This is a genomic window from Bacillus cereus group sp. BfR-BA-01408 (assembly GCF_022663305.1).
In the GTDB taxonomy this organism is placed as follows: Bacteria; Bacillota; Bacilli; order Bacillales; family Bacillaceae_G; genus Bacillus_A; species Bacillus_A pacificus.
Genome location: NZ_JAKUFF010000035.1, coordinates 1 through 44,404 on the forward strand (window position 1 = coordinate 1; position 44,404 = coordinate 44,404).

Sequence of the window (44,404 nt, forward strand, 5' to 3'; positions counted from 1 at the left end):
TGAAAAATTTACTGAAAATATAAGGAATGTAGAATGTTTTGAAGCAAATACAGGAACAGAATCATTATTTATGATGAAGAAGCATACACCAGATTTTGTTTTTTTAAATTCAAAATTACTAGATGGAACGGGTTTTGAATATGCGAGTTTATTACGGGAAGTAAATTGTTATACGAAATTTATTTTTATGGGTGAAGATATAGAAGAGTCCATTACAGCATTTCGTTTTCAAGCAGTTTATTATTTACTACGCCCATTCCGCGAGGAAGATTTGCAATTCCTTTTATATAGAATGGCTAAAGAGCAAGGTGAGAAAGCAAAGAGCTATTTGCGTAAACTACCGATAGAAGGTCAAGAGGGGATTCGGTATATTTTCCCTGAAGATATTGTATATGTAAGCAAAAATAAGGAAAACAAAACAGTTTCAATTTATACAACAAATAATCAGTATATTTCAACATATACACTCCAGGAGCTAGAAAATAAGCTAAATGCATATGATTTTTTACGGGTGCATAAAAGTTATTTAATTAATATGTCATATGTACAAGAGTTAAAGCCTTACTATAATGGCACATATAATCTGTATTTAGATAAATATGATGAGCAACCGATTCCAGTAAGTCGTAATTATGTGAAACGACTTCGAAATAAAATTGAATTATAGCAGATAATGCGAATTTTTTAACATGATAAACTAAAAATCCTTCATGATAGGGAGGATTCAAATTAAATATTCAGAAAATTTAGTACAATCCCACTAAGAAATAGTATTGGGGGGATTGTATGTGAGAACAGTGAAGTCAATTTTACTTTGGGGAGTTATTGCAGCAGTAGGAGCCGGTGCTTTTGGTGTAATAGCTTTATCACAAGGTGAAACTATTAATGCTGTATGGCTCTTAGTAGCTGCGGTATGTGTGTATGCAGTTGCTTATCGCTTTTATAGTAGATTTATAGCGAGAAAGGTATTCGGTTTAGATAATAATCGGCAAACGCCAGCTCATACATTAAATGATGGAAAAGATTATGTTCCGACAAATAAATGGGTATTATTTGGGCATCATTTTGCAGCAATCGCTGGGGCTGGGCCTTTAGTAGGACCGATTTTGGCGGCACAAATGGGATATTTGCCAGGGACAATATGGATTATTGTAGGGGTAGTTGTCGCTGGAGCTGTGCAAGATTTTGTCATTTTATTTGCTTCGATGAGACGTAATGGTAAATCTCTCGGTGAAATGATTAAAGATGAGATTGGTCCTGTTACAGGACTTATTGCAATGATTGGTATTTTAGGCATTATGATTATTTTATTAGCAGTATTAGCATTAGTAGTAGTAAAGGCGCTTGTCGGAAGCCCTTGGGGAATGTTTACGATAGCAGCGACGATTCCTATTGCTATTTTAATGGGAGTATATATGCGCTACATTAGGCCTGGACGGGTTGGTGAAGGGTCAGTAATTGGAATTATCCTACTTATACTGTCTCTTATTGGAGGGCAGTATGTAGCGGAAAATCCAGCGCTTGCAAGCATGTTCACGTTTAGCGGAGAAACAATTGCTATAATGCTTATTGTATATGGGTTTATCGCATCGGCATTACCAGTTTGGATGCTTTTAGCACCACGTGATTATTTAAGTACATTTTTAAAAGTCGGAACAATTGTAGGATTGGCAATCGGTATTTTAATTGTAGCACCAGATTTACAAATGCCAGCAGTTTCGAAATTTATTGATGGAACTGGTCCTGTGTTCTCTGGAAACTTATTCCCGTTCTTATTTATTACTATTGCTTGTGGTGCAGTGTCTGGATTCCATGCTCTTGTTTCATCAGGTACGACGCCGAAGATGATTGAGCAAGAGGGACACGCACAGCCAATCGGTTATGGAGCAATGTTAATGGAGTCGTTTGTAGCGGCGATGGCGATGATTGCAGCTTGTGTATTAACACCGGGAACGTATTTTGCAATTAATAGTCCTGCAGCACTTATCGGTACAGATGTCTCGCAGGCAGCTCAAGTTATTTCCTCATGGGGATTTGCTATTACACCAAATGAACTAAAAGATCTCGCTGTAAACGTTGGAGAGCAAACGATTTTATCACGTACAGGTGGTGCACCAACGTTAGCGATAGGTATGGCATATATTTTCTCACAAGTAATAGGTGGAACGGCCATGATGGCATTTTGGTATCATTTTGCGATTCTCTTTGAAGCACTATTCATTTTAACAACAATTGATGCTGGAACGCGTGTCGGCCGATTTATGATTCAAGATATTTTAGGGCATGTGTATAAGCCATTTGGGAAAACGGATTCTACATTCGCGAATGTAATAGCTACAACGTTATGTGTATTAGGATGGGGTTATTTCTTATATCAAGGGGTAGTTGATCCACTTGGTGGAATTAATACATTATGGCCACTTTTCGGTATTGCAAATCAAATGTTAGCAGGTATTGCATTATTACTTGGAACGACAATTTTATTCAAAATGGGAAAAAAGGTATATGTTTGGGTGACGCTTATTCCAACTGTCGGATTGCTTATTGTAACGATGACAGCGGGTTATCAAAAGCTATTTCATGAAAACCCTAAAATAGGATTTCTATCCCACGCAAAGGTGTTTCAAGGAGCATTAGATGAAGGGAAAGTGTTAGCGCCAGCTAAAAATGTTGCCCAAATGAAGCAAATTATTTTCAATGATTATATTGATGCGGCACTTTGTGGGATTTTTATGATCGTTGTAATCGCTGTATTAATTTCTGCAATTCGAATTTGGATTCAAGTATTAAGAAATAAGCCGATGCCGCTAAAAGAGGCACCATATATCCCTAGAGATGAAAGTGAGTCGAGGAACTATGCTTAAAAGACTACGGCAAGTATGGGGACAAAGGAAACACTTTATTAGCTTACTTGTTGGGGTACCAAGCTATGAAACATATGTAGAGCATATGAAAAAGCATCATCCAGAAGAAGAAGTTGTATGTCAAAAACAATTTTTTGCAGAAGCGCAAGAAGCAAGATTTAATGCAAAGGGCGGAAAAATCTCGCGCTGTTGTTAGTGAAAAGGACGAATTTTCGTCCTTTTTATTTTTTGCTGTTTCACGTGGAACAGCAAAAAATAAATAAAAATCTTTGGGAATTATAGGTATTTCGTATACAATAAAATAAGGAAAGGGATAGATAGAAAAGTAGGGAGATTATTTTATGTTAAAGGACTTATTTGTAAACACAACCATTATTCTTTCCTTTATTTTCATTGGAGGTCAGCTTTTAAGAGATAAACCGTTAGAAGAAGGGTTCTCTTTTTGGCAGAAATGTGTAGTAGGTATTCTTACTGGAATATTAGGTATATTACTAATGTATTTCGGTGTTCATGTTGGTACCATCCTATTGGATTTACGCTACTTAGCTGTTATTCTGGCCGTTATAATTGGTGGCCCAATAGCGAGTACTATAGCTGTTAGTATGATTTTAGTAACTAGGTTAGTATTTATGGATTATTCATTAGCTTCTCAAGTAGCTTTTTATACAATTATTGCGATAGGGATAGGTAGTATCTTTATTTCGCGTCTAAAACTTTCTCTAGGAGAAAAATGGGTATGGTTACATACATATATTTTATCTATTCTAATTCCCTCACTATATATATGGTTAATCAAAGATATTCACATAGTGGGATTATATTTGGTTTCTAGTATTATTACAGGCTATATAACATTTATAAGCGCAAATTATGTATTACAATCCAATGAGTTATTTCAAAAGATGAAGCAATATGCAACGATAGATGCATTGACAGGTTTAGGAAATGTAAGGCAGTTTGATTTAGAAATGAATCATCATATTGGTAATAAGCGTATGAAAAATGATTCACTTTGTTTACTACTTATAGATATTGATCATTTTAAGTGTGTAAATGATACGTATGGGCATCCTGCAGGAGATGAAGTGTTAAAACAAATAGGTAGTATTTTAAGGGAAGTTTCACCGTTCCCAAATTTGTCCTTTCGAAAAGGTGGAGAAGAGTTCGCGCTTTTGATACCAAAGAAGGGATTAGCTTACGGAATGCATACGGGGGAAAAAGTTCGCACAGCTGTTGAAAACCATTCATTCGAATTGTTAAATGGAACAAAAATAAAAATTACAGTTTCAGTAGGCGTTTCAGTATATGAAGAATCACCAGAGCAATTTATTCAAGCTGCCGATGATGCATTATATTACTCCAAAAGAAATGGTAGAAATCAGGTTAGTTCCGCATCTTAAAGATAGGATGACCAGAAGAGCTTATAAATAAAAACACCCACAGAGAGGGAAATACACACTCTGTGGGTGTTTTTATTTATAAGTTAGACAAGCTCTTTTGATACAACGAATTTACGATATGCACCGTGATGTGTTGGGCCTACGTATTCGTTGATCTTGAATGAATAACGGATAGCAGCTGTGATAAATTCTTTAGCAGTTTTTACTGCTTCTTTCACAGGTTTTCCTTTTGCAAGTTCTGCTGTAATTGCAGCAGAATATGTGCAACCTGCGCCGTGTGTATTTGTCGTATCAATTTTTTCTGATTCTAGAATGTCGAATGTCTCTCCATCATATAGAACGTCGATTGCAGTTTCAGTACCAAGCTTGCTACCGCCTTTAATTAGGACATACTTCGCACCTAAAGCATGGATTTTTTTCGCTGCTTCTTTCATGTCTTCAAGAGAATTAATCTTTACGCCACTTAATTGGTAAGCTTCAAATAAGTTTGGTGTGACAACTAATGCCTTTGGAACAAGAACGTCACGTAAGCAATCATTCGTTTCAGGATGTAATGCTTCATCAGCCCCTTTACATACCATAACAGGGTCAACTACTACATTTTTGAAATTATGTTTTTCGATTGTTTCTGCAACCATTTCAATAATTTCTACTGATCCAAGCATACCTGTTTTTAAAGCATCTACGCCAACTCCCTCAATTGTCGTTTCTAATTGTGGTTTTAATGTAGAAGCTGGGATTGGAAATACGTTATGTGCCCAACCGTTATGTGGATCCATCGTTACGATTGTCGTAAGAGATGTCATTCCGTACACACCAAGTTCTTGGAATGTTTTTAAATCTGCTTGTATACCAGCACCGCCACTTGTGTCAGAACCAGCGATAGTAAGTGCTTTATTTAATGTCATTATGAAAAGCCCCCTCAGGTGATATAATGAAAACTATGTTTTCACCATTATATCAATGTTACGAATAAGTACAAAGTGAAAAGTAGATGATTTATGTTAGGAACTATGTAAAATCTTGTATGTAGGAGACGAATTATGTTTCAAGAGAATCGTACAAATGAATTAGTTATATTAAAAGAGATTGCAGAAACATTAAATACATCAAATGATACATATCATGTATTGCAAGCAGTACTAGAAAAATTGCTGAGTGTAACAGGTTTAACGACAGGATGGATATTTCTTGCGGATGAAGATGGTAGGTATACAAAATTAATTGATTATCAATTACCAGAGGCACTTACATATGAAAACAAACGTCCGATGTGTGAAGGGGAATGTTGGTGTTTACGTGGCTTTGTTGATGGAAAATTAGAACGAGCTGTTAATATTATTGAATGTAAAAGAATTAATAATGCAATTGAATATAATTGGGGAGATACAGAAGGAATTCTTCATCATGCTACGGTTCCTTTAAAGGCTGGAGGAGAAAAATTTGGTTTGTTAAATGTGGCAAGCCCAGGTAAAACACATTTTTCAGAAGAAGAATTAGTATTGCTTCAATCAGTTGCCTTCCAAATTGGAACGGCTTTAAAACGAGCAAAGTTATATGAAAATGAAAAGCGAAGAGCACATTATTATGTGAAATTAGAACGGTTCATTCAAGTTTTAAGAACGATTCATCAATTTAATATATTGCCTGAAAAAGTTGTAGATCAATTAGGTGAAGTGTTTCAGTGGAATCAAGTCGCATTCTTTATTAGGGAAGAGAAAGAATTATCCTTGCGGGCATCTTATTGCCAGGAAGAATTGCAAGAGGATATAAAAAAAGCAGCGAAAGAAGCATTAGAAAAAGGTGAACCTATTTTATTAAATCATCAAGTCAGTCATAAGGTAGCCTCTAATAGGACGGTTATTGCTACACCAATACAGATTCAAACTCACATATTTGGTGTTTTATGTGTTAGTTCAAATAATGGTGAATTTGATGTGAATACAATAGATGTACTTCAAGCAATTACAAATCATATTTCCTTCGTGATAGAAAATTTAAGGTTAAATGAGCAACGGCGTGAACTTGTACGAATGGAAGAAAGAAATCGGTTAGCAAGGGATTTACATGATTCCGTCTCACAAAAGCTATTTTCGTTAACCTTTATGACAAAAGGCGCTGAGGCAGTTTTAAAAGGTCAAAATGAAAAAGTGGATCGATCTTTGCATGATATACGTGAACTAGCGCAAGGAGCTTTAAAAGAAATGAGGACGTTAATTTGGCAACTACGTCCAGCGGGTTTAGAGAAAGGGTTATTACCAGCTTTAAAGCAATATGGTGAAAGTTTGGGATTGAAAATTCGGGAACAAGTTACAGGTGTCCGTGATTTACCACGTGTAGTAGAGGAAGCGCTATGGAGAATTGGACAAGAAGCTTTAAATAATGTAAGTAAGCATGCGAATGTTAGAGAAGCGACGATTTATTTCAAAGTGACGGAGAAGAATGTATCATTAGAAATAGTAGATCAAGGAAACGGCTTTGTAGAAAAGGATATAAAAGAGAAGAAATCACTTGGCATGACTACGATGCGCGAAAGAGTAGAATTAATCGGTGGAACAATTAAAGTTGTAAGTGATAAAAAAAGAACAAGTGTAAAAGTAAACGTACCATTATGATGTGAAAATGAGGGAAGTTTGTGAAAATAAAAGTATTGTTAGTGGATGATCATACAGTCGTTTTAAAAGGATTAGCATTTTTCTTAAGTACACAGGAAGATATAGAGTTAGTTGGAGAAGCAAGCAATGGGAAAGAGGCACTAATAAAAGTAGGGGAGACGAATCCTGATGTTGTACTAATGGATTTATATATGCCCGAAATGGATGGTGTTGAGGCGACAGCGTGTATTAAAAAAGAATATCCAGATGTGAAAGTAATTGTATTAACTAGCTTTTCTGATCAGGCGCATGTGTTACCAGCATTAAGGGCTGGAGCAAGCGGGTATATTTTAAAAGATGTAGAACCGGATCAGCTTGTTGAGGCTATTCGAAGTGCATATAAAGGTAATATTCAATTACATCCTGATATAGCAAATGCTCTTCTCTCTCAAACATTACCTGTAGAAGAAAAAGAAGAAGAGCCTTCTATTCAAGTGGATGTGCTAACAGCGAGAGAAAATGAAGTATTGCAGCTATTAGCGAAAGGGATGAGTAATAAAGAAATCGCTTCTGTTTTAGTTATTACAGAAAAAACGGTAAAAGCTCATGTAAGTAGTATTTTGAGTAAGTTGAATTTATCTGATCGTACGCAAGCGGCATTATATGCAGTGAAAAATGGAGTTGTATAAGACGAAAGTCGTAAGACCTAGTTCGCCTTTAGAAGGTGGACTTTTTTTATGGAAAAATACGTCTATGTGAGGACGAAATTGTCTTGATATAAAGATAAAATATGTTTGTAAGCAACAAAACAACAATTACAAGGGATACCTTTTTAAAAGCATATAACAACATAAGAGTGAGTAGTAGGAGGAAAAACAATGGCAACAGTTTTATTTGTAAAAGCAAACAACCGCCCAGCGGAACAAGCAGTTAGTGTGAAATTATACGAGGCATTTTTAGCGAACTATAAAGAAGCACATCCAAATGATACAGTAGTAGAACTTGATTTATATAAAGAAGAATTACCATATGTAGGCGTAGATATGATTAATGGTACATTCAAAGCAGGTAAAGGATTTGATTTAACGGAAGAGGAAGCAAAAGCAGTAGCAGTTGCTGATAAGTATTTAAATCAATTCCTAGAAGCTGATAAAGTCGTTTTCGGTTTCCCATTATGGAACTTAACGATTCCAGCAGTATTACACACATATATTGACTATTTAAACCGAGCTGGTAAAACATTTAAATATACGCCAGAAGGCCCAGTTGGTTTAATTGGTGATAAGAAGATTGCATTATTAAACGCGCGCGGCGGTGTATATTCTGAAGGTCCAGCAGCTGAAGTAGAAATGGCTGTTAAATATGTAGCAAGCATGATGGGCTTCTTCGGTGCAACAAACATGGAAACAGTAGTTATTGAAGGACATAATCAATTCCCAGATAAAGCAGAAGAAATCATTGCAGCTGGTCTTGAAGAAGCAGCTAAAGTAGCAAGTAAATTTTAATTGAAAATAAAATCGTCACTCAAAAAAGTAGCATTAACAGATAAACGTTAATGCTACTTTTTTATATTTTAAGTTCGTCAGCTAGTTTTTCTAACTGAATTCGATCTTGTATGTAATAGGTTCTTCCATCTTTCCGTAAGTAATTTTGTTGGCAAAATTGGTTTAATACATATAAAAGGTGACGGTAGCTAACATTTAAGTATTCCGAAACCTCGGTATGTTTTTCTATATAACTGTTATTTTGTTCTGTTAATAGAATAAACGCCGCTAATCGATTTTCGAACGGATAACTATTATTTTTAGCATAACTTTCTGTTCGGGTAATGGTTTTCTCACCGATAAATTTGCATAGTTTCTGTAGAAAGGTAGCATCTTGTAACAAAAGATGCTGACAATCCTTAAGAGGAAGCGCTAAGCATATACAATCTTCAATTACTTCCACCGTTTTCGTAATAGATTCTACGCCAATTAATCCTAATTCCCCAATGAACGAAGGTGCCTGAATAAAGTTAATCAAGGAGACCTTTCCGTTTTTGTGACTCATATATATTTTTGCTTTCCCAGCAATTAAGTAATAAAGATAAGGAACATCGACCCCTTCATTACATATCTTTTCTCTTTTCTGAAAGGAATGTAGTTCAGCATACGGTAAGATATCAAAAGAAAAAAGAGTATGGAAATTGTAAGTTTGTATGTAATGAGAGATTTCTTCGCTATTTCTGCTGACTTTCATGTTTTCACCTCATGTTTAGTATGAGATATCTCCTATTATTTTTACAAGAAAGAATGATACGATTTACTTAAATTTGTTTTTGTAGAAAAGAGAGTGTGAAGGGCTTATGAAAAAATATAAAACATTATTATTCGATGTAGATGATACATTGTTAGATTTTCAAAAGGCAGAAAAATCGGCATTACGTATGCTTTTTGAAGAGAAAGGGATGTTTCTAACTAGCGAAATTGAAGCGCAATATAAAAAAATTAATAAAAGTCTTTGGACTGCTTTTGAAGAAGGTGAAATAAGTCGTGATGAAGTTGTAAATACACGATTTTCAATTTTGTTTAAAGAATACGGGGAAGAAGTAGATGGGATATTATTCGAAAATAATTATCGCAGTTACTTAGAAGAAGGAAATCAGCTCATGGAAGGTGCTTTACAATTTATAAATCAAATTCAAAGTGAGTACGATTTATATATAGTGACAAACGGTATTTCTAAGACGCAAGATAAACGATTACGTAATGCAGGGTTACATGCCTTGTTTCAAGATATTTTCGTTTCTGAAGATACAGGTTATCAAAAGCCGATGAAAGAGTATTTTGATTATGTTTTTGAAAGGATCCCTAACTTTGTTCCTGAAGAAGGGCTCATTATTGGGGATTCGTTAAGCGCTGATATGAAAGGTGGATATGTAGCGGGAATTGATACTTGTTGGTTTAATCCAGAAAAGAAATGTAATAATAGCGAGATTGTGCCAACATATGAAGTGCAAAATTTTGAAGAGTTATACGCGTTATTGAAGCAACATGTGTAATGAGAATAGGCAGTGGAACTTTCGTCTCTACTGCCTATTTTTTATTGGTAGTTTCATTGTGTTTTGGAAGTAGAAATGCATTTCCGATAGCACCTGCTCGAATCGTTTGTAATAGTAAATTAAGTGAAGGTTTTAAAAGGTCTTTTTCAAATGAATATAGAATATATTTCTTTTGTTATGTACATTAAATTCCTTGTAGTTAATTTAGAACATTCAGAAAAACTGATTGACATTAGGAAATTATTGCTATAAAATCAACGGTAATTGCATAGTCTTATCAAGAAAAGGTGGAGGGACAGGCCCGATGAAACCTTGGCAACAGCCGTATAACGGAATTGTGCCAAATCCTGCAGGTAATAAACCCTGAGAGATAAGAAAGAGCCTTTAGAGCGTGTTTTCAAACTGCTCCTTTCTTGTTTTCAGGAAAGGGGCAGTTTTTTATTTTGTATAAAAGAAAGGAGAATAAGAGATGGGAGAATCATGGGGGAAAGGAACAATTTGCGTGCAAGGTGGCTATACGCCAAAGAATGGTGAACCGCGTGTTTTACCGCTTTATCAAAGTACAACGTATAAATACGATACTTCGGATGATTTAGCAGCCTTATTTAATTTAGAGGCAGAAGGATATATATATACGCGTATTGGAAATCCTACTTTAGCTGCATTTGAGCAAAAGCTAGCAGATTTAGAGGGTGGCGTAGGAGCTGTTGCAACGGCTTCTGGGCAGGCTGCTATTATGCTTGCTGTTTTAAACATTTGTAGTAGCGGAGACCACTTGCTTTGTTCTTCCACAGTTTATGGCGGGACGTTTAATTTATTTGGAGTGAGTTTGCGTAAGCTTGGTATCGATGTTACATTCTTTAATCCGAATTTAACTGCTGATGAAATTGTGGCCCTTGCTAATGATAAGACGAAACTCGTTTATGCAGAATCGCTAGGAAATCCGGCGATGAACGTTTTAAATTTCAAAGAACTTTCAGATGCAGCGAAAGAGTTGGAAGTACCTTTTATCGTGGATAATACATTAGCAACCCCTTATTTATGCCAAGCATTTGAACATGGAGCAAATATTATCGTTCATTCTACGACGAAATATATTGATGGTCATGCAAGTTCGTTAGGTGGCATTGTTATTGACGGAGGGAACTTCGATTGGACAAACGGGAAATATCCTGAACTAGTTGAACCGGATCCAAGTTATCACGGCGTAAGTTACGTTCAAAATTTTGGTGCAGCAGCTTATATTGTGAAGGCACGTGTTCAATTATTAAGAGACTACGGAAACTGTATGAGCCCATTTAATGCGTATATTAGCAATATCGGCTTAGAAACATTGCATTTACGAATGGAGCGTCATAGTGAAAATGCTCTTGCAGTTGCTAAATGGCTTGCTGATCATGAACGTATTGAATGGGTGAACTATCCGGGATTAGATAGTAATGAAAATTACTCGTTAGCACAAAAGTATTTGAAAAGAGGTGCTAGTGGTGTTTTAACATTCGGTATTAAGGGAGGATTAGAAGCAGCAAAAGAATTTATCGCAAATGTAAAACTAGCAACTCTCGTAACGCATGTGGCTGATGCGCGAACTTGCGTTATACATCCTGCTAGTACAACGCATAGACAATTAAGTGCCGAAGATCAGCGCTTAGCTGGCGTCACATCAGATTTAATTCGTTTATCAGTTGGTATAGAAGATGTTTCGGATATTATTGCAGATTTAGAAGCAGCGCTAGTCGGAGGCAAACAACATGCCGATCATAATTGATAAAGATTTGCCAGCTCGCAAAGTGTTGCAGGAGGAAAATATTTTTGTAATGACAAAAGAGCGAGCAGAAACACAAGATATCCGGGCATTGAAAATTGCTATATTAAACTTAATGCCTACAAAGCAAGAAACAGAAGCGCAATTACTTCGTTTAATTGGCAATACACCGTTGCAATTAGATGTACATTTACTTCATATGGAATCACACCTGTCCCGTAATGTCGCACAGGAACATTTAACGAGTTTCTATAAAACATTCCGTGATATTGAGAATGAGAAATTTGATGGACTCATTATTACAGGAGCACCAGTTGAAACCCTTTCTTTTGAAGAGGTAGATTATTGGGAAGAGCTTAAACGTATTATGGAGTATTCAAAAACGAATGTAACATCTACGCTTCATATTTGCTGGGGGGCACAGGCTGGTTTGTATCATCATTATGGTGTTCAAAAGTATCCTCTTAAGGAAAAAATGTTTGGTGTATTTGAACATGAAGTTCGTGAGCAACATGTGAAATTGTTACAAGGGTTTGATGAATTATTTTTTGCCCCGCATTCTCGTCATACGGAAGTACGAGAGAGTGACATTAGAGAAGTGAAGGAGTTAACGTTATTAGCCAACTCTGAGGAAGCGGGTGTTCATCTTGTTATTGGGCAAGAAGGAAGACAAGTGTTTGCGCTCGGTCATAGTGAATATAGTTGTGATACGTTAAAGCAAGAATACGAACGAGATCGTGACAAAGGGTTAAATATTGATGTGCCGAAAAACTATTTTAAGCATGATAATCCAAATGAGAAGCCGCTTGTAAGGTGGAGAAGCCATGGAAATCTATTATTCTCTAATTGGCTAAATTATTACGTGTATCAAGAAACCCCTTATGTATTATAAAAAAAGATTGTGTAACACGTGGCAACGTTTTCTCTGCAATGGTTAACTTATATTTTTTCCGAATGTTCTAAAAACATTGTTTTTCAGATTTTTTACTCATATAATTTCATCTAAACACAATTTTTGAGGGGTGGACAGTATTATGAAAGAAATTCAAGTTGGCTTATTAGGTCTTGGGACAGTTGGTAGCGGTGTAGTTCGTATCATTACAGATCACCAAGAGCGACTGATACACCAAGTAGGTTGTCCTGTAAAAGTAACGAAAGTGCTAGTACAAAATATTGAAAAAGAGAGAGAAGTAGAGGTACCTTCTACTCTATTAACGCAAAATGCAAATGAAATTTTAGATAATCCAAATATTGATGTTGTCATCGAAGTGATGGGTGGCATTGATGACGCAAAATCGTATATTTTACAAGCTTTACAAAGCGGGAAGCATGTTGTGACTGCCAATAAAGATTTAATGGCGTTACATGGAGCGGAACTGTTAGCGGTAGCAAAAGATAATAAAGCAGATTTGTTTTATGAAGCAAGTGTAGCCGGAGGGATTCCGATTTTACGAAGTATCGTAGAGGGACTTTCTTCAGATCTTATTACGAAAGTAATGGGAATTGTAAATGGAACGACAAATTTTATTTTGACGAAAATGTCAGATGAAGGGAGAGCATATAACGACGTGTTAAAAGAAGCTCAGCAACTTGGATTTGCAGAAGCAGATCCAACATCAGATGTAGAAGGTTTAGATGCAGCAAGAAAAATGACGATTTTGGCTACCCTTGGTTTCTCTACAAATGTAGAGCTTGGAGATGTGAAGGTAAAAGGCATTACTTCTATTACAGAAGAAGATATTGAATACAGTAAGAGTTTAGGATACACGATTAAATTAATCGGTCTTGCGAAGCGAGATGGTGAGAAATTAGAGGTTACAGTTGAACCGACATTACTCCCAAATACACATCCTCTTGCGGCCGTGCAAAACGAATATAACGCTGTATATGTGTATGGTGAAGCAGTTGGAGAAACGATGTTTTATGGACCAGGTGCAGGAAGTTTACCGACAGCAACAGCTGTTGTTTCTGATTTAGTAGCTGTAATGCAAAATATTAGATTAGGGGTAACAGGAAATAGTACTGTAGTCCCGCAATATCAAAAAGTATTAAAAGAGCCAGACGAAATTGTTGTAAAGAAATTTTTAAGACTTCATGTAAAAGATGAAATTGGTGTATTTGCAAAAATTACTTCGTTATTCTCTGAGCGTGGTGTTAGCTTTGAAAAGATTATTCAAATGCCGCTTGAAGAGAAAGGAAAGGCTGAAATTGTCATTGTAACGCATCGTGCTTCTCTTGCTGATTATGATTATATTCTACATACGTTGCAAGGGTATGAAGAAATAGATTGTTTGAAAGCAAACTACCGAATTGAAGGAGATGCTAAGTAGTATCTCTACTAATAAAAAAACCTATTAAGCAGCTTGCTTAATAGGTTTTTTTCTATTTAAAATTTGTGTACCAACTTGAATAAATGCTTGTATAATCCAGCCTGTTGTAAAGGATAAAATGATTGTTCCAAAATAGATAGGTCCATTTAATAAGAAGCTTAATGTTAAAAATAAGAATGCTAACGAAATTTCTGTCCTTCTAAATGTCCATTTCTTTTTCTCAGCAACTGTTAAAACGAAAGCTTCTTGAGGTGCTGCACAAAGATTTGTAGAGACGTAAAGACCAATTCCAGCTCCAACGAATAGATTTCCGCAAATAAGTGTTATATATTTTGGAAGAGAACGGATAGCGTCCATAATAGTTGGAATGGAACCGATCCAATCAACAAAAAGAGAAATAAGAACCATTGTTACAATTGTACCGATCGTAATTTGTTTTTTATTCCAAAAGAGTACGATAAGGGTAAAAGCAAAGTTAATCATGAAAATCCAAAAACCGATACTTATCCCAAAATTTTGATATAGTGCAATAAAGAAGGAATCATAAGGGCTCAGTCCAAAGGAAGTAATTGTCGTCATCATATTAATGCCGATGGCGAGAATGAGTAGACCGCCAATGAAAAATATATGTTCTAATTTGACTCGAAGCATAGTTGTATATCCTTTCAAAAAGTATTTGCTAGGAAAGGATATATTGTGGAAAGCTTACCAGGTCAAGGGAGAATTTTTGCAGGGAAGGGGAAAATGAGATGACGAATATAAGAAAGATTGCTGAACTTGCTGGGGTATCTGTTTCAACTGTTTCACGTGTACTAAATAATCATCCATATGTGAATGAACAGAAGCGAAAAGAAATTTTAGCAATTATAGAAGAATTAAACTATACGCAAAATGTGAATGCAATTCATTTAGTGAAAGGGAAAACGAATGTCATTGGCGTTTTATTACCGCATGTAAATGACCAATATTATAGTGCTATTATTGAGGGAATATCAAAGGAAACAGCAAAGAATAATTATAATATGATGCTTTGTCAGACGAATTATAGCGAGGAAAGAGAATTAGAAATTTTGAATATGTTAAAAATGAAAAAGCTTGATGGGGTTATTATATGTTCGCGGGCAAATAGTAAGGAAAAGCTCGAAGAATATACGAAATTTGGTCCTATTGTTATGTGTGAAGAAATAGACTCGAACTACATTTCGAGTGTGCATATTGATTATTATAAAGTGTTTTCGCGCGGGATGAAGAGCTTAATAGATGCGGGCCATACAAGTATTGGGTATTGCATTGGAAGAAGTAACAGTATTAATAGTCAAAGAAGAAAACAAGCATATGAAGATTCGCTTCAACAGATTGCTGTAACACCGATAGAGGCTTGGAAGTTTAAAGGCTGTTTTACGGTGGAAGATGGGCGTAATGTAATTAGGGAATTGGCCTCTATGTCAGTAAAACCAACAGCGTTTCTTGTATCTTGCAACCATATTGCAGCGGGGATGGTAACAGAAGCGAAAAAACAAGGAATTCGTATTCCAGAGGATATTACGATTATCGGTTGTGATGATCAAGATGTAGCAGACATTTTAGGCATTACGACGATTTCATATTGTAGTAAAAATGTTGGCGTGAAGGCATTTGAATTATTATATGAAAAGATTAATGATAAGCAAATCGATATAAAGCACGTAGAGTTATTGCCACAATTAGTACATAGGGAAACAACATAATAGATAAGGTTTGAAAATCGCTTTTCAAAATTGCGTTTGGTATAATTATGGACAATCTATGAGGGCTAAAAGGGGTTTTGATATGAGATCAAAAGTAGTTAAAGTAATTCTACTCATTACAATTGCATCTTTCTGTTTATTTGCATATGGCTTTGTTTCAGGTGTAAATGATGTATTAAATCCGAAAGCTTCAAATTTAATTAAAAAGACCGATGTAGTGACAAAGGAGAAAAAGAAAACGGGAACGTTACAAATCGTTAGTTTAGGTGATTCATTAACACGCGGTGTTGGTGATAAAGAAGGAATTGGCTATATTGGACGGATGAAAGAAGATTTACAAAAAGATTATAAGCAAAAGGTTGCCTTAACGAACTTAGCTGTTAGTGGTGCGAAAATGCCTGACTTATTAAAACAAATTGAGAGTAGTGGCGCTCAATATTCAATTAAACAAGCAGATGTAATCGTTTTAACGATTGGAGGAAATGATTTATTTCCAGGCTGGGAATCGCTTGGAAAGATAGATTTAGAAACGTATCGTCCTGATACGGAAACATTCCAAAATGAAGCGAAGAAAATTATAGAAGAAATTCGTAAGTTAAATACAGATAGCCCAATTTTTTGGCTAGGTTTATATAATCCTTTTGAAGATGTAGAAGATTTAAAGGGGTCTTCAAACATTGTTATAGACTGGAATGCATCTTTAGAAAAATTGGCGGTAAATAATAAAAATGTGTATATTACACCGACATTTGATTTGTTCCAAAACCGTGGGAAAGATTTATTATACTCCGATCATTTTCATCCGAATGAAATAGGGTATACATATATGGCGGACCGATTAGTTCAAAATGTAGCAAGTAAATTAAAACTAGAACAAGGAGGGGTAAAATGACGACGATACTTTCCGTACGAGACGTGAAGAAGGTAATTGGAAATAAGACTCTTGTAGAGAATATTTCTTTTGATGTAACGCAAGGAGAAGTGTTCGGCTTCTTAGGACCAAATGGTGCTGGAAAGACGACTACCATTCGAATGTTAGTCGGATTAATTAAGGCGACAGAAGGTACAATTTCTATCGGTGGTTATTCGATTAAGGAAAATTTCAGAGAAGCGATGCGTCAAATTGGGAGTATCGTTGAAAACCCAGAGTTGTATACATATTTAACGGGATGGGAAAATTTAAAGCAATTTGCCCGTATGTTAGGTGATATATCAGATGAACGTATTATGGAAATTGCTCAAATGGTTCATTTGGATGAAAGAATTCACGATAAGGTAAAAACATACTCACTCGGTATGAAACAGCGCCTTGGCATTGCACAAGCGCTTCTTGGAAATCCTAAATTGCTCATATTAGATGAGCCGACAAACGGTTTAGATCCAGCTGGAATTAGAGAGCTTAGGGAATTTATACATAAGCTTGTAAAAGAAGAAAATATGAGCGTATTTATTTCCAGTCATTTGCTAAGTGAAGTGCAAATGATATGTGATCGCGTTGCTATTATTCATAAAGGAAAGATGATAACAGTTGCCAAGGTTGAAGAGTTAATTAAAACAGCAAGTGACCGTGTAGAATGGATTGTTACGCCGATTGGGAAAGCAAAAGATATGCTAGAAGATGCTGAGGAAGTAAGAGAAGTGAGTATAGAAGGTGATCGATTACTATGCCGTATGAATATCGCATCTATAAGTAATTGGAATAAACATTTTGTAGAAAACGAGATAGATGTACATAGCGTTAAAGAACTTGTATTTACGCTAGAAGATTTATTTATTGAACTCACAAGGGGGGAGCAGCATGCGTGAATTTGCGAATCTAGTTTTAAATGAATCAGAAAAGATTTACCGCAAGAAACGTATTTTTGTTGTCATGCTTATTTTAGCAATCTTAATCCCACTTTTTGTGTACGCGCAGTATCGTGAAATAGAAACGACACAGAAAAGGCTCGGTACAACTGATTGGAAGGTTTCATTACAACAGCAAATTGTTGATTCTCAGAACCGGTTGAACAATTCTAGGTTGCCAGAAGAATGGCGTGATTGGTTAAAGGTAAGAGTTGAGCAGCAACAATATTATTTAGATCATGATATTAACCCGATGGCACCGGGCGCACCGACTTTTGTCAGAGCGTTTATTGAACAAGGGATTACGTTATTTATTCCGCTTCTCGTAATGATTGTCGCCATTGATATCGTTTCAGGAGAACGAAGTGATGGGACGATGAAGATGTTACTTACGCGGCCGATTCGGCGCTGGAAAATACTCCTTAGTAAATACGTAACGATGTTATTTTTCATTTCGCTCATACTGTTTCTTGTAGGTTTGTTTGCTTACATACTATCAGGGCTTGTATTTGGATACTCGGGATGGAATTTACCTGTTTTAACAGGATTCGTCATTGATAAGGAAACGTTAAATACGAATTTTGTACATCTTATTCCGCAGTGGCAATATATCTTGATGGCATATGGATTAGCTTGGTTTGTTGCTATCGTTGTCGGAACTATATCATTTATGGTCTCTGTTTTAATTCGTAATACACCAGCTGGTATGGGCGTTATGCTAGCTGCATTAATTGCAGGCGGTATTTTAAGCTCGTTCGCAACATCTTGGGAAGGCGCGAAATATATTTTTAGTGTGAATTTATCATTAACGGATTATTTATCAGGAAAACTACCTGCATTACAAGGTTTATCGATGGAGTTTTCTTTAATGAATTTAACGGTTTGGGCAGTTGTTTCCCTTATTATTTCGTTTGTAGTATTTACAAAACAGGATATGGTGAATTAATTGGACAGGAAGTGAAAGCATGGAAAATGTTTTAAAAAATGATTGGGGGCCACTATTGGCACCAGAATTTGAGAAAGAATATTATCGTAAGCTAGCTGGTTTTTTGAAAGAAGAGTACAGTACACATGTTGTTTACCCAAAGAAAGAAGATATTTTTAACGCTCTAGAGTATACAAGTTATGAAAATACAAAGGTCGTTATTTTAGGACAAGATCCATATCATGGACCAAATCAAGCGCATGGTTTAAGCTTTTCTGTGCAACCCGGTATTAAAACGCCACCGTCGTTGTTAAATATGTATAAAGAACTTCGAGATGAATATGGGTATGATATTCCAAATAACGGTTATTTAGTAAAGTGGGCAGAGCAAGGCGTTTTATTATTAAATACTGTATTAACAGTTCGACAAGGTGAAGCAAATTCTCATAAGGGAAAAGGATGGGAGCATTTCACAGATCGCGTAATTGAGCTATTAAATGAACGTGAAAAGCCAGTTATTTTCATATTGTGGGGACGCCATGCACAGGCGAAGAAAAAATTAATTACAAATACGAAGCACCACATTATCGAATCTGTACATCCAAGCCCACTATCAGCAAGACGTGGTTTCTTCGGAAGTAAGCCATACTCTAAAGTAAATACGATTTTAGCTAATATGGGCGAGAGGGAAATTGATTGGGAAATTCCAAATTTGTAAATAAAAAAGGTAGTTAACAGTCGTTAACTACCTTTTCATTATTGTTGCTCGTTCTTTAATTTTGCATCTAGTACAAACGTGCCAAATGGGATAACCGATGAAACGAATGCCCCAAGTGCCCATAAAATTGATTTACGATGTACGATTGTTACTTGAATTACTGCGAAGATAAATAAAATAAATAAAACACCGTGAGCCATGCCTGTAATTTTAACAGCTGTTGCAAATCCTGCGAAATATTTTAATGGCATTGCTACAAATAATAGTAGTAGGAAAGAAATCCCTTCAATAAGTCCAATTGCTCTTAATCGTCCGATTGGTGTAGATAACATGTAAAGTGGCCTCCCTTAACGTATGCTTGTTTATAGTAAATTTGTATTCTTTTTCAAAATAAAATAGTCTATTTTGTTTCATTATATACAAAAAGAAAGTTTACACTACGAGAATAGTGCAAAGTTCAAAATATAGTCACAAAAGCATGGTAATTTAAATAAAAACCTATTTGAAGTGTTTGACTTCAAATAGGTTTTATGAATGAAAATATTAAACAAGTGCTTCTCTTTTTAGTACGAACTTCTCTACAACCTTTGCTACACCATCGTTCATATTTGTATCTGTTACATAGTTTGCAATTTCTTTAATATCATCAGGTGCATTGCCCATTGCAACACCAAGACCAGCGAATTCGATCATTGCTTGGTCATTATAGCTATCGCCCATTGCGATAACTTCTTCACGCTTAATGCCAAGTTTTTGAATCAGTTGGTTTAAGCTCGTTCCTTTTGTAACACCAGCTTCAGTAAATTCTAAGAAGAATGGTTTAGAACGCATAACGCTTAATTGTCCTTCTAGTTGTTTTTGTAGTTTTGATTCTACTTCAACAAGGCGTTCAGCTTCTTTATTCATTAATACTTTTACTACTGGCTCTTTAACAGCAGCTTTAAAGTCATCTACAACAACAATTGGCATACCAGTAATATCTCCCTCAATTTCAGTATAAGGATTATTTTCTTCTGTTACGATATCATCGCCAATATAAGTATGAATCCATACATCTTCAGTTTTACTAATTTCAAATAGGTTGTGAACGATTTCAGGAGATAGCGTACTACTAAAGATTTCTTCGTTTGTTTTACAGTTAATAATTTTTGCGCCATTAAAAGATAGAATGAAACTGCCGTATTCTTCTAAACAAAGTTCTTTCGCTACATTGCGCATACCAAACGTTGGACGTCCGGAAGCAAGTACAACTTTTACACCTTGTTCTTGTGCGGTCATTAGAGCTTCTTTCGTACGAGGTGAAATAGTATGGTCGTCACGTAATAAAGTATCATCTAAATCTAAAACAATCATTTTATAAGTCATATTGAAAAGTCCTTTCTTTATTTAAATCAAATATATGTTCATGGAGATGTAAGGAATAATAGTAAGACATCGAACCTCTTTAAAAAGAAGTAGATTCATTTTTATGAGTGTTTTTCTCATCATATTAATTAATAATCATTGGGGATGGACAAAACCCCAATGATTAAATGTTTATTTTATCGTAACAACTCTAAAGGTAGAGTGCAATAATGGAAGTTTTCCAATTTACGATACTTGTTTTGCTGTCGAACGAGAAAATAGTATTTCTAGTAAGATTGCCATTACAGCCCCAAGAACGAGACCATTACTTAGGAATGAAGCTAGAAATGGTGGAAGCGTGGAATATGCTCCTGCTGGAACGAACATAACCCCAATTCCTGTGAAGATTGAAAGACCCGCTACTTTAAATAATCGTTCTTTATCCTGTACCGTTTCGTATTCCCGAAAGGCGAGACCGATCATGCTTGCAAATACAGGATAAATGGCAGCATAACCAACTGCAACTGGGATTGCCGCAAAGAATGAAGTGATCTTTGGGAATATACTAACGACAATAATAAAGCTTGACCCTAATATAAATGGGAGGCGTTTATAAATATTAGTCGTTGCAATAAAACCTGCTGATCCAGAAATAGCGACAGGTCCGATAGCCGAAAACAGGCCACCTAGTAATTGATTGATTCCCGTTATAATACCGGCCTGTTTAAAACGATCTGATGCAGCATTTTCTTCATATTTAGAGACAACCTTTTGTACAACACGAATACTTGCTAACATATTTGTTAGAAGTAAGAGTGTAACGAAAATGACCGTAATTACCATGTTCCATTCAACACGAGGCATTCCGAAAACAAATAAGGATGGAAAACGGATTATGTCTGTCACTGGTGTTATTCGATTAGATAATCCGAAGCATGCGAATAATATCCAGCCGCAAACGATACTGAAAAGAACAGAATATTGTCCGATAATAGGTAGCTTCATGATGAAAAAGGATAGTAAAATAACAATGAGTGAAAGAATAAATACGTTAGGTTGTACTTCTGTATGCTTTCCATCAAGACCGAACATTCCTTTTAAGAAGGAACCACTAAGTTGTGCAACAAGAAGAAATAAGTACGTTCCAATGACTGTCGGTGTAAAATAGCGAACGAGTTTATCAATAAGTCCAAAAACGCTAAGAATAATACAAATGATACCGCTTAATAAGAAAGCATATTGAAGAACTTTAAGTGTCTCATTGTTTGATCCAAATAATACGACACCTAAACTTGCGTAAAGGGAGAAAATTCCCCACCAAAGGCCAGCAGGACCTTCTTGAATAGGAAGTTTATGTCCAAATATAGCTTGCAGTAGACCGGCAAAGCCAAGAACAAATAATGTTCTTTGTACGAATGCAATAGCTTCAGCGCCATCAAGACCATAACTAGTTGCGACGCTAATTGGTACAATAAGACTCCCAGCTAAAATAAATAGTGCCCATTGTAAGGCGGAAAGAAATGTTTTCATTATATCAACCTCTTTCATAGATTCCGTATCTAGTATATATGTATTTCATTTCCACTGGCAAAGATTGTAGATAGAGAAAAGAGTTGAAACATGATATGAATGCACGTAAGCAATTATGGATAGCAGTTATATGTATGACCAAGGTATTGCGAATCCGTTAACAGTTCATTATATTGATACAGTACTGTATGGTGTGGAGCAGTCATTTGTAATTGAAGAAATTGCAGTCGGCGAGGGCTCTATTTTAGCTAATAAATCATTACTAGAGAGTGATGTGAGAAATCAATTTGATGTAACAATTTTAGCGATTTTGAGAAATGGGAATGTTATACATAATCCAACGGGGCAGGAAAAACTGCAAGAACATGATATGATAATAGTATTTGGTTCAGTAGAGAAGCTGGGACAATTTGAGAAAGAACTACAAAGTAAGAGGTGACGAGGAATGCAAATATCGAGTGATAAAATTTTAAATAAAATGGCGAATGAAATTGCAAAGGCAAAAAGTAGTGAAGGACAAAAATCAAAAGAACATGTATTAGTTGTGCGTGCTTTATGTGATTTATTATTAGATGAGCAAGTTGAATCTTCTACGTATAGAGAGCCACAAATTCAATCACAAATAATTGGATCACAACCAATCACGATGCAACCAATTGCACCGGTTTCTGATGAGCCAGTGTATATAAAAGAAAGTGATGCAAACGGTAATTCTTTATTTGATTTTTAGAGGATAAATCGTTTGGCTTATATGAAAAAATTGCTTATGATAAAAGTAAAAAAGGGGAATTAAGATGAAAATTTTCTTTTTACTAGGTTGTATTGCAGCGGGGCTATCTGTTGCGTTAGGGGCTTTTGGAGCACACGGTTTAGAAAATAAAGTTTCTGCAAAAATGTTAGAGGTTTGGAAAACAGGTGTTACATATCAAATGTTTCATGCAGGTGGACTATTTGTAGTTGCTTTATTGATGGATAAAATTCAATCATCACTTTTAACTACTGCTGGCTGGCTTATGGTAGCCGGGATTGTTATGTTTTCAGGTAGTTTGTATGCATTAAGTACGACGGGTATTAAGTTCTTTGGTCCAATTACACCTCTTGGTGGTGTAGCGTTTATTGTGGCATGGATCTTAGTCGGAACTGCAGTTGTAAAAGGATTATAAAAAACAAAAGCTGGCATATGCCAGCTTTTTTTATGGTCTTGGAGCATAAGTTGCTTGTTGACCAGGCAAATACGTAATTCTTTCTGGGAATTCTACATAATCTAAGTAAATCATTAGTAGTAAATAACGTTTCCCTGACTCTGGCTCACTAATTACAATATGATCACGACCAGCTGCTTCGATAATACCTGTATAGGATTGTGTACCGAGTGAACTGCCACGCTCATAAGTCATTACAACTGTGGCTTGCTTGCCCTTGTTCAAGCGAAGAATATTTTCAATATATGACTGTTCTAGAGGTAACATACCTTGAGAAACAGCATATTGAGCTTGCGCAGCTTGTTGTTGCATTGCTTGCTGTTGTTGCTGTTGCTGTGGAGTCATTTGTTGCGGTTGTACGTAAGTTCCAGATGGTTGATAGAAACCTGTTCCGTAATACGGGTTTTGTTGCTGTGCCATTCAAAAATCCCTCCTCATTTTTCATTACTTAATATATGCTAGGGCAATCCCCAGCATTTGGCTGGAAGAAGCAGTGCTTTTTGAAGCGACCAGAGTTTTGCTGGTTATACCAAGTTGGTGGACATGCACCTTCAGGTCTAAAAAACCATAAGGCAAAGTTGGCAGGCCAAAAGCGCTGCCCTTGAATGGTCCGTCTTGCCAGAGCAATATCTTGTTCACGCGCACGCTGATAAAAATATCCTTTTTGCGTTGCTTCGAAACCGCCAGGGTTTTGATAAACCATTTGACGTAAATTACGAATATTTTTAAAGTCTAAACAATTCCCGCGGACACGATTTACTCCAACATTTCCAACCATTAACATTCCTTGTTGCCCTTCTCCTTCAGCTTCAGCACGCATCAATCTAGCTAATAATTTAACATCTTCTTCGTTATGCGCGATAACGCCCATTATGTGTCACCTCTCTTTTTGGAATACCTTTTGGAAAGAGGTTTATCTCTAGATGAAGTGTGTAACAATTACTAGTTCATACGTATGAGGAAAAAGAGTCAGATATGACAACCAAACGAAGTTTTACATTGGGAGTAGAAAATAAAAAAAGCTAGCGTGAGCCAGCTTTTTTATTAAAAAACTTTAGACCATAAGTTTGAGAAGAAATCACCGATAGAGCGCATTGTTAACACAAACCAATTTGCTTTTTCAACTTCTTCTGTCGTTTTTGCAGTAACTTTCATACTTTTACTACCGTCTAAGAAACCATATTTATCAGTTGATTCTAACGTAATGGAGCCTACTTTGGCACCCTTCTTAATAGGAGCAACTAAATGACCATCTTCAGCAAGTGATTTATCTGCTTCAGTTCCAACTTTATAAGGGTCTTTGCTACCTTTTTTTGCAATTACGGTTATTTCTTTTTCCGGTGCAACAGTTACTTGATCTTCTTTCCCTTGTACTACAGAGAGTGTATTGTTTTTATCGACCTTTAGTTTTTGTTTTTCGAAGTTATTAAACCCGTATTCGATTAACTCACGAGATTCTGTGAAGCGCTCGTCCATTGATTTTGTTTTAATAATAACTGAAATAAGACGTACATCACCACGTTTAGCAGTAATAGTAAATCCGTATCCAGCTGTATCAGAACTTCCAGTTTTTAAACCATCAGTACCTTCATAAGCGAAAGCAGCTCCTGGTAACATCCAGTTCCAGTTTTCCATACGAATTGGTTTCGGATGATTATCTGGGAAGTTTCTAAATCTTTGTTTTGTATCCTCTAGCATTTCTGGATACTTTGTAATCATTGCTTTTGAAAGTATACCCATATCGCGAGCTGACATAGAGTTTTCTGCATTTGGATCAGTACCCTCAGGATGTTTTCCTTTTAAGTCAGCGTTATTTAAACCAGTAGCGTTTACAAATTTATATTTCTTTAACCCTAGTTTTTTTGCATGTTCATTTGCAAGATTTAAGAAGTTTTTCTCACTTCCTGCAAGAAGTTCTGCTAAGGCAATACTAGATCCGTTTGCAGAGAAGATAACGATAGAATGATATAGTTCTCTTACAGTATATTGACGTCCTTTTTCGAACGGCACGTTAGAGAATTCATTATTACGTGAAACTTCATAAGCGTAATCGGAAATGTTTACCTTTGTATCCCAAGTGATTTTTCCTTCTTTAATTGCTTCTAACACAGCATAAACAACAATTAATTTTGACATACTAGCGATAGCTAGTAATTCATCTGGATTTTGTTCATGCAGTATTTTTCCTGTATCTGCATCAAATAGAAGTGCAGCAGCTGCCTCAATGTGTATTTTTTCTTCTGCATGGGATGTTGTTACTCCTAAGGAAGAAATTGACAATAAAAACACTAGTAAAATAGACAAGATTTTCTTCATATACATTATCACCTTCGCATCGTTATTAGCATATAGCTCGTACCATTTTAGCATAAATTTGGATATAGAAAGGTTACAATTTTGTAAGGTATTTAAAAGGAATTTGTCGATTTTTGTTCAAATTTGCGGAAAAAAGAACTTTTTTGAGGAGAAATATAGAGAGGAATAAAAAAAGGAACGAATTTCGTTCCTTTTTCACGATTTATATGTGTAAAAATTTCTCTACTTTTTCGTCTGGTAAAATGTTTCCAACGAAAAATGTTCCGAATTCACCATAACGAGCACTTACTTCATCGAAGCGCATTTCATATATAAGCTTTTTAAATTGAAGAACATCGTCAGCGAATAATGTTACGCCCCACTCAAAATCGTCGAATCCAACAGATCCTGAAATAACTTGGCGTACTTTACCTGCGTACTGGCGACCAATTTTACTATGACTGTACATCATTTTCTTACGTTCCTCCATCGGAAGCATGTACCAGTTGTCATCACCTTGGCGACGCTTGTCCATTGGATAGAAGCAAATATGATTTGCTTTCGGTAACTCAGGATATAAGCGAGCTAAGATTTGTGGATTTTGGTATGGATCTTCATCAGCTGGAAGGTAGTTGCTTAGTTCAACAACAGATACGTAAGAGTATGCAGGAACCATATATTCAGCTAAAGTTGTTTTATTCAATTCTGTCTCAATTTCATTTAACTCTTCCATTGTTGGACGTAAAATCATAAGCATAATATCAGCTTTTTGGCCAACAACTGTATACATTGCGTGACTGCCCTTTTTTGTAGCAGCTACGTCGTTCCATTTTTCAACGACATTTAAAAATTCAGACACAGCTTGTCCGCGTTCGTCGCTAGATAATGTTTTCCATGCAGCCCAATCAATAGAACGTAAATCATGTAAACAATACCAGCCATCTAACGTTGTTGTTGCTTCACTCATTCTATTCACCTCAGTTAATGATAGTTTTACACGTTAACTATAGCATATATAGTTTTAAAATCATCTATATAAAACCTTGGCGCATAAAATTGTCACATTTAAGTGTTTAAGCAAGGTGAATTTAACGGCTGAATTTTATGAAAATATAATCATTTTTATTTTATCTATTTTTTGGGAGCTATAAGTTTAAAATATAGAGGAAAAGAAGTATTCTTAAAGATAGAGTTTTTTTAACATATGTAGGAGGGTTTATTCGTGAGCAACTTATTTACAACAGTAAAAGAAAAAGTTCAAGGAAAAGGCATTTCTATCGTACTTCCTGAAGGAACTGATGAAAGAATTTTAGGCGCTGCAGAGCGTTTAGCAAAAGAAGAGTTAGTAAAACCAATCTTAGTTGGTAATAAAGAAGAAATTAGCGCAAAAGCTGCTAGCATGAATTTAACATTAGCAGGCGTTGATATTTACGATCCAGCTACATACGAAGAAATGGATGCAATGGTAGCATCTTTCGTTGAACGCCGTAAAGGTAAAGCAACTGAAGAAGACGCTCGCAAAATCCTTAAAGACGAAAACTACTTCGGTACAATGCTTGTATACATGGGCAAAGCACACGGTTTAGTAAGTGGTGCAGCTCACTCTACAGCTGATACAGTTCGTCCAGCACTTCAAATCATTAAAACAAAACCAGGCGTTACAAAAACTTCTGGCGTATTCATCATGGTACGTGAAGAAGAGAAATATGTATTCGCTGATTGCGCAATTAACATTGCACCAAATAGCCAAGATTTAGCTGAAATTGGTATCGAAAGTGCGAAAACTGCTGAACTATTCGGCATTGATCCACGCGTTGCTATGTTAAGCTTCTCTACAAAAGGTTCTGCGAAATCTCCAGAAACAGAAAAAGTTGTAGAAGCAACTCGCATTGCAAAAGAAATGGCTCCAGAATTAACTTTAGATGGAGAATTCCAATTCGATGCTGCATTTGTACCATCTGTAGCTGAGAAAAAAGCTCCAGGTTCTACAATTAAAGGTGATGCTAACGTATTCGTATTCCCAAGCTTAGAAGCTGGTAATATCGGCTACAAAATCGCTCAACGTTTAGGTAACTTCGAAGCAGTAGGACCAATCTTACAAGGTTTAAACATGCCTGTAAACGACCTATCTCGTGGATGTAACGAAGAAGAAGTGTACAAGTTAGCTTTAATTACAGCAGCTCAAGCACTTTAATTCTATAACGAATTGAAATAAAGACCGTCGCTAAAATAGCGACGGTCTTTATTTTTCTAAGCCAAGTGCTTTATTGTTACGATCAATAATACGTTGTAAATTCGTCTCATATAAAGGTATTTCATCTATTGTTAATTGAGATGGTGTTAACTTTGGAGCGAATTGTTGCAGTGTTTTTAAAAGGCGCATCATTAAATCTTGTACTGTAATGGTTTCGCCAAGTAATTCTGAAAGTGAAGCCATCGTACTCGGTACAATTTCAGGGTACGTAAAGCGTGTTTCTTCTCCTTGAATGGCTAGGTTGTAGAAATCACGAACGAGTGTGGCACGTTCAGAGCCACTTCCTGTAGCACAGAGATAAATTTGGACAGCGACACCACCGCGAATACGGCGCTGTGAAATACCAGCAAATTTTTGATCGCGAATACTTAAATCGTAGCTACCAGGACAGTAAGAACCAACGATTTCTTTTGCCTCAATTGTAACATCGTAATCTTTTAACATTTCCTGAATTAAATGCCACATTGTATCGTATCCAAGATCAATATCGATACCTTTTTCCGTCTCTTGGAATAAAAGTGATACGTTTAACACACCTTCATCAAGTACGACTGCAAGCCCGCCAGAATTACGAACGATAACATTGAAGTTGTTTTCTTTTAAAAAGGAAATACCTTGTTCCAAGTGTGGTAGGCGTGAATCTTGAATGCCAAGAACAATTGTATTGTGATGAACCCAAGAGCGCATTGTTGTAGCTGATTGGCTATTTCCTATACTTGTGCATAATGTGTCGTCCATTGCGAATGACTGCAATGCATGGAATGTTGGTCCCAAACTAGACTGATCTACAATACGCCACTCTGGCTGAGATAAAATGGAACGGGAATTGCTCATATAACTAACCCCTTATCTTTAAAATGACAATCTCTATTATAGCAAAAAATGAAGAATGGAGTTTCCTCACATATAAAGGGAAAGTTTAAAGGTGAAATAATAAAAAGGATGCATTATATGCACCCTTTTTATTCTGCAATTTTTTCTAAATTACCGTTTCGGTCCATTCGGAAAGATGTTTGAGAACGTTCTTCTTCATCCATGACTGCCAACTTACGAGCACGGTTCATAATATTCATGAGTGTTTCGTAATCTTCTTGTACAGTATGAGATTGTTTTTCTAATTTTTCCAATTTCTTTTCTAGTTCTTCATTTCGAAGGATTTGTGATTTAATTTCTTGTTTCAATCTCGTATTCTCGTTTTCAAGAGCTGTCACTTTTATATTTGAAGATCCGACTGTTTGTAAAAAATAAATAACATCTTGCATTGTCATAGAGCCCTTTGTAGCAGGAACGGTAGTTTCTTGATATGGAGTAGCTTCTTTATATTGTACAATTGATTCCTCTTGTACGAACTCTTCATAATTAGTTATCGAATCTGAAGCTGGTGGTGTATAAAGTAAACGTTTTTTCGCTTGTTCACCACTTGCAGCACGCATTTTATCTTTGCGATGTTTTTTTGCTAGTTGAAGAGCTTGTTCATAGCTATAGCGAACAACAGCATTCCAACGGAAACCACAGGCAGCCGATGTACGATTTAATCTGTCTCCTACTTCTTCAAATGCATTTAATTGGGTACTTCCTTCTCGAACGTGACGAAGTACAGTTTCAGCAAGTAATAAATCATCCTCATCTGTCCAAGCATCTTGTCTTACTTTCATAGATTCAACTCCCTTTCTTTTTATGAACTTCCTATTTTTATAATGGGCAAAAAAATGAGCTTTTATACAAAGCTTTTAAAAATATGGTAGATTTCGATGAGAGGTATAAAGTGAAACTTTAATCAGTGGGGAGGTTCTTCATCCCCCACCTAACTTCTTTGCTTTCACTGAATTTTGAGGTGGGGATCTTACTGCCCATTAAAGCGGGATAAATTTTGCCAAGAATGATGGAAGCTGCTGTAGGAAAACATATAAATATGTAGCATTATATGAGGAAAGAGCGTCGAAAGGAAACTTGCAACGAGCTTCAAAGAGCGGTAAAATACCATTTAGTGTTTATTTTTAAATGTACTTGAGAAAAGTTTAAAATAGAGGAAGTGTTATATAATGGGAAACGAATTTCGTGTGTGTGATGATTGTCAGGCAACGAACGTTAAAACGTTGATTCCAAAGCTAAAAAAAGTAGATTCATGTGCAACGATTGAAGTTGGATGTCAGTCTTACTGTGGCCCTGGCCGTAAAAAATCATTCGCATTTGTAAATAATCGTCCAGTTGCAGCGCCAACAGAAGATGAATTAATTGTAAAAATTGAAGCGAAGTTAAATAAGTAAGGAAAAGAAGAGTGAACAGATTACTCTTCTTTTTTTATGCCCATAAGAGGAAGAATCTATTCTGAGAAAGCTTAACTGGTGATGATAATAGTTCATGACAGATAGGCATTATCTATTTATTAAGGTCTCGACCTATATGAATTTGTATTTCAAAATAATGGTTGACAGTCTTTTGAAGCGATAGGTAGAATATAAGGTGTCTGATTCTGAGAATCATTATCAGAAAAGGGCCATTCATTTAATTTTTTTATTGCTATTTGAGAATAAATTTCATTTCATTAAATTAAACATATGTTGTTGGTTAGGATGGTTGAGGGATGGAAGCGAGCGCAAGGAGTATAGAACAGCAAGATGTGAATGTTAAAGAGATTAAGAGCAGGCCGCTCATTGCTTCTATTATTTTAGTAGCAGGTACAATTTTGTTAGCTTTAAGCATGGCATTGTCTATTTCGTTTGGTGCTGCAGATATTAGTTTAAAGACTGTATGGCAAGCTGTATTTCAGTTTGACGGTTCTATTACGCATCATAACGTAATTCAAGAACTTCGCATGCCTAGAGCAATAGGGGGCGTAGTTGCAGGTGCCTTTTTAGCGGTATCAGGAGCAATTATGCAAGGTATGACGCGAAATCCACTTGCATCACCATCGTTAATGGGGATTACAGATGGGGCTGTATTTGGAATTGCAATTATGTATGCATTCTTCCCTAATTCACCTTATTTAATGTTCGTTATCGCATCTTTTATTGGTGCTGCGTTTGGAGCGAGCATTGTATATGGAATTGGATCTTCTTCACCAGGTGGATTAACACCTGTGAAATTAGCTTTAGCAGGTGCAGCAATTAGTGCTTTATTAGGGGCCATTTCATCTGGAATTGCGCTATATTTCAATCTTGCCCAAGAGGTGAGTATGTGGAATGCAGGCGGAGTTGCTGGCGTGAAATGGGAAAGTATTAATATGTTAGTACCGATTGGTCTAGTTTGTCTCTTCATTGCAATTATGATGTCGAGGTATATTACAATTTTAAGTTTCGGTGAAGAAATTGCGATTGGACTTGGTCAAAATACGACATTAATTAAATTTATCGGGACAGTACTTGTTCTTGTGTTAACAGGTTCGGCAGTTTCTATGGCAGGATCGTTTGGATTTGTTGGTCTTGTCATCCCACATATGACTCGTTTCCTTGTAGGCTCAGACTATAGATGGGTTATTCCATGTTCTGCGGTCTTAGGCGGGCTTTTAATTGAATGTGCAGATATGTTATCTCGCGTTATTAATCCGCCGTTTGAAACGCCAATTGGAGCAATTACAGCACTAATTGGGGTTCCATTCTTCCTCTACTTAGCACGTAACGAAGGGAGAGGAAAAATGTGAGGACAAGTGTCTTAACAAAAAAGAACGTTTCGGTTTTAACAATTTTAGTAGGATTAATCGTTACTGTATTTTTAGTGAGTTTAAATACAGGGACATTTAAAATACCCCCAATGGACGTATTAAAGTCATTGGTTGGACTGGGGGCTGAAGATCAGTCTGTTATTTTATTTGAATTCCGTATGCCACGTATGGTCATTGCTATACTAGTTGGATCTGCTTTAGCGATGTCAGGTGCGATTTTGCAAGGGTTATCACGAAATCCACTTGCTGATCCAGGTATTATCGGTATTAACGCTGGAGCGGGATTAACAGTTGTTATCTTTGTCTACTTTTTCTTCGGGAAAGTAGGAACTGGTACATTTTTATCTGTATTCATTCTTCCGTTCTTCGCACTAGTTGGAGCGATATTAGCAGCTGTTATTATTTATTTATTAGCATGGAAAGACGGCGTTTCATCAACGAGATTAATACTTGTCGGTATCGCTGTTGCAGCCGGGTTTGGTGCTGTTAGTTTAATTTTTTCTATGAAGATGACATCTAACGATTTCCGTTTTGCTACGATTTGGTTAGCAGGAAGTCTATGGGGCACAGATTGGAAGTTTGTACTAAGTGTACTTCCATGGATGGTTATTTTCTTGCCACTTGCTATTAGTAAGGCTCACATATTAAACGTAATGAACCTAGGCGACTCCACAGCAGTTGGCCTTGGTGTAAATGTAGAAAAAGAAAGACGTAAATTATTATTTATTGCAGTTTGTTTAGCTGGTGCATCTGTTGCTGTTGCCGGAGGAATTGGTTTTATCGGTTTAATGGCTCCGCATTTAGCGAGGCGCCTTGTTGGTGGTAAACATCAAATTATGCTGCCTACGGCTGCACTAATAGGGACGTTTTTACTTTTATTCGCAGACGTAATTTCAAGAAGTGTGTTAACAACTTCAGAAATACCGGTCGGTCTTGTTATTTCTGTAATTGGTGCACCGTATTTTATATACTTACTTATGAGGACAAAATAAAGGGAGGCTTTTTGTATGGCAACTTTAGCGGTTGATGCGGTATCTGTTGGCTATAATGAAGGGTTAATTATTGATGGATTAACAGTTGAAATTCCGGAAGGGAAAATTACAACAATTATTGGACCAAATGGTTGTGGGAAGTCCACATTATTAAAAACGGCTTCTCGTATTTTAAAGGCGAAAAAAGGTACTGTTTATCTTGACGGAAAAGCAATCGAGAAACAACCAACGAAAGAAATCGCAAAGAAAATGGCAATTTTACCACAGACTGCAGAAGTGCCAACTGGCCTTACTGTATTTGAACTCGTTTCATATGGGCGCTTTCCTCATCAAAAAGGATTTGGAACGTTGAAAGAAGAGGATTATCGCTACATTCATTGGGCACTTGAAGTGACGGGAATGACAGAATTCGCAAATCGTCCAGCAGAGGCGTTATCAGGTGGGCAACGCCAACGCGTATGGATTGCGATGGCTCTTGCACAAGGGACAGAATTACTTGTATTAGATGAACCGACAACGTACTTAGATATGGCTCATCAATTAGAAGTATTAAACTTATTGAAAAAGTTAAACGAAGAAGAAGGTAGAACGATTGTTATGGTTATCCATGACTTAAACCATGCTTCTCGTTTCTCAGATCATATGATTGCATTAAAAGCTGGTAAGTTAATGAAACAAGGAACGCCAGACGAAGTGATGACGAGTGAAACACTTCGCAGTGTATTTGAGATTGAAGCTCAAATCGTTCCATGTCCAGTAAACTGTAAACCAATTTGTTTAACATATGATTTAGCGATGATTAGTAATCAATTGCGTAAAAAAGCATAAGTAGAATCCCCCTCGTAAAGAGGGGGGCTTCTAATGGATGTTGAGCTTCTTATTAGTAAATAGGAAGTTGAACACCCGTTAGAACGGGGGCATAAACAACAATTAATCAATATATATATATTGATTAATTGTTAACCTTGTTTCTTATAGTTCACTGTAACTTATAAGAGAAATACAGCTAGAAGGAGTGGAAACATGAAGAATTTTAAAATGGCGTTATTAGCAATGGTACTAGTCGTTACTTCTGTACTATTTGCAGCTTGTTCTAACAAAGAAGAGAAAAAAGCAGATGCGAAAGATGCGAAGACTGAAGAGCGCACTGTACAACATGCAAAAGGGGAAATTAAAATTCCTGCAAATCCAAAGAAAATTGCTGACCTTAGTGGTTCAACAGAGGAATTGTTAATCTTTGGTATGAAACCAATTATTACTGCTAATACATCTCAAGAAAAAATTGATGCACATATTGCAAATAAATTAAAAGACGTTAAACCGGTTGGCTCTGCTTGGGGCGATAAAATTAATATCGAAGCAGTAGCTGCTGCAAAACCAGACTTAATTCTTGTAAACGATCGTCAAGAAAAGATTTATGATCAATTATCTAAAATTGCACCAACAGTTATGTTAAAAACTCCATTAGACCAATGGCGTCCAAAATTCGAAGAAGTAGGCCAAATCTTCGGTAAAGAGAAAGAAACAAAAGAATGGTTCAAACAGTATGATGAAAAAGCAAGCAAATTACATGATAAAATCGTTGCGAAAACTGGCGATGCTAAATTCATGAAAATGGCTGCATATCCAAACGCTTTCCGCGTATATGGTGACTACGGTTACGGTAGCGTAATCTTTAAAGATTTAAAATTACCAGCGGTTAAAGGTACACCAACTGATAAAGCGTTAGTACAAGTACAAAAAGAAGCTTTAATTGATTACAACCCAGATTACTTATTCGTATTTACGACTGGTGACGGTTCTCAGCGTCTAAAAGAATTCCAAGAAGAATCAATTTGGAAAAATATGAACGCTGTTAAAAATAACCACGTATTTACAATTAAAAACGAAGACTTAAACAAAGGTTACTTCCCGCTAGGTAAAGAAATGATTTTAGATGAAGTTGCTGAGTTCGTTTTAGGGAAATAATGTGTAAAAAAAATCACTTTTACTCCGGTAAAAGTGGTTTTTTTCTTTATATAAGGGCAATTAATATAGTCTTTCATTTCTTTCTGTTTCCTATTTCGTTTATAATATATAGTAAGAATGCAGTAAAGAAAGGGGGATGTCGGAAAGTGGTATATTTAAACGACAAACTCAGCGAAACAAAAGTGTTTAAAGACCCGGTACATAAATATGTGCACGTGCGCGATCGTGTTATTTGGGATTTAATCGGAACGAAAGAATTTCAACGCTTGCGCCGTATTAAGCAGCTTGGAACAACATTTTTTACATTTCACGGTGCAGAGCATAGTCGCTTTACTCATTCGTTAGGTGTATATGAAATTATTCGTCGTATGATTGATGATGTGTTTGATGGCAGACCGAATTGGAATGCTGAAGATAGATTGTTATGTTTATGTGCGGCATTACTTCATGATGTCGGTCACGGTCCATTTTCTCATTCGTTTGAAAAAGTATTTTCATTAGACCATGAGAAATTTACGCAAAAGATTATCGTTGGAGATACGGAAATTAATCGCGTATTAAGTCGTGTGGATAAAGATTTCCCACAAAAGGTAGCCGATGTAATTGCGAAAACATCTACTAATAAATTAGCGATTAGCATGATTTCTAGTCAAATTGATGCAGATCGCATGGACTATTTATTAAGGGATGCGTACTTTACTGGCGTAAAATATGGGAACTTTGATATGGAACGTATACTGCGTGTTATGCGTCCGTACGGGAATCAAGTAGTTATTAAAAATAGTGGTATGCATGCTGTTGAGCATTATATTATGAGTCGTTATCAAATGTATTGGCAAGTATATTTCCATCCGGTAACGCGCAGTGCTGAAGTTATTTTAACGAAGATTTTACACCGTGCAAAATCATTGCATGAGAAGTATTATACATTTAAAAATCATCCTGTTCATTTCTATTCTTTATTTGAAGAAGAAGTGACAGTAGAGGATTATTTAAAGTTAGACGAGAACGTTATGTATTATTACTTCCAAGTATGGCAGGACGAAGAAGATCCAATTTTAAGCGATCTATGCCGTCGTTTTATGAATCGAAACCTATTTAAATATGTAGAGTTTACAGATAAGCACGGTTTAGATAATTGGATGGAATTAAGTAGTTTATTTAAAAAGATTGGACTTGATCCAGAATACTATTTAGTAGTTGATTCAACATCAGACTTACCGTATGACTTTTATCGTGCTGGTGAAGAAGAAGAACGTCTGCCAATCTTACTTCTTATGCCAAATGGAGAGCTTAGAGAGCTTTCACGTGAATCGGATATTGTTGAGGCGATTACTGGTAAGAAGAGAAGGGATCAAAAGCTATTCTATCCGCATGATTTAATCTATGAAGATGGAAGAAAAGGAAAATATAAAGAGAGAATCATCGAGTTACTAGAAGGAAAAAAATAAGAAGCAGCTAATGGCTGCTTCTTATGAAAAAACTTGAAATTATTTGTCGCTTAAGCGTTTTCCGCCGACTGCATAATGGTTTTTAGACATTTCTTCGATGAAAACAACGATGTTTTCTTCAGGAGCACCAGTTGTTTCGCTTACTGCTGCTGTTACTTTCTCAGCAAGAGCTTTCTTTTGTTCCTCTGTGCGTCCTTCTAACATTTTCACTGTTACGTATGGCATATATAATCGCTCCTTTTATGTAAGTTACAATCTTATTATAGCGGATTATGGGGAAGAACAATCGAAAAAACAAATAATTTCTTTTTTTGACATATGGAAGAGGAGATGAAGCATGGATCAGTTATTTAGATACCCGTTGCACCAAATTCCTTTGGTAGCAATGGCCATTATTATCGCATTATCAGTGCATGAATTTGCGCATGCATATGTAGCATATAAATTTGGAGACGATACAGCAAAGAGACAAGGGCGCTTAACTTTATCGCCGATGGCACATTTAGATCCTATCGGGATGATTGCTGTATTAATTCTTGGTTTTGGTTGGGCGAGACCAGTTCCTGTTAACCCATATAACTTTAAAAGACCTCGTCTTGCAGGTATATTAGTTTCAATTGCAGGACCGATTAGTAACTTAATTTTAAGCGCAATCGGTTTAATTATTTGGTATAGCTTATTAAAATTTGGTGTATTATACTCAATTCCATCTGCAGTAGCAGATACGTTAGCTCAATTTTTCCAGATTTTTATTATGCTGAATATCGTTTTACTTGTATTTAACTTATTACCAATCCCGCCACTTGATGGATATCGCGTAGTGGAGGATTTAGCACCAACAAATATTCGTGCGAAAATGACACAGTATGAAAAATACGGGGCAATTGCTTTGTTAATTCTAGTTATTACACCGCTTAGCAATTACACAATCCAACCTATTTTTAGTGTTGTCATTCCATATGTATTTGCATTTTTAAACAGTATTATTGCGCCTATCTTTGGCCTTTTATAATCATTAAGTGAGGAGGACTTTACATATGACAGAGAAAAAGAAAAAAATCGGTTTTAATATCGTGAAAAATGATTCAACGGATGGACATGGTGGTTTTGGCGTTGGGGCATTAAGCCTAGAAAACATTTCACCCGTATTTGTCGATGTACTAGAGAAAACAGCATTTGTTGATATTGGTGCGATGCATGCACGTAGTACAGTAGAAAAAGGTATTAAGTTTTTAACAAATAAAGATGAAGTTCCAAACGGAAAACCATACTGGCTTGTGTGGGTAACGATTGAAAGAACAGCAACAGGTGCGTATTATGCAGGTGTAACAGCTTGTGAAATGACAGTTGACCGTGAAATTCGCCGCGGATATAAGTCACTTCCAGAGCACGTAAACAAAATGGATAAATCATTGAAGCGTCACATTATGGTTGACCATATGGACGAATCATCTAAAAAAGTACTTGGTACATTCTTAAAAGAACATAATGAAGCGATTTGGAACGAATCTAGCGAAGAATTGCGCCGTGCTTTATTAAGTGAATAAAAGAAAAGGATGTCTCACTAGTCAACAATCGACTAGTGAGACATCCTTTTTATTTTGGCTTGTTGTATGAAAATATATCAACGATTCGACTAGGAGGCTATTCCACGTTCAGTGAAATAGCCGGATATTCTACCAAGGAAGATATTTTTTCCACCAACTTGTTTTTTTCTTTTCTTCAGTTGTCTTTTCAAATTCCTCTTTATCATCAACGTGATCCATACAATATTCAGTTGGTTCTGTACCTTTTGCAAAATACATCTTCACTGAAATTGGGCAATTTTTTGTAGCAATTTTCCCGTTTTCAGGGTTAATATCGACTGCAACGACGTCACTTGGTTGTTTAAACTCTTTTTTAGGTTGTCCATCTAAGCCTTTCTCCATCGTATCGGTCCATATTCTTTTCGCATAGCCTTGTTCTGCTACGTTTGAAATTGATTTAGGTTGATCATATCCAACCCATACGCCAGTTACGAGTTGCGGGGTAAACCCAATCATCCAACTATCTGTTTCAGTAGAGCCAGATTTTCCAGCATATGTTCTTGATAGTTTAGATAACATTGATTGACCAGTTACAGCAGCATAACTGCTTAGTTTTTTATTAAACATGCCTGTCATCATTTCTTCCATCACAAATGCTTTGCTCTTATCAAGAACTTGTTTACTCTCCAAATGAGCATCGTATAAAATATTTCCTTCATGATCCATAATGCGGCGAATGAAAATAGGTTTTACTTCTTTTCCCCCGTTTGCGAACATGCTATAAGCGTTAACCATTTCAATTGGTTTTACAGGAGATGTACCGAGCGCGAGGGAAGGGACATCTTTTAATGCACTTTTAATGCCGAATTGCTTCGCCGTTTTTGTAAGAATGTCTTCGCCTAAAAATAAATTGGTCTTCACGGCATATACGTTATCAGAGACCGCAAGAGCTTGCGCCATTGTTACAAAATCGTCTGCATAATAGTCTTTATAGTTTTTCGGTTTATACTTTGAAACACCGTCACCTAAAGTGAACACAGTGTATTCACTTTTTAAGCGCGTAGCAGGGGTGAATCCTCGTTCTAATGCCGCATAATATAGAAATGGCTTAAATGTAGATCCAGGCTGGCGAGCGGCCTGTGTAGCCCTGTTAAATTGACTTGTATTATAATCAGTTCCACCAACAAGGGCAGCTACTTCCCCTGTTTTTGGATTCATAGAGACGAGCGCAGTTTGTATGTTTGTCGTGTCAGGTATGTGGTCTTTTATAGCTTGCTCTGCAACCGATTGTAATTTCGGGTCTAGCGTTGTATAAATACGCAAGCCGCCTTTTTGTAAGGCTTGCTCATCTAATCCGATATCACGAAGAAGAGAAGCTTGTACAGCATCTTGGAAATAAGGCGCGACCTCTGCGACTTTTTTCGTATCTAATGAAGCGAAAGTTAGTGATTCTTTCTTTGCTGAAGCTGCTTGTTTCTTTGTAATATAGCCTTGTTCTACCATTTCATCTAATATAAGAGATTGTCGTTCTTTCGCACGATCTTTTTTTAAAAAGGGAGAGTAAACACTAGGTCCTTTTGGTATACCCGCGAGCATACTAGCTTCCGCTAATGTTAATTCTTTTGCTGTTTTATCAAAATATAGGCGGGACGCAGCTTCGATTCCATAAGCACCATGCCCGTAATAAATTGTATTTAAATATCCTTCTAAAATATGATTTTTATTATAATTCACTTCAAGACGGATTGTGTACATTGCTTCTAATAGTTTACGTTTCCACGTTTTATCATGATCTAAGTATAGGTTACGGGCATACTGTTGTGTAATCGTACTAGCGCCTTGGACTTTTGCCATCGCTTTTAAATCAGCAACAACGGCACCAGCGATACGCTTCATATCAAAGCCATGATGTTTGTAGAATCTTTGATCTTCGATAGAAAGTGTTGCCTTTTTTACATAAGGAGAAATTTCATTGAGAGATACATTGTATCGTTTTTGCATCTCATTACTTTGTCCTATAACAGTGTCATCATTAGCATAAAAGACACTTGTTTGCGGGACAGCGACAGGAGGAGGTCCCATAATTTTTGCAACTATAATAATAACAAAAAAGGAAAAAACGAAAAAAAGAACAGAAGAAAACATTACGGTGAAGAAAAGACGTTTATATTTTTTAAGTTTCGGATTCATAGTTTGATCCATCTTTTTCAGCCCCTCATTCATACAAACATTATTGTATTAGTATTGAGGGTTTTCGATTATTTTAAACAATGAAATTTCGAAAATAAAGAGCTCCTTCAATTAAGAAAGGAGCTCAAATGCACGTGCTGGCCAATCGGTAATAATGACATCCACGCCATAATCAATCATAGTTTGTAAATCTTTGTATTCGTTAATTGTATAAGGGCGGAAAACATACCCTTGTTTTTGCGCGAGTTGAACAAATTCCTTTGTTAGTAGTTGAAAGTTTGGGTGTAAACCAGTTGCATCTCTATTTTTTGCTTCGGCGATAGGATCAGCAAGTGGTGTATCATATAAAATTGCTCTTGGGATTTCAGGAGCTATTTCTGCTAATAATGAAACAGAGTCGTGATTAAATGAAGAGAATACAATTTGATTAGAAAGATGATATTCTCGAACGAGAGCAACAACTTTTTCTTCAATGTTTGGATAGTGAATAACGTCTGTTTTTAATTCAATATTGAGTTGTAAGCTTGTTGTAGATAACCAAATAAATACTTCTCGTAACGTTGGGATTTTTGCTTCATGGAAAGAAGGATCTTTATGGCTGCCGGCATCTAAAGCTTGTAACTCTTCTACCGTTTTTTCAGAAACAAGACCTACATCATTCGTTGTACGATCGACTGTTTCATCGTGAATCACGACAAGTTCACCATCTTTTGATAGGTGGACATCAAGTTCAATTCCGTGGGCGCCAATGCGTTCAGCTTCTTGGAAGGCAATCATCGTATTTTCTGGATGTGTTCCTTTTACGCCGCGATGAGCGAAAATAAGTGGTTTACTCATGTGAAATTCTCCTTATCGTTTCTTTTCTTTCATTATGAAACTGCTTTTGAAAAAATACAATTTAATATGACAAACATTTACAAAAGTCTAACAGTTGCACAAAAGTTAACGTTAACGTAAAATGTAATAATCGAGTGAAGGGAGGAATAAACATGTATAAGATTGATGAAGTCACAAAGCAAGTTGGTTTAACAAAACGTACACTTCGTTATTATGAGGAAATTGGTTTAATTCATCCCCCAGAACGTAGTGAGGGGAACATTCGCCTGTATACAGACGAAGATATCGCTAGAATTAAAAGAATTGTGGAAGCGAAAGAAGTGTTAGGGATTACGCTTCAAGAAATGCAGCATTTCTTATCGTTAAAAGAAAGAATGGAGCAAAGAAGAAATAGTGAGAATCCCCGTGATCGTGAAGTGATTCAAGAAATTAAAGAGATGCTTGAAAAACAAGTGCAAACGCTAGACGAGAAGATGGAGCAAATGCAGCGTGTAAAGGGAGAACTTGAAGACAGCTTACATCGTGCAGTGACATTTTTAGAGAATACAAAAGGAGAGTAATCAAAATGGAGAGCAAACAAAAACTAGGGAGATTGATTACAGTGTTGGCTACTTTCCTTGCCTTTTCAGGTATAGGGGTAGTCGACCCAATTTTGCCGATTATTGCTGAAAAGATTGGTGCATCGCATTGGCAAGTAGAGATGTTATTTACAGCATATATTTTGACGATGGCAATTATGATGTTACCAGCTGGAATATTTGCATCGAGATTTGGTGATAAACGAATGATGACAATCGGTCTTGCGATCGTGACTGTATTTGCGTTTATATGCGGTATATCGCAAACGATTGCTCAGTTATCTCTTTTCCGCGCTGGATGGGGATTAGGGAATGCGATGTTCTTCGCAACGGCGATGACTTTATTGATTGCATTAAGTAAAGAAGTTCATGAAGCAGTAGGATTATATGAAGCAGCTATCGGTTTAGGAATGGCAGGTGGACCATTATTAGGCGGGATATTAGGTGGACATTCTTGGCGTTACCCATTTTTTGCGACGAGTATTTTAATTTTCTTAGCATTTATTTTAGTTTTCTTCTTTGTGAAAGAACCAGAGCGAAAAGTGAAGCGTAAAGCGGCAGGCGTAGGAGAATTACTTAACCTGGTGAAGTATAAACCGTTTATGCAAGGCGCCATTTCAGGAATGTTATACTACTACGGATTTTTCGTTGTGTTAGCATATTCACCACTTATTATGCATTTATCTGCTATTCAATTAGGATTTGTATTTTGTGGATGGGGACTCGCGTTAGCTTACGGTTCTGCAATTTTAGCACATAAGCTAGAAGGGAAATATGAGCCGAAAACATTGTTGAAAGGCAGTTTACTCGTATTTGCGCTGTTCTTAATTGCACTATTCTTCGTGAAAATTATGTGGTTACAAATTGTATTAATTGTTCTATCAGGATTAGCATCAGGATTAAATAATGCATTATTTACAAGTTATGTAATGGATATTTCACCTTATGAAAGATCTGTTACATCTGGTGTTTATAACTTCGTTCGTTGGTTAGGAGGCGCAATTGCCCCCATTTTATCAGGGATTATCGGCCACACTGTTTCACCGCAAAGTCCATTTTTAGTAGGTGGGATTGTTGTATTAGTTGGTTGTGTAATGATTTTAATTCCGATTCGAAAAACGGTAGAAGTAGAGAGAAAAGCCCTTTCTTAAGAAAGGGTTTTCTTTATCTGTATATGTTAGAACCCTCTGACTAAAATATATTTTCGGTATTTTTGTACTTTTAACTATACTTTTTGGATGTTTTGTTTTATTTTTGTTAGGGGACATTAATGATGTCCCTATTATAAATTTGCATTGAAAGGCGTGATTGTACGATGGAACTATGGTTCACTGAAAAACAAACAAAACATTTTGGGATTACGGCGCGTATTAACCGCACATTACATACGGAGCAAACAGAATTCCAAAAACTTGATATGGTTGAAACGGAAGAGTTCGGAAACATGCTTATTTTAGATGGCATGGTTATGACAACAGAAAAAGATGAGTTCGTTTATCATGAAATGGTAGCGCACGTACCTTTATTTACACATCCAAACCCTGAAAACGTATTAGTTGTAGGTGGCGGCGATGGCGGTGTTATTCGTGAAGTGTTAAAACACCCAAGCGTAAAGAAAGCAACTCTTGTTGAAATCGATGGAAAAGTAATTGAGTACTCTAAACAGTACTTACCATCAATTGCAGGCGCGTTAGATAATGAGCGTGTAGAAGTAAAAGTAGGAGACGGTTTCCTACATATCGCAGAAAGCGAAAATGAATATGACGTAATTATGGTAGATTCTACTGAGCCAGTAGGACCAGCAGTAAACTTATTTACAAAAGGCTTCTACGCTGGAATTTCAAAAGCGTTAAAAGAAGATGGTATTTTCGTTGCACAAACGGACAACCCTTGGTTCACACCAGAACTAATTACAACTGTGTTTAAAGACGTAAAAGAGATTTTCCCAATTACTCGTTTATACACAGCGAACATTCCAACTTACCCAAGTGGTCTTTGGACGTTCACAATCGGATCTAAAAAACATGATCCATTAGAAGTAAGTGAAGAGCGTTTCCACGAAATCGAAACGAAATACTACACAAAAGAATTACACAATGCAGCATTCGCATTACCGAAATTTGTTGGCGATTTAATTAAGTAAGAGAATCGCACGGAACAAATAAAGTGTAAGTAGCTCATTTAAGGTGTTTGTCCAGAAGACTTGAACATGCTAGCTATTTACACTTCTGTAAAGAAAATTGTCTTCTTTTTATGAAACAGAAGACCCGGTAAATCGAGAAAGAGGAGCAACTCGCTCCAAATTTGAGAAATAATGAAAGGTTGGGATACCTTAAGTTCCACATAAGGAGGAAAAGAATATGCGTTTTGATGAAGCTTATTCAGGTAAAGTATTTATTAAAAGTCATCCAAGTTTTGAAGAGTCGAAGGTAGTTATTTATGGGATGCCTATGGATTGGACAGTAAGTTACCGTCCGGGATCTCGTTTTGGCCCTGCACGTATTCGTGAAGTATCAATCGGTCTTGAAGAATATAGTCCGTATTTAGATCGTGAACTAGAAGAGGTAAAATATTTTGATGCGGGTGATATCCCATTACCATTCGGAAATGCACAACGCAGCTTAGACATGATTGAAGAATATGTATCAAAACTTTTAGATGCCGATAAGTTTCCACTAGGTCTCGGCGGTGAGCACTTAGTGTCTTGGCCAATTTTTAAGGCAATGGCAAAAAAATATCCGGATTTAGCAATCATCCATATGGATGCTCATACTGATTTACGTGAATCGTATGAAGGGGAGCCTTTATCCCACTCTACACCAATTCGTAAAGTGTGTGATTTAATTGGTCCGGAAAACGTATATTCTTTCGGAATTCGTTCTGGAATGAAGGAAGAATTTGAATGGGCGAAAGAAGTAGGTATGAACTTATATAAATTTGACGTATTAGAACCGTTAAAAGAAGTATTACCGAAACTTGCAGGACGCCCAGTCTATGTCACAATCGACATTGATGTATTAGACCCAGCTCACGCTCCAGGAACAGGAACGTTAGAAGCTGGTGGCATCACATCTAAAGAATTATTAGATTCCATCGTAGCAATTGCAAATTCAAATATAAATGTAGTTGGAGCAGACTTAGTAGAAGTAGCTCCTGTCTACGACCATAGTGATCAAACACCAGTCGCAGCAAGCAAATTCGTGCGGGAAATGCTGCTCGGTTGGGTGAAATAAAAGCGGAATCCGCTGTAGCTGGATAAAATAAGAGCCCTCTATATGATTAGGGGCTCTTATTTTGTCGTTATGTGTCGGTAAGTCGATATGTCTTGTCGAATCGTCGATATAATGAAAAAATCGTTGATATATTTT

General features: G+C 36.4%; 46 protein-coding genes, 1 pseudogene and 1 riboswitch. Of the genes and pseudogenes, 32 read left to right on the forward strand and 15 right to left on the reverse strand.

What is annotated here, in order from left to right:
* The 4 genes from MR083_RS15380 to MR083_RS15395 all read left to right on the forward strand — a co-directional run.
* A partial coding sequence (locus tag MR083_RS15380; RefSeq protein WP_242269548.1) for a LytR/AlgR family response regulator transcription factor occupies positions 1 to 667 on the forward strand: 667 nt, incomplete at its 5' end.
* 121 nt (positions 668 to 788) lie between these two features.
* The gene (gene cstA / locus MR083_RS15385; RefSeq protein ID WP_242269549.1) at positions 789 to 2,864 is read left to right on the forward strand and encodes a carbon starvation CstA family protein; all 2,076 of its coding nucleotides are present in this window, start codon (positions 789 to 791) and stop codon (positions 2,862 to 2,864) included.
* The gene (locus MR083_RS15390) at positions 2,857 to 3,060 is read left to right on the forward strand and encodes a YbdD/YjiX family protein (RefSeq protein ID WP_000919824.1); all 204 of its coding nucleotides are present in this window, start codon (positions 2,857 to 2,859) and stop codon (positions 3,058 to 3,060) included. The genes cstA and MR083_RS15390 overlap by 8 nt, the downstream gene beginning before the upstream one ends.
* A gap of 145 nt (positions 3,061 to 3,205) precedes the next feature.
* Positions 3,206 to 4,264, forward strand: coding sequence for a GGDEF domain-containing protein (locus MR083_RS15395; protein ID WP_000910188.1), 1,059 nt, complete (start codon positions 3,206 to 3,208; stop codon positions 4,262 to 4,264).
* Positions 4,265 to 4,347: 83 nt separating this feature from the next.
* Here the strand turns inward: MR083_RS15395 and pdxK are convergent, their stop codons facing one another.
* A complete protein-coding gene (gene pdxK, locus MR083_RS15400; RefSeq protein WP_000174249.1) occupies positions 4,348 to 5,172 on the reverse strand; it encodes a pyridoxine/pyridoxal/pyridoxamine kinase in 825 nt (274 codons plus the stop codon).
* Between the two features lie 135 nt (positions 5,173 to 5,307).
* Here pdxK and MR083_RS15405 point away from each other — a divergent pair, with 135 nt between their 5' ends.
* The 3 genes from MR083_RS15405 (at position 5,308) to MR083_RS15415 (ending at position 8,363) form a co-directional block, all read left to right on the forward strand.
* On the forward strand, positions 5,308 to 6,879 hold the full coding sequence (locus MR083_RS15405; RefSeq protein ID WP_242269550.1) for a GAF domain-containing sensor histidine kinase: 1,572 nt from the start codon (positions 5,308 to 5,310) through the stop codon (positions 6,877 to 6,879).
* Between the two features lie 20 nt (positions 6,880 to 6,899).
* Positions 6,900 to 7,547, forward strand: coding sequence for a response regulator (locus MR083_RS15410; RefSeq protein WP_000695782.1), 648 nt, complete (start codon positions 6,900 to 6,902; stop codon positions 7,545 to 7,547).
* Positions 7,548 to 7,736: 189 nt separating this feature from the next.
* On the forward strand, positions 7,737 to 8,363 hold the full coding sequence (locus MR083_RS15415) for an FMN-dependent NADH-azoreductase (RefSeq protein WP_000246724.1): 627 nt from the start codon (positions 7,737 to 7,739) through the stop codon (positions 8,361 to 8,363).
* Between the two features lie 61 nt (positions 8,364 to 8,424).
* Here the strand turns inward: MR083_RS15415 and MR083_RS15420 are convergent, their stop codons facing one another.
* Positions 8,425 to 9,096 carry a transcriptional regulator YeiL gene (locus MR083_RS15420; RefSeq protein ID WP_000868835.1) on the reverse strand — a complete coding sequence of 224 codons (672 nt, stop codon included), beginning with the start codon at positions 9,094 to 9,096 and terminating at the stop codon, positions 8,425 to 8,427.
* Between the two features lie 106 nt (positions 9,097 to 9,202).
* Between MR083_RS15420 and MR083_RS15425 the strand changes: the two genes are divergently transcribed.
* The 4 genes from MR083_RS15425 to MR083_RS15440 all read left to right on the forward strand — a co-directional run bounded on the left by MR083_RS15425 (position 9,203) and on the right by MR083_RS15440 (position 13,993).
* On the forward strand, positions 9,203 to 9,898 hold the full coding sequence (locus MR083_RS15425) for a YjjG family noncanonical pyrimidine nucleotidase (protein WP_000760168.1): 696 nt from the start codon (positions 9,203 to 9,205) through the stop codon (positions 9,896 to 9,898).
* Between the two features lie 271 nt (positions 9,899 to 10,169).
* A riboswitch (SAM riboswitch) is annotated at positions 10,170 to 10,275 on the forward strand.
* Positions 10,276 to 10,367: 92 nt separating this feature from the next.
* Positions 10,368 to 11,666 carry a bifunctional O-acetylhomoserine aminocarboxypropyltransferase/cysteine synthase gene (locus MR083_RS15430; RefSeq protein ID WP_000504755.1) on the forward strand — a complete coding sequence of 433 codons (1,299 nt, stop codon included), beginning with the start codon at positions 10,368 to 10,370 and terminating at the stop codon, positions 11,664 to 11,666.
* Positions 11,650 to 12,555, forward strand: a complete 906-nt coding sequence (gene metA, locus MR083_RS15435) for a homoserine O-acetyltransferase MetA (RefSeq protein ID WP_001121522.1) — start codon at positions 11,650 to 11,652, stop codon at positions 12,553 to 12,555. The genes MR083_RS15430 and metA overlap by 17 nt, the downstream gene beginning before the upstream one ends.
* A gap of 142 nt (positions 12,556 to 12,697) precedes the next feature.
* Complete coding sequence (locus tag MR083_RS15440; protein ID WP_242269551.1) at positions 12,698 to 13,993, forward strand: homoserine dehydrogenase; 1,296 nt, start codon at positions 12,698 to 12,700, stop codon at positions 13,991 to 13,993.
* Positions 13,994 to 14,017: 24 nt separating this feature from the next.
* Here MR083_RS15440 and MR083_RS15445 read toward each other — a convergent pair whose 3' ends face one another.
* The gene (locus MR083_RS15445; RefSeq protein WP_242269552.1) at positions 14,018 to 14,644 is read right to left on the reverse strand and encodes a YczE/YyaS/YitT family protein; all 627 of its coding nucleotides are present in this window, start codon (positions 14,642 to 14,644) and stop codon (positions 14,018 to 14,020) included.
* 98 nt (positions 14,645 to 14,742) lie between these two features.
* Between MR083_RS15445 and MR083_RS15450 the strand changes: the two genes are divergently transcribed.
* The 5 genes from MR083_RS15450 to MR083_RS15470 are packed head-to-tail and all read left to right on the forward strand — an operon-like array spanning position 14,743 to position 19,208.
* Positions 14,743 to 15,720: a LacI family DNA-binding transcriptional regulator gene (locus MR083_RS15450; RefSeq protein WP_000181973.1), complete on the forward strand. Its 978-nt coding sequence runs from the start codon at positions 14,743 to 14,745 to the stop codon at positions 15,718 to 15,720.
* Positions 15,721 to 15,730: 10 nt separating this feature from the next.
* Complete coding sequence (locus tag MR083_RS15455) at positions 15,731 to 16,612, forward strand: SGNH/GDSL hydrolase family protein (protein ID WP_116733336.1); 882 nt, start codon at positions 15,731 to 15,733, stop codon at positions 16,610 to 16,612.
* Positions 16,609 to 17,526, forward strand: coding sequence for an ABC transporter ATP-binding protein (locus MR083_RS15460; protein ID WP_000207752.1), 918 nt, complete (start codon positions 16,609 to 16,611; stop codon positions 17,524 to 17,526). The genes MR083_RS15455 and MR083_RS15460 overlap by 4 nt, the downstream gene beginning before the upstream one ends.
* Positions 17,519 to 18,511, forward strand: coding sequence for an ABC transporter permease subunit (locus MR083_RS15465; protein ID WP_001206473.1), 993 nt, complete (start codon positions 17,519 to 17,521; stop codon positions 18,509 to 18,511). Before MR083_RS15460 ends, MR083_RS15465 begins: the two co-directional genes overlap by 8 nt.
* A 19-nt stretch (positions 18,512 to 18,530) precedes the next feature.
* Positions 18,531 to 19,208 carry a uracil-DNA glycosylase gene (locus tag MR083_RS15470; protein WP_000432538.1) on the forward strand — a complete coding sequence of 226 codons (678 nt, stop codon included), beginning with the start codon at positions 18,531 to 18,533 and terminating at the stop codon, positions 19,206 to 19,208.
* Between the two features lie 38 nt (positions 19,209 to 19,246).
* Here MR083_RS15470 and MR083_RS15475 read toward each other — a convergent pair whose 3' ends face one another.
* From MR083_RS15475 to MR083_RS15485, 3 genes are all read right to left on the reverse strand, one after another.
* Complete coding sequence (locus tag MR083_RS15475) at positions 19,247 to 19,540, reverse strand: DUF3817 domain-containing protein (RefSeq protein WP_000953390.1); 294 nt, start codon at positions 19,538 to 19,540, stop codon at positions 19,247 to 19,249.
* Positions 19,541 to 19,751: 211 nt separating this feature from the next.
* The gene (locus tag MR083_RS15480) at positions 19,752 to 20,573 is read right to left on the reverse strand and encodes a Cof-type HAD-IIB family hydrolase (RefSeq protein WP_242269553.1); all 822 of its coding nucleotides are present in this window, start codon (positions 20,571 to 20,573) and stop codon (positions 19,752 to 19,754) included.
* A 225-nt stretch (positions 20,574 to 20,798) separates the two neighbouring features.
* Positions 20,799 to 22,082, reverse strand: a complete 1,284-nt coding sequence (locus tag MR083_RS15485) for a purine/pyrimidine permease (RefSeq protein ID WP_242269554.1) — start codon at positions 22,080 to 22,082, stop codon at positions 20,799 to 20,801.
* A 139-nt stretch (positions 22,083 to 22,221) separates the two neighbouring features.
* On the opposite strand from MR083_RS15485, the pseudogene MR083_RS15490 reads away from it, so the two are divergent.
* The 3 genes and pseudogenes from MR083_RS15490 to MR083_RS15500 all read left to right on the forward strand — a co-directional run.
* Positions 22,222 to 22,521 (forward strand): annotated as a pseudogene (locus tag MR083_RS15490) (cation:proton antiporter regulatory subunit); the annotation flags it as partial.
* Positions 22,522 to 22,527: 6 nt separating this feature from the next.
* A complete protein-coding gene (locus MR083_RS15495) occupies positions 22,528 to 22,812 on the forward strand; it encodes a YwdI family protein (RefSeq protein WP_001167353.1) in 285 nt (94 codons plus the stop codon).
* Positions 22,813 to 22,876: 64 nt separating this feature from the next.
* Entirely contained in the window at positions 22,877 to 23,245 is a 369-nt protein-coding gene (locus MR083_RS15500) for a DUF423 domain-containing protein (protein WP_000688323.1), read from the forward strand.
* A 30-nt stretch (positions 23,246 to 23,275) separates the two neighbouring features.
* Here MR083_RS15500 and gerQ read toward each other — a convergent pair whose 3' ends face one another.
* The 4 genes from gerQ to hemQ form a co-directional block, all read right to left on the reverse strand.
* Entirely contained in the window at positions 23,276 to 23,704 is a 429-nt protein-coding gene (gene gerQ, locus MR083_RS15505) for a spore coat protein GerQ (RefSeq protein WP_000068646.1), read from the reverse strand.
* 28 nt (positions 23,705 to 23,732) lie between these two features.
* Positions 23,733 to 24,155: a cell wall hydrolase CwlJ gene (gene cwlJ, locus MR083_RS15510; protein WP_000538151.1), complete on the reverse strand. Its 423-nt coding sequence runs from the start codon at positions 24,153 to 24,155 to the stop codon at positions 23,733 to 23,735.
* Positions 24,156 to 24,328: 173 nt separating this feature from the next.
* Positions 24,329 to 25,606: a serine hydrolase gene (locus tag MR083_RS15515; RefSeq protein ID WP_172656216.1), complete on the reverse strand. Its 1,278-nt coding sequence runs from the start codon at positions 25,604 to 25,606 to the stop codon at positions 24,329 to 24,331.
* Positions 25,607 to 25,802: 196 nt separating this feature from the next.
* Entirely contained in the window at positions 25,803 to 26,546 is a 744-nt protein-coding gene (gene hemQ / locus MR083_RS15520) for a hydrogen peroxide-dependent heme synthase (RefSeq protein WP_001287588.1), read from the reverse strand.
* 255 nt (positions 26,547 to 26,801) lie between these two features.
* Here hemQ and pta point away from each other — a divergent pair, with 255 nt between their 5' ends.
* Entirely contained in the window at positions 26,802 to 27,773 is a 972-nt protein-coding gene (pta, locus tag MR083_RS15525) for a phosphate acetyltransferase (protein ID WP_000067215.1), read from the forward strand.
* 48 nt (positions 27,774 to 27,821) lie between these two features.
* Here pta and lipL read toward each other — a convergent pair whose 3' ends face one another.
* Together lipL and MR083_RS15535 are read right to left on the reverse strand one after the other, a co-directional pair.
* The gene (gene lipL, locus MR083_RS15530) at positions 27,822 to 28,667 is read right to left on the reverse strand and encodes an octanoyl-[GcvH]:protein N-octanoyltransferase (protein WP_000071961.1); all 846 of its coding nucleotides are present in this window, start codon (positions 28,665 to 28,667) and stop codon (positions 27,822 to 27,824) included.
* Positions 28,668 to 28,795: 128 nt separating this feature from the next.
* Positions 28,796 to 29,488, reverse strand: coding sequence for an RsfA family transcriptional regulator (locus MR083_RS15535; RefSeq protein WP_000868373.1), 693 nt, complete (start codon positions 29,486 to 29,488; stop codon positions 28,796 to 28,798).
* A 387-nt stretch (positions 29,489 to 29,875) separates the two neighbouring features.
* On the opposite strand from MR083_RS15535, the gene MR083_RS15540 reads away from it, so the two are divergent.
* From MR083_RS15540 to MR083_RS15565, 6 genes are all read left to right on the forward strand, one after another.
* Positions 29,876 to 30,100 (forward strand): YuzB family protein, encoded by a 225-nt coding sequence (locus MR083_RS15540; RefSeq protein WP_000526077.1) that lies wholly within the window; start codon positions 29,876 to 29,878, stop codon positions 30,098 to 30,100.
* A 317-nt stretch (positions 30,101 to 30,417) separates the two neighbouring features.
* Positions 30,418 to 31,473: a FecCD family ABC transporter permease gene (locus tag MR083_RS15545; RefSeq protein WP_242269555.1), complete on the forward strand. Its 1,056-nt coding sequence runs from the start codon at positions 30,418 to 30,420 to the stop codon at positions 31,471 to 31,473.
* A complete protein-coding gene (locus MR083_RS15550; protein WP_001260777.1) occupies positions 31,470 to 32,486 on the forward strand; it encodes a FecCD family ABC transporter permease in 1,017 nt (338 codons plus the stop codon). The genes MR083_RS15545 and MR083_RS15550 overlap by 4 nt, the downstream gene beginning before the upstream one ends.
* Before the next feature lie 15 nt (positions 32,487 to 32,501).
* On the forward strand, positions 32,502 to 33,314 hold the full coding sequence (locus MR083_RS15555) for an ABC transporter ATP-binding protein (RefSeq protein WP_000212064.1): 813 nt from the start codon (positions 32,502 to 32,504) through the stop codon (positions 33,312 to 33,314).
* A gap of 195 nt (positions 33,315 to 33,509) precedes the next feature.
* Positions 33,510 to 34,454, forward strand: a complete 945-nt coding sequence (locus MR083_RS15560) for an ABC transporter substrate-binding protein (RefSeq protein WP_000787735.1) — start codon at positions 33,510 to 33,512, stop codon at positions 34,452 to 34,454.
* 146 nt (positions 34,455 to 34,600) lie between these two features.
* Complete coding sequence (locus tag MR083_RS15565) at positions 34,601 to 35,905, forward strand: HD domain-containing protein (protein WP_000262739.1); 1,305 nt, start codon at positions 34,601 to 34,603, stop codon at positions 35,903 to 35,905.
* Positions 35,906 to 35,944: 39 nt separating this feature from the next.
* On the opposite strand, the gene MR083_RS15570 is transcribed toward MR083_RS15565, so the two are convergent.
* On the reverse strand, positions 35,945 to 36,130 hold the full coding sequence (locus MR083_RS15570) for a 2-hydroxymuconate tautomerase (RefSeq protein ID WP_001147171.1): 186 nt from the start codon (positions 36,128 to 36,130) through the stop codon (positions 35,945 to 35,947).
* A 112-nt stretch (positions 36,131 to 36,242) separates the two neighbouring features.
* Here MR083_RS15570 and MR083_RS15575 point away from each other — a divergent pair, with 112 nt between their 5' ends.
* Together MR083_RS15575 and MR083_RS15580 are read left to right on the forward strand one after the other, a co-directional pair.
* Positions 36,243 to 36,917 (forward strand): site-2 protease family protein, encoded by a 675-nt coding sequence (locus tag MR083_RS15575; protein WP_242269556.1) that lies wholly within the window; start codon positions 36,243 to 36,245, stop codon positions 36,915 to 36,917.
* Positions 36,918 to 36,942: 25 nt separating this feature from the next.
* Positions 36,943 to 37,452: a YwhD family protein gene (locus MR083_RS15580; protein ID WP_000136687.1), complete on the forward strand. Its 510-nt coding sequence runs from the start codon at positions 36,943 to 36,945 to the stop codon at positions 37,450 to 37,452.
* Between the two features lie 129 nt (positions 37,453 to 37,581).
* Here MR083_RS15580 and MR083_RS15585 read toward each other — a convergent pair whose 3' ends face one another.
* Together MR083_RS15585 and MR083_RS15590 are read right to left on the reverse strand one after the other, a co-directional pair.
* Positions 37,582 to 39,633 carry a transglycosylase domain-containing protein gene (locus MR083_RS15585; protein ID WP_242269557.1) on the reverse strand — a complete coding sequence of 684 codons (2,052 nt, stop codon included), beginning with the start codon at positions 39,631 to 39,633 and terminating at the stop codon, positions 37,582 to 37,584.
* 99 nt (positions 39,634 to 39,732) lie between these two features.
* The gene (locus tag MR083_RS15590; protein ID WP_113711787.1) at positions 39,733 to 40,458 is read right to left on the reverse strand and encodes a glycerophosphodiester phosphodiesterase; all 726 of its coding nucleotides are present in this window, start codon (positions 40,456 to 40,458) and stop codon (positions 39,733 to 39,735) included.
* Positions 40,459 to 40,610: 152 nt separating this feature from the next.
* On the opposite strand from MR083_RS15590, the gene MR083_RS15595 reads away from it, so the two are divergent.
* From MR083_RS15595 to speB, 4 genes are all read left to right on the forward strand, one after another.
* Positions 40,611 to 41,018, forward strand: coding sequence for a MerR family transcriptional regulator (locus MR083_RS15595; RefSeq protein ID WP_000276568.1), 408 nt, complete (start codon positions 40,611 to 40,613; stop codon positions 41,016 to 41,018).
* A 5-nt stretch (positions 41,019 to 41,023) separates the two neighbouring features.
* On the forward strand, positions 41,024 to 42,187 hold the full coding sequence (locus MR083_RS15600) for an MFS transporter (protein ID WP_000444221.1): 1,164 nt from the start codon (positions 41,024 to 41,026) through the stop codon (positions 42,185 to 42,187).
* A 164-nt stretch (positions 42,188 to 42,351) separates the two neighbouring features.
* The gene (gene speE, locus MR083_RS15605) at positions 42,352 to 43,179 is read left to right on the forward strand and encodes a polyamine aminopropyltransferase (RefSeq protein WP_000424696.1); all 828 of its coding nucleotides are present in this window, start codon (positions 42,352 to 42,354) and stop codon (positions 43,177 to 43,179) included.
* A gap of 217 nt (positions 43,180 to 43,396) precedes the next feature.
* The gene (speB, locus tag MR083_RS15610) at positions 43,397 to 44,269 is read left to right on the forward strand and encodes an agmatinase (RefSeq protein ID WP_001209831.1); all 873 of its coding nucleotides are present in this window, start codon (positions 43,397 to 43,399) and stop codon (positions 44,267 to 44,269) included.
* Positions 44,270 to 44,404 lie beyond the last annotated feature (135 nt).

What these genes read in the sequence shown, in the direction of transcription:
- MR083_RS15390 (WP_000919824.1), top strand. Translation starts at nt 2,857, where the DNA reads ATGCTTAAAAGACTACGGCAAGTATGGGGACAAAGGAAACACTTTATT.
- MR083_RS15395 (WP_000910188.1), top strand. Translation starts at nt 3,206, where the DNA reads ATGTTAAAGGACTTATTTGTAAACACAACCATTATTCTTTCCTTTATT.
- pdxK (WP_000174249.1), bottom strand. Translation starts at nt 5,172, where the DNA reads ATGACATTAAATAAAGCACTTACTATCGCTGGTTCTGACACAAGTGGC.
- MR083_RS15405 (WP_242269550.1), top strand. Translation starts at nt 5,308, where the DNA reads ATGTTTCAAGAGAATCGTACAAATGAATTAGTTATATTAAAAGAGATT.
- MR083_RS15415 (WP_000246724.1), top strand. Translation starts at nt 7,737, where the DNA reads ATGGCAACAGTTTTATTTGTAAAAGCAAACAACCGCCCAGCGGAACAA.
- MR083_RS15420 (WP_000868835.1), bottom strand. Translation starts at nt 9,096, where the DNA reads ATGAAAGTCAGCAGAAATAGCGAAGAAATCTCTCATTACATACAAACT.
- MR083_RS15425 (WP_000760168.1), top strand. Translation starts at nt 9,203, where the DNA reads ATGAAAAAATATAAAACATTATTATTCGATGTAGATGATACATTGTTA.
- MR083_RS15430 (WP_000504755.1), top strand. Translation starts at nt 10,368, where the DNA reads ATGGGAGAATCATGGGGGAAAGGAACAATTTGCGTGCAAGGTGGCTAT.
- metA (WP_001121522.1), top strand. Translation starts at nt 11,650, where the DNA reads ATGCCGATCATAATTGATAAAGATTTGCCAGCTCGCAAAGTGTTGCAG.
- MR083_RS15440 (WP_242269551.1), top strand. Translation starts at nt 12,698, where the DNA reads ATGAAAGAAATTCAAGTTGGCTTATTAGGTCTTGGGACAGTTGGTAGC.
- MR083_RS15445 (WP_242269552.1), bottom strand. Translation starts at nt 14,644, where the DNA reads ATGCTTCGAGTCAAATTAGAACATATATTTTTCATTGGCGGTCTACTC.
- MR083_RS15450 (WP_000181973.1), top strand. Translation starts at nt 14,743, where the DNA reads ATGACGAATATAAGAAAGATTGCTGAACTTGCTGGGGTATCTGTTTCA.
- MR083_RS15460 (WP_000207752.1), top strand. Translation starts at nt 16,609, where the DNA reads ATGACGACGATACTTTCCGTACGAGACGTGAAGAAGGTAATTGGAAAT.
- MR083_RS15465 (WP_001206473.1), top strand. Translation starts at nt 17,519, where the DNA reads ATGCGTGAATTTGCGAATCTAGTTTTAAATGAATCAGAAAAGATTTAC.
- MR083_RS15470 (WP_000432538.1), top strand. Translation starts at nt 18,531, where the DNA reads ATGGAAAATGTTTTAAAAAATGATTGGGGGCCACTATTGGCACCAGAA.
- MR083_RS15475 (WP_000953390.1), bottom strand. Translation starts at nt 19,540, where the DNA reads ATGTTATCTACACCAATCGGACGATTAAGAGCAATTGGACTTATTGAA.
- MR083_RS15480 (WP_242269553.1), bottom strand. Translation starts at nt 20,573, where the DNA reads ATGACTTATAAAATGATTGTTTTAGATTTAGATGATACTTTATTACGT.
- MR083_RS15485 (WP_242269554.1), bottom strand. Translation starts at nt 22,082, where the DNA reads ATGAAAACATTTCTTTCCGCCTTACAATGGGCACTATTTATTTTAGCT.
- MR083_RS15495 (WP_001167353.1), top strand. Translation starts at nt 22,528, where the DNA reads ATGCAAATATCGAGTGATAAAATTTTAAATAAAATGGCGAATGAAATT.
- MR083_RS15500 (WP_000688323.1), top strand. Translation starts at nt 22,877, where the DNA reads ATGAAAATTTTCTTTTTACTAGGTTGTATTGCAGCGGGGCTATCTGTT.
- gerQ (WP_000068646.1), bottom strand. Translation starts at nt 23,704, where the DNA reads ATGGCACAGCAACAAAACCCGTATTACGGAACAGGTTTCTATCAACCA.
- cwlJ (WP_000538151.1), bottom strand. Translation starts at nt 24,155, where the DNA reads ATGGGCGTTATCGCGCATAACGAAGAAGATGTTAAATTATTAGCTAGA.
- MR083_RS15515 (WP_172656216.1), bottom strand. Translation starts at nt 25,606, where the DNA reads ATGTATATGAAGAAAATCTTGTCTATTTTACTAGTGTTTTTATTGTCA.
- hemQ (WP_001287588.1), bottom strand. Translation starts at nt 26,546, where the DNA reads ATGAGTGAAGCAACAACAACGTTAGATGGCTGGTATTGTTTACATGAT.
- lipL (WP_000071961.1), bottom strand. Translation starts at nt 28,667, where the DNA reads ATGAGCAATTCCCGTTCCATTTTATCTCAGCCAGAGTGGCGTATTGTA.
- MR083_RS15535 (WP_000868373.1), bottom strand. Translation starts at nt 29,488, where the DNA reads ATGAAAGTAAGACAAGATGCTTGGACAGATGAGGATGATTTATTACTT.
- MR083_RS15540 (WP_000526077.1), top strand. Translation starts at nt 29,876, where the DNA reads ATGGGAAACGAATTTCGTGTGTGTGATGATTGTCAGGCAACGAACGTT.
- MR083_RS15545 (WP_242269555.1), top strand. Translation starts at nt 30,418, where the DNA reads ATGGAAGCGAGCGCAAGGAGTATAGAACAGCAAGATGTGAATGTTAAA.
- MR083_RS15555 (WP_000212064.1), top strand. Translation starts at nt 32,502, where the DNA reads ATGGCAACTTTAGCGGTTGATGCGGTATCTGTTGGCTATAATGAAGGG.
- MR083_RS15560 (WP_000787735.1), top strand. Translation starts at nt 33,510, where the DNA reads ATGAAGAATTTTAAAATGGCGTTATTAGCAATGGTACTAGTCGTTACT.
- MR083_RS15570 (WP_001147171.1), bottom strand. Translation starts at nt 36,130, where the DNA reads ATGCCATACGTAACAGTGAAAATGTTAGAAGGACGCACAGAGGAACAA.
- MR083_RS15575 (WP_242269556.1), top strand. Translation starts at nt 36,243, where the DNA reads ATGGATCAGTTATTTAGATACCCGTTGCACCAAATTCCTTTGGTAGCA.
- MR083_RS15580 (WP_000136687.1), top strand. Translation starts at nt 36,943, where the DNA reads ATGACAGAGAAAAAGAAAAAAATCGGTTTTAATATCGTGAAAAATGAT.
- MR083_RS15585 (WP_242269557.1), bottom strand. Translation starts at nt 39,633, where the DNA reads ATGGATCAAACTATGAATCCGAAACTTAAAAAATATAAACGTCTTTTC.
- MR083_RS15590 (WP_113711787.1), bottom strand. Translation starts at nt 40,458, where the DNA reads ATGAGTAAACCACTTATTTTCGCTCATCGCGGCGTAAAAGGAACACAT.
- MR083_RS15595 (WP_000276568.1), top strand. Translation starts at nt 40,611, where the DNA reads ATGTATAAGATTGATGAAGTCACAAAGCAAGTTGGTTTAACAAAACGT.
- MR083_RS15600 (WP_000444221.1), top strand. Translation starts at nt 41,024, where the DNA reads ATGGAGAGCAAACAAAAACTAGGGAGATTGATTACAGTGTTGGCTACT.
- speE (WP_000424696.1), top strand. Translation starts at nt 42,352, where the DNA reads ATGGAACTATGGTTCACTGAAAAACAAACAAAACATTTTGGGATTACG.
- speB (WP_001209831.1), top strand. Translation starts at nt 43,397, where the DNA reads ATGCGTTTTGATGAAGCTTATTCAGGTAAAGTATTTATTAAAAGTCAT.